Origin of the sequence: Nostoc sp. NMS7 (genome assembly GCF_017115085.1) — a bacterium.
GTDB lineage: Bacteria > Cyanobacteriota > Cyanobacteriia > Cyanobacteriales > Nostocaceae > Nostoc.
Window position 1 is genome coordinate 1 of sequence record NZ_JABXKJ010000228.1, and the last position, 57671, is coordinate 57671.

General features: G+C 41.8%; 53 protein-coding genes and 2 pseudogenes. 35 read left to right on the forward strand and 20 right to left on the reverse strand.

Annotation, left to right across the window (positions count from 1 at the left end; genetic code table 11):
- The 3 genes from HWQ38_RS28430 to HWQ38_RS28440 form a co-directional block, all read right to left on the reverse strand.
- Positions 1–294: hypothetical protein (locus HWQ38_RS28430; RefSeq protein ID WP_292800606.1), on the reverse strand; the 294-nt coding region annotated here is incomplete at its 3' end.
- A 47-nt stretch (positions 295–341) separates the two neighbouring features.
- Positions 342–743, reverse strand: a complete 402-nt coding sequence (locus HWQ38_RS28435; RefSeq protein WP_292800608.1) for a hypothetical protein — start codon at positions 741–743, stop codon at positions 342–344.
- A 31-nt stretch (positions 744–774) separates the two neighbouring features.
- Complete coding sequence (locus tag HWQ38_RS28440; RefSeq protein WP_292800610.1) at positions 775–990, reverse strand: hypothetical protein; 216 nt, start codon at positions 988–990, stop codon at positions 775–777.
- 53 nt (positions 991–1043) lie between these two features.
- Between HWQ38_RS28440 and HWQ38_RS28445 the strand changes: the two genes are divergently transcribed.
- The 4 genes from HWQ38_RS28445 (at position 1044) to HWQ38_RS28460 (ending at position 2702) form a co-directional block, all read left to right on the forward strand.
- The gene (locus HWQ38_RS28445; protein ID WP_292800611.1) at positions 1044–1385 is read left to right on the forward strand and encodes a metalloregulator ArsR/SmtB family transcription factor; all 342 of its coding nucleotides are present in this window, start codon (positions 1044–1046) and stop codon (positions 1383–1385) included.
- On the forward strand, positions 1378–1887 hold the full coding sequence (locus HWQ38_RS28450) for an SRPBCC domain-containing protein (protein ID WP_292800613.1): 510 nt from the start codon (positions 1378–1380) through the stop codon (positions 1885–1887). The genes HWQ38_RS28445 and HWQ38_RS28450 overlap by 8 nt, the downstream gene beginning before the upstream one ends.
- Positions 1888–2124: 237 nt before the next feature.
- On the forward strand, positions 2125–2322 hold the full coding sequence (locus HWQ38_RS28455) for a hypothetical protein (RefSeq protein ID WP_292800615.1): 198 nt from the start codon (positions 2125–2127) through the stop codon (positions 2320–2322).
- Positions 2319–2702: a type II toxin-antitoxin system VapC family toxin gene (locus HWQ38_RS28460; protein ID WP_292800617.1), complete on the forward strand. Its 384-nt coding sequence runs from the start codon at positions 2319–2321 to the stop codon at positions 2700–2702. Before HWQ38_RS28455 ends, HWQ38_RS28460 begins: the two co-directional genes overlap by 4 nt.
- Before the next feature lie 49 nt (positions 2703–2751).
- Here HWQ38_RS28460 and HWQ38_RS28465 read toward each other — a convergent pair whose 3' ends face one another.
- The 8 genes from HWQ38_RS28465 to HWQ38_RS28500 form a co-directional block, all read right to left on the reverse strand.
- Positions 2752–6018 carry a plasmid replication protein, CyRepA1 family gene (locus HWQ38_RS28465; RefSeq protein ID WP_292800619.1) on the reverse strand — a complete coding sequence of 1089 codons (3267 nt, stop codon included), beginning with the start codon at positions 6016–6018 and terminating at the stop codon, positions 2752–2754.
- 117 nt (positions 6019–6135) lie between these two features.
- The gene (locus HWQ38_RS28470) at positions 6136–6735 is read right to left on the reverse strand and encodes an alpha-ketoglutarate-dependent dioxygenase AlkB (protein ID WP_292800621.1); all 600 of its coding nucleotides are present in this window, start codon (positions 6733–6735) and stop codon (positions 6136–6138) included.
- Entirely contained in the window at positions 6732–7415 is a 684-nt protein-coding gene (locus HWQ38_RS28475) for a hypothetical protein (RefSeq protein ID WP_292800622.1), read from the reverse strand. Before HWQ38_RS28475 ends, HWQ38_RS28470 begins: the two co-directional genes overlap by 4 nt.
- Positions 7412–7633 carry a hypothetical protein gene (locus tag HWQ38_RS28480; protein ID WP_292800623.1) on the reverse strand — a complete coding sequence of 74 codons (222 nt, stop codon included), beginning with the start codon at positions 7631–7633 and terminating at the stop codon, positions 7412–7414. Before HWQ38_RS28480 ends, HWQ38_RS28475 begins: the two co-directional genes overlap by 4 nt.
- A gap of 3 nt (positions 7634–7636) precedes the next feature.
- Complete coding sequence (locus HWQ38_RS28485; protein ID WP_292800624.1) at positions 7637–8092, reverse strand: hypothetical protein; 456 nt, start codon at positions 8090–8092, stop codon at positions 7637–7639.
- Between the two features lie 2 nt (positions 8093–8094).
- On the reverse strand, positions 8095–8391 hold the full coding sequence (locus HWQ38_RS28490) for a VVA0879 family protein (protein WP_292800625.1): 297 nt from the start codon (positions 8389–8391) through the stop codon (positions 8095–8097).
- A complete protein-coding gene (locus HWQ38_RS28495; protein ID WP_292800626.1) occupies positions 8378–8629 on the reverse strand; it encodes a hypothetical protein in 252 nt (83 codons plus the stop codon). Before HWQ38_RS28495 ends, HWQ38_RS28490 begins: the two co-directional genes overlap by 14 nt.
- Before the next feature lie 79 nt (positions 8630–8708).
- A complete protein-coding gene (locus HWQ38_RS28500; RefSeq protein ID WP_292800627.1) occupies positions 8709–9494 on the reverse strand; it encodes a hypothetical protein in 786 nt (261 codons plus the stop codon).
- A gap of 68 nt (positions 9495–9562) precedes the next feature.
- On the opposite strand from HWQ38_RS28500, the gene HWQ38_RS28505 reads away from it, so the two are divergent.
- The 9 genes from HWQ38_RS28505 (at position 9563) to HWQ38_RS28545 (ending at position 18873) form a co-directional block, all read left to right on the forward strand.
- On the forward strand, positions 9563–10147 hold the full coding sequence (locus HWQ38_RS28505) for a hypothetical protein (protein WP_292800628.1): 585 nt from the start codon (positions 9563–9565) through the stop codon (positions 10145–10147).
- An 88-nt stretch (positions 10148–10235) separates the two neighbouring features.
- On the forward strand, positions 10236–11558 hold the full coding sequence (locus HWQ38_RS28510) for a pentapeptide repeat-containing protein (protein WP_292800629.1): 1323 nt from the start codon (positions 10236–10238) through the stop codon (positions 11556–11558).
- On the forward strand, positions 11555–12382 hold the full coding sequence (locus HWQ38_RS28515) for a pentapeptide repeat-containing protein (protein ID WP_292800630.1): 828 nt from the start codon (positions 11555–11557) through the stop codon (positions 12380–12382). The genes HWQ38_RS28510 and HWQ38_RS28515 overlap by 4 nt, the downstream gene beginning before the upstream one ends.
- Before the next feature lie 151 nt (positions 12383–12533).
- Positions 12534–13961 carry a toll/interleukin-1 receptor domain-containing protein gene (locus HWQ38_RS28520; protein WP_292800631.1) on the forward strand — a complete coding sequence of 476 codons (1428 nt, stop codon included), beginning with the start codon at positions 12534–12536 and terminating at the stop codon, positions 13959–13961.
- A 177-nt stretch (positions 13962–14138) separates the two neighbouring features.
- Positions 14139–14351: a hypothetical protein gene (locus HWQ38_RS28525; RefSeq protein WP_292800632.1), complete on the forward strand. Its 213-nt coding sequence runs from the start codon at positions 14139–14141 to the stop codon at positions 14349–14351.
- Between the two features lie 57 nt (positions 14352–14408).
- Positions 14409–14927 (forward strand): hypothetical protein, encoded by a 519-nt coding sequence (locus tag HWQ38_RS28530; RefSeq protein WP_292800633.1) that lies wholly within the window; start codon positions 14409–14411, stop codon positions 14925–14927.
- A 96-nt stretch (positions 14928–15023) separates the two neighbouring features.
- On the forward strand, positions 15024–17606 hold the full coding sequence (locus tag HWQ38_RS28535) for a TIR domain-containing protein (protein ID WP_292800634.1): 2583 nt from the start codon (positions 15024–15026) through the stop codon (positions 17604–17606).
- A gap of 88 nt (positions 17607–17694) precedes the next feature.
- Positions 17695–17826, forward strand: coding sequence for a hypothetical protein (locus tag HWQ38_RS28540; RefSeq protein WP_292800635.1), 132 nt, complete (start codon positions 17695–17697; stop codon positions 17824–17826).
- 150 nt (positions 17827–17976) lie between these two features.
- Complete coding sequence (locus tag HWQ38_RS28545; RefSeq protein WP_292800636.1) at positions 17977–18873, forward strand: hypothetical protein; 897 nt, start codon at positions 17977–17979, stop codon at positions 18871–18873.
- 463 nt (positions 18874–19336) lie between these two features.
- Here HWQ38_RS28545 and HWQ38_RS28550 read toward each other — a convergent pair whose 3' ends face one another.
- Positions 19337–20161, reverse strand: coding sequence for an IS5 family transposase (locus HWQ38_RS28550; RefSeq protein ID WP_292800637.1), 825 nt, complete (start codon positions 20159–20161; stop codon positions 19337–19339).
- Between the two features lie 173 nt (positions 20162–20334).
- Positions 20335–20880 carry a hypothetical protein gene (locus tag HWQ38_RS28555; protein WP_292800638.1) on the reverse strand — a complete coding sequence of 182 codons (546 nt, stop codon included), beginning with the start codon at positions 20878–20880 and terminating at the stop codon, positions 20335–20337.
- A 686-nt stretch (positions 20881–21566) separates the two neighbouring features.
- Here HWQ38_RS28555 and HWQ38_RS28560 point away from each other — a divergent pair.
- The 6 genes and pseudogenes from HWQ38_RS28560 to HWQ38_RS28580 all read left to right on the forward strand — a co-directional run.
- The gene (locus tag HWQ38_RS28560) at positions 21567–21995 is read left to right on the forward strand and encodes an ASCH domain-containing protein (RefSeq protein ID WP_292800639.1); all 429 of its coding nucleotides are present in this window, start codon (positions 21567–21569) and stop codon (positions 21993–21995) included.
- Between the two features lie 34 nt (positions 21996–22029).
- On the forward strand, positions 22030–22155 hold the full coding sequence (locus HWQ38_RS28565; protein ID WP_292800640.1) for a hypothetical protein: 126 nt from the start codon (positions 22030–22032) through the stop codon (positions 22153–22155).
- Positions 22156–22356: 201 nt separating this feature from the next.
- Positions 22357–22605, forward strand: a complete 249-nt coding sequence (locus HWQ38_RS28570) for a helix-turn-helix transcriptional regulator (RefSeq protein ID WP_292800641.1) — start codon at positions 22357–22359, stop codon at positions 22603–22605.
- A gap of 189 nt (positions 22606–22794) precedes the next feature.
- Positions 22795–23532: an SNF2-related protein gene (locus HWQ38_RS40590; protein ID WP_366933349.1), complete on the forward strand. Its 738-nt coding sequence runs from the start codon at positions 22795–22797 to the stop codon at positions 23530–23532.
- Positions 23505–25943, forward strand: a complete 2439-nt coding sequence (gene drmD, locus HWQ38_RS28575) for a DISARM system SNF2-like helicase DrmD (protein WP_366933350.1) — start codon at positions 23505–23507, stop codon at positions 25941–25943. Before HWQ38_RS40590 ends, drmD begins: the two co-directional genes overlap by 28 nt.
- Positions 25944–26308: 365 nt before the next feature.
- A pseudogene (locus tag HWQ38_RS28580) lies at positions 26309–29434 on the forward strand (DNA methyltransferase); the annotation flags it as partial.
- A gap of 168 nt (positions 29435–29602) precedes the next feature.
- Here the strand turns inward: HWQ38_RS28580 and HWQ38_RS40595 are convergent.
- Positions 29603–29725 carry a hypothetical protein gene (locus HWQ38_RS40595; protein ID WP_366933351.1) on the reverse strand — a complete coding sequence of 41 codons (123 nt, stop codon included), beginning with the start codon at positions 29723–29725 and terminating at the stop codon, positions 29603–29605.
- A 265-nt stretch (positions 29726–29990) separates the two neighbouring features.
- Between HWQ38_RS40595 and drmA the strand changes: the two genes are divergently transcribed.
- The 9 genes and pseudogenes from drmA (at position 29991) to HWQ38_RS28625 (ending at position 45265) form a co-directional block, all read left to right on the forward strand.
- Positions 29991–33446, forward strand: coding sequence for a DISARM system helicase DrmA (gene drmA / locus HWQ38_RS28585; RefSeq protein ID WP_292800644.1), 3456 nt, complete (start codon positions 29991–29993; stop codon positions 33444–33446).
- Positions 33443–35317, forward strand: a complete 1875-nt coding sequence (locus HWQ38_RS28590; protein ID WP_292800646.1) for a DUF1998 domain-containing protein — start codon at positions 33443–33445, stop codon at positions 35315–35317. Before drmA ends, HWQ38_RS28590 begins: the two co-directional genes overlap by 4 nt.
- On the forward strand, positions 35314–36108 hold the full coding sequence (gene drmC, locus HWQ38_RS28595) for a DISARM system phospholipase D-like protein DrmC (protein ID WP_292800647.1): 795 nt from the start codon (positions 35314–35316) through the stop codon (positions 36106–36108). Before HWQ38_RS28590 ends, drmC begins: the two co-directional genes overlap by 4 nt.
- Positions 36105–38420, forward strand: a complete 2316-nt coding sequence (locus HWQ38_RS28600; protein WP_292800648.1) for a DUF262 domain-containing protein — start codon at positions 36105–36107, stop codon at positions 38418–38420. Before drmC ends, HWQ38_RS28600 begins: the two co-directional genes overlap by 4 nt.
- Before the next feature lie 50 nt (positions 38421–38470).
- Positions 38471–39205: a hypothetical protein gene (locus HWQ38_RS28605; RefSeq protein ID WP_292800650.1), complete on the forward strand. Its 735-nt coding sequence runs from the start codon at positions 38471–38473 to the stop codon at positions 39203–39205.
- Between the two features lie 39 nt (positions 39206–39244).
- A pseudogene (locus HWQ38_RS28610) lies at positions 39245–39907 on the forward strand (transglutaminase domain-containing protein); the annotation flags it as partial.
- Between the two features lie 211 nt (positions 39908–40118).
- The gene (locus HWQ38_RS28615; RefSeq protein ID WP_292800652.1) at positions 40119–40892 is read left to right on the forward strand and encodes a DUF559 domain-containing protein; all 774 of its coding nucleotides are present in this window, start codon (positions 40119–40121) and stop codon (positions 40890–40892) included.
- A gap of 3 nt (positions 40893–40895) precedes the next feature.
- Complete coding sequence (locus tag HWQ38_RS28620) at positions 40896–42125, forward strand: DUF559 domain-containing protein (RefSeq protein ID WP_292800654.1); 1230 nt, start codon at positions 40896–40898, stop codon at positions 42123–42125.
- A gap of 305 nt (positions 42126–42430) precedes the next feature.
- Positions 42431–45265, forward strand: coding sequence for a DEAD/DEAH box helicase (locus HWQ38_RS28625; protein ID WP_292800656.1), 2835 nt, complete (start codon positions 42431–42433; stop codon positions 45263–45265).
- A gap of 453 nt (positions 45266–45718) precedes the next feature.
- Here HWQ38_RS28625 and rsgA read toward each other — a convergent pair whose 3' ends face one another.
- Positions 45719–46777 carry a ribosome small subunit-dependent GTPase A gene (gene rsgA / locus HWQ38_RS28630; protein ID WP_292800658.1) on the reverse strand — a complete coding sequence of 353 codons (1059 nt, stop codon included), beginning with the start codon at positions 46775–46777 and terminating at the stop codon, positions 45719–45721.
- Positions 46778–47120: 343 nt separating this feature from the next.
- Between rsgA and HWQ38_RS28635 the strand changes: the two genes are divergently transcribed.
- Together HWQ38_RS28635 and HWQ38_RS28640 are read left to right on the forward strand one after the other, a co-directional pair.
- Entirely contained in the window at positions 47121–47282 is a 162-nt protein-coding gene (locus HWQ38_RS28635) for a hypothetical protein (protein ID WP_292800710.1), read from the forward strand.
- A gap of 39 nt (positions 47283–47321) precedes the next feature.
- Positions 47322–47480 (forward strand): hypothetical protein, encoded by a 159-nt coding sequence (locus HWQ38_RS28640; protein ID WP_292800660.1) that lies wholly within the window; start codon positions 47322–47324, stop codon positions 47478–47480.
- Positions 47481–47817: 337 nt separating this feature from the next.
- Here the strand turns inward: HWQ38_RS28640 and HWQ38_RS28650 are convergent, their stop codons facing one another.
- Both HWQ38_RS28650 and HWQ38_RS28655 read right to left on the reverse strand, forming a co-directional pair.
- Positions 47818–48714 carry an alpha/beta hydrolase gene (locus tag HWQ38_RS28650; protein ID WP_292800663.1) on the reverse strand — a complete coding sequence of 299 codons (897 nt, stop codon included), beginning with the start codon at positions 48712–48714 and terminating at the stop codon, positions 47818–47820.
- 88 nt (positions 48715–48802) lie between these two features.
- A complete protein-coding gene (locus tag HWQ38_RS28655) occupies positions 48803–50353 on the reverse strand; it encodes an FAD-binding domain-containing protein (RefSeq protein WP_292800665.1) in 1551 nt (516 codons plus the stop codon).
- Between the two features lie 476 nt (positions 50354–50829).
- Between HWQ38_RS28655 and HWQ38_RS28660 the strand changes: the two genes are divergently transcribed.
- On the forward strand, positions 50830–51282 hold the full coding sequence (locus tag HWQ38_RS28660) for a DUF1392 family protein (protein WP_292800667.1): 453 nt from the start codon (positions 50830–50832) through the stop codon (positions 51280–51282).
- Positions 51283–51528: 246 nt separating this feature from the next.
- The gene (locus HWQ38_RS28665) at positions 51529–52788 is read left to right on the forward strand and encodes an FAD-dependent oxidoreductase (RefSeq protein WP_292800669.1); all 1260 of its coding nucleotides are present in this window, start codon (positions 51529–51531) and stop codon (positions 52786–52788) included.
- Positions 52789–52796: 8 nt separating this feature from the next.
- Here the strand turns inward: HWQ38_RS28665 and HWQ38_RS28670 are convergent, their stop codons facing one another.
- Both HWQ38_RS28670 and HWQ38_RS28675 read right to left on the reverse strand, forming a co-directional pair.
- Positions 52797–53405: a J domain-containing protein gene (locus tag HWQ38_RS28670; protein WP_292800671.1), complete on the reverse strand. Its 609-nt coding sequence runs from the start codon at positions 53403–53405 to the stop codon at positions 52797–52799.
- Positions 53402–53545, reverse strand: a complete 144-nt coding sequence (locus HWQ38_RS28675; RefSeq protein ID WP_292800673.1) for a hypothetical protein — start codon at positions 53543–53545, stop codon at positions 53402–53404. The genes HWQ38_RS28670 and HWQ38_RS28675 overlap by 4 nt, the downstream gene beginning before the upstream one ends.
- A 433-nt stretch (positions 53546–53978) precedes the next feature.
- Here HWQ38_RS28675 and HWQ38_RS28680 point away from each other — a divergent pair, with 433 nt between their 5' ends.
- From HWQ38_RS28680 to HWQ38_RS28690, 3 genes are all read left to right on the forward strand, one after another.
- Complete coding sequence (locus HWQ38_RS28680; protein WP_292800704.1) at positions 53979–54767, forward strand: tryptophan-rich sensory protein; 789 nt, start codon at positions 53979–53981, stop codon at positions 54765–54767.
- A gap of 119 nt (positions 54768–54886) precedes the next feature.
- Positions 54887–55690, forward strand: coding sequence for an aldo/keto reductase (locus tag HWQ38_RS28685; RefSeq protein WP_292800675.1), 804 nt, complete (start codon positions 54887–54889; stop codon positions 55688–55690).
- Positions 55691–55956: 266 nt separating this feature from the next.
- Positions 55957–56115: a hypothetical protein gene (locus HWQ38_RS28690; RefSeq protein ID WP_292800677.1), complete on the forward strand. Its 159-nt coding sequence runs from the start codon at positions 55957–55959 to the stop codon at positions 56113–56115.
- A 15-nt stretch (positions 56116–56130) separates the two neighbouring features.
- Here HWQ38_RS28690 and HWQ38_RS28695 read toward each other — a convergent pair whose 3' ends face one another.
- Positions 56131–57666, reverse strand: a complete 1536-nt coding sequence (locus HWQ38_RS28695; protein WP_292800706.1) for an NAD(P)/FAD-dependent oxidoreductase — start codon at positions 57664–57666, stop codon at positions 56131–56133.
- Positions 57667–57671 lie beyond the last annotated feature (5 nt).

Here is a 57671-nt window from a genome sequence, read left to right on the forward strand (position 1 = left end):
AACTGTAATCAAAACCCGTAGTACCAGAAACAAAAACCCAGTCTCCATCAACAACACCAAATCAGAATTTTTGGGGATTAAGTGTGATGTTGTGTCAATGACTGGCGTGGTTAATACTATATTATTAGTGCCTGACACCAACTCATTTTGAAATGCTTCATCCCGATTTAACCACTGCCCAAAAATTGAATCACGCTCGTCATCAGGGGCAACAAACTGATAAACGCACTCCCGGTTGTCTCGTGAACCAAGCCGACCTACATAACTCAGTTTTAAGTCAATTTTCTCCAACAACTTCTCAGTGATCGCTCTCTCTTCTCTCTGTACTGCATGTCTAGTAATCAGGATTCTTGCCGAATTTGGCTTCTGATAAAGAGTTGTTCTACACTTACCAGGATGAGCAGTAGCCCTACAGATGCTCTAGCGATCGCAGAGGTCGCCCAGTTGTGATTCAGCAGGTCGGGGATGGCTGTAACAAGCGTCAATGCAATGATGAGCCAAGGTGCGATCATGAGAAAATTCCGTTGCCAAGCAGGTTTATCGCGCAGTCTCGCTTGGTTCCGTAGTACGCCTTGACGCCAAAATTGAAAGGTACTTAGGACAGAGACAAGGTATAACCCTCCAGCATTAACTAGCAGGGTTGTTTTAAGGTTTGGAGTGATGTCAGGATGCCCAAGTGCGATCGCCGTTAGGCAAACTCCTGCTGCTAGATACAGAAAAGTAAATAGGGTAAAGTGTCTCATTAGTTTCTCCAAGTGCAGTGTAAGGTGTCGTTTAACAGTTTTCTATAATGTTAATCACATTACGATTCCTCTTTTTCGGAAAAGTAGAAACAATCACCCCTTGTCCTTTGTGTAATGCGCGTAACAGAACAACTGCGGCATTAGGTGTTGCTCCCGTTACGATACTGTACTCCTTGATGTTGTCCTGTATATATTGCCCAAATGGGCATTTTATTTTTTGGATTTCCCTTAAGTGGGGGCTTGACATGATTCAATAGTACATTTAACGTAGTAGTTAATTAACCATTAGGTTAAATAAAAATGTCTAACGAACAACTGAGCCTTACCTTTGCTGCCCTAGCCGATCCTACACGGCGTGCAATTCTGGCTCACCTTGCCAAGGGTGAGGCATCGGTGAGTGAGTTAGCGAAGCCTTTTAAGATGAGTCTTCCTGCAATTTCCAAGCATATAAAGGTGCTAGAACGTGCTGGACTGATCTCGCGGGGTCGCGAAGCTCAATGGCGACCTTGCCAGATTAAAGCACAGCCGCTTAAAGAGGCGGCGGATTGGATTGAGCAATATCGTCAATTGTGGGAACAGAGGCTCTCTAGGCTTGATGATTACCTGCAACAATTACAAACCCAGGAGGAACAAGATGAGTAACATTCAGGATTCCATTGATGCTCAATCCCAACGTGAGCTCGTCATTACTCGCATCTTGAAAGCGCCGCGCGAAGTTGTGTTTAAAGCGTGGACTGACCCCAAACACATAACGCAGTGGTGGGGGCCAAAAGGTTTCACAACTCGTGTGATTGAGATGGATGTGCGTCCAGGTGGGAAATGGCACTACGTGATGACTGGCCCAGACGGCAAGGAGTACCCGGCCAAAGGTGTTTTTCGCGAAATCGTACCCTTTGAGAGGATTGTTACCAGTGATGAATTTGATGAAGGCTTTGAAAAAGTCGTAAATGCTGATTTACCAAAGGGAATGGTTGTAACAGCCATTTTCGAGGATTTAGATGGCAATACCAAACTCACACTCCAGATTATGCATGAGTCTATTGAGGATCGACGTAAGCATGAACAGATGGGTGTGATCGAAGGGTGGAACTCCACTTTTGACTGCCTAGATGAGTTTTTGGCAAAAGCTTCAGTCTCTCTTTAGGGATAAGGTGCTTGTATGTTTATCTTCATCAAGCCGAGAAAAAGTTGATGCGATGGTTGCTCAGAAGCACTTGCCGCCGGTGGAGCAACCTACAATGAACCACAAGACCACAGTTTTATGTACGGACACGGGTTTGCTGACTTAAACGGTTATATTGACAGTCATCAAGTTTGATAATAATTAAAACAAATCCGTTATAATCAAACCAATAAATCTGAGAAAAAAGAGAATCTAACTGTGCCAATAATTAAAATACCAAAACATTATCTTATATATCAAGATGAAGATTCAATTACAGTAGATATACCAGAATCAATGCTGTTAGATTGGGAAAAAAACTATAAAAAAGTTTCTCAAGCTAAAGGGCTTTTAAAGCATAAAAAAGAAGCCATGCTGGCTCATTTAGATGCTGTACGTCAGCAGTGGGACGGATGAGATACGTATATGATACAAATATTTTTATTTATTATCTTGCGGATGAACCAACAGTTAATTCATTTTTTACAGAAGAATTTCTCAATTTGCACGAAGTTCTGATCTCACCGATTATCCACATAGAATTATTAAGTTTTGCCGGCTTAGAGAAAGAAGAAGAGCAAGCGATCAGAGATTTACTATCCCAGTTTTACTCAGTTCCCTTGTTAAGGGAGATTGAAGAGCAGACAATCCAATTGAAACGACAGTATAAAATTAAGCTTCCTGATGCAATTATTGCTGCTACTGCACTACATAAAGACGCATTTTTGGTTACAAGAAATGCTAATGATTTTCAAGGGATTGCTGAACTAAAAATTCAAAATCCTTTTATTAAATAAGGTAGGGAGAATTTGGTCAGGGCAATGTCTGCGACGGTCTATTCGATCTCTAAACCCCCACCAACCAATCGCACACCACAGACGTACAGCCGCTCCCAAACTTAACCCAAACTTGCCACTGCCCCAAATACCCATTCCAGTAAGGCTCACCATCAGCAACACCAACAGAAGAGCCAACTTTTGAGACTAACTCACTGTAGAATGAACCAGCGCTATTTAGCCCAAGCTGCATTTTCACCATCAGCCCCTTCCATCCAAGAATCGCGATATTTTCTGGGGTATGTGGTGCTGTGTCACTGAGTGGTGTTGCAAAGACTATATTATTGCTGCCTGACACCAAACAATTCGCAATTCGCAATTCGCAATTCGCAATTGTTTTAACTGCGAATTGCGAATTATCAATTGCGAATTGGTTTGATGCTTCATCTCGATTTAACCACTGCCCGAAAATCGAATCACGTTGATCATCAGGGGCAACGAATTGATAAACGCACTCCCGATTTTCACGCTTGCCCAAGCGACCAACATAGTCTAACTTCAAATCAATCTTCGCAAGTAGTTTCTGTGCGATCGCTATTGGGGTCAGTTTTTCCGAGATACTGACATTCAGGTAATTCTTGATAACATACCGATGCTTTAGTGCCAGTGCTTTAAATTCCTGCATTGCCTCGTCAGAAGAGCGTAACCGTTCCCCAGGCGTAAGCAACTGCAACAGATTCAGTTCTTCTAACAACAGCACCGATGACAACATCTGCCCCTTGTTAAAATCTGGTTTCCAAATCGAATTCTGCCCCAATTCTAACTGCGCCTTAGCCCGTTTAATATCACGGTTCGTCAGAAATTCCCGTCCCAGTGTCAAATAATAGTGCATCCGCAGTTGAGGATACCACCCATCGTCATCTTTCTCGACCAAATCAGGCGTAACTTCAACTTCATAGCGACGGGACAATTCAGCCTTGCGCTGCTGGTGTCGTTCAGTTTTGGTTTTCGCCCTTGTGTCTTGCAGCTTCTTGAGTTCGGCATCAGAGATGGTTGGAGAATCCGCGATCGCCTGACACTCCGCAGCATACAATTCAACAGATGCCGCTTTAACCGACTCGATTACTGCCCCAGTCTCATCATCCGATGCATCAATTGCATCAATAACGGTGTAACCATCCTCGACCAACCCCGCAAGCACCGATTCCCGATAGCGCCGCATCTCTACGTTGATTACAGAACCACGCTTGCCCCAGGTTTGTAATGACTCCGGCTGGAAGTTCTGGTCAACAAAGCTGTAATCGTCATTATCCGCCGCCGACAACAGCGCAATGTTCGCTTGTGTTGCGACGTGTTGACTTCTAAGCAATCCTCCGATGGATGTAGAGCCATTCCCGACAACACCCATACCCCACTCTCTCACCCAGATATGACGGTCAACAGTTTCTCGGAGGCGTGCCAACATCTGACGCACAGAGTTAACCGGCTGCACACCCTGAAAAATCCCCCAAACAGCGCTGAAATGTCCTTGAATGTCGATGGATACCCCAGTTTCCAAACTTGGAGAGGCGATAACCAAATCGTACTGGGTAAGAATTTCGTTCAGGTGAGCGATACAGCCGAAAGCCGCATGAGAGGGGTCAGCAACAGATTCGCTGTCTATTCTCAGAATCCGCAGGTGTGGGAATTTACGCCGAAACCGTTCCTCAAGTGCTTGGGTTCCCCATTTGGATTTTGCTTTTTGAGCAGAGCAGCAGAGTAGATGATGCCCACCTTTAGCAATGGCTTTGTCTAGTGCAGCGATGAGATTCTTCGGGTTACTGCCAGAATACTTGTAACAGTTGCCAGCACTATCCCGATAATTGTTGACGATTACAAACGGATTAACACGATATTCTCCAGCAAGAGAAAGAACGTATTTGACATCAGTATCGGAAACATCAGCAGAAGATAAATAGATTTTTCCGTGTTCGCTGCCTAAAACATTTTGGATCAGTTGCTTAAGGTTTTTGAGAACTGATACCCGACGCTTGGCTACCTCCGTACCAGAGTTAAGTAAATGCCAGAATACTTGGTCGCACTCGTCAATAATAATGACATCATTCGCCCAGTCATTGGGATTGAATCGCGCCTGACTCTCCTGATGCAGTGAATCCACACATACCCCGTAGCCTAACAAATCCCCTATTTCGGAGCCGTGAACTTCTGTGACATAATTCACTCCAAAGCGATCGCATAATGCCTCTCCAAGTTGAATCCGATGGGTGATAATTAATACTCTACGCCCCTGATCATGCGCCTTCGCCACCTCAGTAGACAACCATTGGGTTTTACCAGTACCTTTGGGAGCCTTGAGAATAATCAGTTTTTCGCCTTCGGGGACGATTAACTGACCCAAGAATCTTTGGTTGAGAGCGATCGCTGGCGGGTAAGTCAACAGAGTAAACAGCTTAATCTCCCACAATTGGAGTTCAACGGCTGTATTATACAGTGCGTCAAATGCTTCTTTTCCCTTGGCGACGATAAAATCATCAACCCCTTTCTCTTGCCCAAAAGGTAAATCAATTACTCGTAGCGAACAACCCTCATTTACCAGCAGCCGTCCCATGCGACTGATAGCAGTTCTGACTCGCTGGACTGTTTCAGGTTTGGTATCCTGGTCAAAGCAAATGTTGACCTGTCTTCCCTGTGTTGCAAAATGTTTCAAGTCGGGAATCAGAGAGGGTTTACCGATGGCAGTACCGTACTCATCTTGGGGGGTGCGGTATCCAGCGTTTACTCCCGGAATTGCGATCGCAGCATAACCAGCAGTCAATAATGCCCCCGCTTTCTTGACACCTTCTACAATTGTGACTGGCACATTATGCTTTACAACCCAGTGCCAGAACCCACCAGGATGCTGTAGGTCTTCTTCTGTGATGGGAATACCGCTACGATTGGACACTTTTACCCAAATGCGATTCGGCACTAAGAGGAAAAAAGCGCGTGTCTCTTCTCTGTATGGGTGTTCGTATTTGATGAATTTGTGGATTTTTTGGCGGTTACGTCGGGGGTGGTCGGGTTTGAAACAGCCCCACATCATCAGGACGTAGTTATTGAGGGGGTCAACGCCACTGCACCACCAGCCGCCTAGTTCAATGTGCTGGTATTTCTTCAAGTCCCTGTCTCTGAGCCGCCCATCATTGCGACGGGAGATTTTGGGACTGTAGAGAAGATATTCGTAGGGTGTTGTCCCGTAGAGCGATCGCACATTCAGATGAAAGATTTCTTCGTCAACTCCACTGTCCCGCCATTCTTGTAAATGTTTAGCTTGAGAATCAGACTCGATTACACGCATATTTCTTCCGATATTTTGACGCATGGAAATGGAGCGGCATTTGAGTCTGTGCCGCCGGTTCAGCTTTTTGTGAGAGCTTGCGCTGCCTATGAAATGGTCAACACGCCAGCTAGAGTGTTATCTCTGTCCCCCGGTATGTGGTCGGAAAGTCAGATTAAAACGCGAGCTAACTACTTTGTTTGTTTTCGGAACCTGATGCAGATGTGTAGATTGGGAGCCTGGGTGCATCACAAGCAAACTGCCATGCTCCAGCCAGAAGTCGGTTGGTCTGCCGCCGATGGCTTTGATTTGGAATTTGCGACATGACCCCAGGCTCAGAGATGCAATCGCTGGGTTAAATCCCATTGATGGTTCATTGTCGGAATGCCAGCCGATTGAATCCTGGCCACTGCGGTATTGATTTCCAATGACAATGCGGAACTTGTAGCCAGTGGCAGCTGTAATCAAGTCACGCAACAGGGCAAGTTCTTGTGTCCAAGGCAGTGGTTTAAGTAGTACGCTCTTGGAGTAAAGGTAATCACAGCCCTCATCCCCGTAAATACATTCCAAACGAGGCACAGGCATCGTTTTACCCAGCATCCTGATTTGATTTTGTTTCCATTGCAGTTCTTGGCAATGCTGATATAATTTGTCAGCTTCTTCCTTGCTCAGAAACTCTGGATAGTAACTGACTGGTAAAACAGTGGTAGGTTCATCAAAAAGTGACATCTGTTTCATAAATACTTCCCGTGGGCTATCGCCCGTACAATCTCAAAAGCCTGTTCAGGCGAAATCGCCTGCTCAGGGTTCTTGTAAAACCCAGCGATTGCCGACTTGGGACGAATAATAATTTGTTGCCCTATTGCGCGTTTATCCCAGACAAAACATGAGATGGTAACGTTATCGGTAGCCCAACGAGTACCCCGTTTGTCTTTCCGAAAGCAGAAGCGTGGCATGATTAGAACAAGTGACGGCGGGTGCTGCTGTAAGAAATCCGCACGATCATCACAAGGTTCCAGAAAGCTGGTAAGTAAAAAAGCAGCGACACCTACACGCGCTTTCTGGTAGGCATTCTTGATAATTGGTGCAGCAAACTCCGAATATGGTGGATTAGTGCAGATCCAATCGCACTCTGGCAAAGAGTCCCATGATTGGGATAGTGTTGCATCTAGGTGATAATCTGCTGGTTTATTCGCATCTACATCGTTAGTCCAGATTCTTTCGGTGTATGGCCAAGCTTGGAGTAAAGATGCGATCGCCCCCATCCCCACACAAGGCTCACCAATCACACCAGATAACGGAACATGGCGCAGTAGTTCAGTTGTAAACCATGAAGGAGACTCGTAAAAGTTGAGAGGATGTCGGGTTACTGTTTGGCTTGGAGTAATAGTAACTTGTGGAGTTAGTGTCACAATCATGCTGCTTCCTCCTGAATATCTACAGAGTCCTGATTGTGGACAATAGTTGCGCTGATCGATTCAAAGTCAACCTGAAAGATGTTTAAATCTGGGGTCATTTCACCAGAGTTATAGCGGTCAACAATGTACTGTTTGATGGTTGATTCTGTAAGCCCATTAGGGATATAGATATGCGCTTCGCTAATAACTTTTTCAACTACTTGAACTACGACTTTCATAAATTACTCCTGAAACTGAATTCGGCTTAAAGTTTGTAGCTGTGCAGCAAGTGTGCTTAATAAATCCTGGAGTTCTTGGGTTGCTTGCTCCTTAGTAATTTCTTTTTCAGAAACGTAAATTCTTGTATTTCCACGGGTAACTTCTACACAGGTCGTATTGATTTGTGGCGAAGTCAGAAGAGTTAAAGTAAAATCCTCATATTTGCAGAAGTAATACTGGCGGTTTTCACTCAATGATTGCCCTTGTTGCCAAGTAATAATTTCTGTATCGCCGTCGTCAGCAAGCGCAAATTCTACTTCTTCAACAGCAGTGAACGCCATTTTTACACAAGCTTTCTCAGCCGGATGAGTTGCATCTTGCATTCGGTAGTCTTGTCTAACTACATAACCTTGGATTCTATAAAAGGCTTTTGCCAGTTTTTCAATGAGTGCATCTTTTTGAAATAATCCCAGTTCCATATTTAAACCCCAAATTCAAAAACTTTAATTCCATCAACATCAACGGGATTAATTTGAATTAATCCGCCGCCAGCGTAATTACAAGGAATCTTACGCTTATCCTTATCATCGAAAGCCTCTTTACAAACTGGCATCCATCGCCCAACACAAGAAAATCCAGCAGCAGACTCTGATGCGCCAGCTTTTTTATAATCCGCAACAGTAGCAATATGACCACAGTATGGGCATTTGAATTTCCATTGCATTACGTCTTTACCAAATAGTGTTTGTCCAAGATTTAGCCATTCATCTCGCGTCATTTTCCACCTCTCTTATTCCTGCTGACAATGCTTGTTCGACTGTTTCATAACTGCCACTCAAATATGGGTCGTCAGAAAACTCATTTAACATACAAACTCCACCCCCATAATTTAGAGCAAAGGAGTATCGTGAAATGTCCATTGGGCAAAACCAAACCGAAACATAATGGCTCCCTCTCATCAGCCCTCGACTCATATAAACTTTGGTTTGCAGTAACGGTTTTTTGGCTTGTTTCACTTCCCAGGAATAACCTCAGCGCTCACAGGAGACTACTTTTTCTTGTGGGTTCTTTCGATAGATTTCCTGACTTCCACAGTTAAGGCAGTTCATTATTGTTAACCTTTACTGTGACTAATTCTTGAAGTTGCGATCGCATTTCATGGTTGAAAAGCTGCTGTAATTCCTCAGTAGTCAGTTGCTCTAAGGGTCGGGATTGCAAGTATTTGTGAACTGGTTCAGCCAGCGATGTATCCACCATCGACAATGAGCGCACTGCATCAAACACAGAGTTAGAATACTGCTGCTGACCTGAATAACGCCTCTTCACCCACCAGTTACCATCAGTGCATCCGACTTCGCCCAATTTACGTAGTTTGCCGTCTTCAGTATCGTGGGTATAAATCCCATCATCAAGAATTTCAAAGCCGTAATTCTGGCACTCGTTGAAGATATGCGCCATGATTCGGTTTTCGGTCGTGGGGGGTGTTGCTTCTTTCTCCTGCACAGGTAATGAGCCATCTTTGTAATGAGTGCAGATGAAGCGATCGCAACGCATTAGAGTGTTGGCACGAAATAATTCTTTATCGTTGACCATGACTACCCAGCGTTGCGTTAAGTGGTTGTCGTCATAGCTGATGCTGGCTACCAGTTCATCACCAGCGTAATATTTGCGATCGCAAAACGAGATTTCGACTATTGTGAGGGGTTCGGGAGCTACGGCTTGGGCTTGGGTTGCGATGTAATTGTCGAGTTCAGCTTGAGCGAGGGCTTGGTTGTCGAGGGCAGCAGGGGTAAGTTTCTGAATCTTGCTTGACTGATAATTAGCGATCGCACTAATCCAATAATCCTTACAGCGTTCGCGATCGCAAGCTATACCGTTCAACCCACCGCACGTTTGAGGAATATTGTCGGGATAGGTTTGGCCACAGCCGTCGTCAGTCTTATCTTTTAATGGATGCGGCTGTTGTTTTTGATAACTTGGCTGAAAAATGTGATCGGAACGATCACATTTTGCCGACTAATGAGTGGCAAGTTAGACCGTTAACTAAACTAGAATCAGAGCTTCAACCCGAAGCATGGCAACAAGCTGTAGAGTCTGCCAACGGGAAAGTACCCTCACACCGGATCGTCAAAGACGTTGTGCAGCGTATAATAGAGCGAACCAAAGTACCCAATACCTACCAAATCGGGGAAGTCTGTCAAATCCTTGCAAAAGACAATCCCGAACTCAGGGGCAAAGGTGGCTGCTGGGGGATAGTCAACCATGTGGGTGAGTTCAGTTGCACAGTCACAATGTGGGATGGAAAGTACACTGTGAGAATTGACCACTTGAAGCCTCTCAATTACCTGGAGTCGGAATGTCAGCAGATGCAGCAGATTAGCGATCGCATCAGTCGGTTACGGGAACATGAGAACTTGGAAGAGGCTGCCCGTGCTGTGCTGAAGCATCTGGGGGAGTTGAAGCGACCGTATTTGACTGTGGTGGAGGAGAAATTGTTGGGTTTGATAGAGAAAGAGTACAGGGTTATAGATTAACTTCATGCGATCCTAGTGTTGGAAAATGTTATTATTTTAACTGCCTTTGTAATTTTACTAAGTAAGCTTTATAATAAACGAAATTTAAATGGTTGAGAGAGAGTTGAATAAAATTTTAAATCCAAGACACTTTGCCGTAATTAATAAAGGCACATCAGAATGGAATAAATGGAGAAAGAAATATCAAGAAATAAAGCCTGAACTGTCAGGAGTTAATCTTCAAGGAGCAAAGCTTAATAACATAGATTTAACTAATGCAGATTTAAGAGGAGTTAATCTTATAGGAGCAAAATTAAAGGGAGCGAATCTAACTAATGCAGATATCACTGGTGCAGACCTTAGAGGTGCAGATTTTAGTCAAGCAATCCTCATTAATGCAAACTTAGATAGCACGAATCTTTTCCAGGTAAATTTTAGTAATGCCAACCTTACAGGAGCTACAATTAGAGAGGCAGAAATATCATGTATTAAATTCAATGAAGCTATCCTGATAAATGCAGACATAACATCAGCTAAATGCAATGGACAAGCAGCTGATTTTACTAAAGCAGTATTAATAGGTTCTAAACTTAATAATGCGAATCTTTTTGAAGGCAATTTTGCTAATGCTAATCTTACTGAAGCAACATTATTGGAAGCAGATATTAGAAATGCTAATTTTAAAGGTGCTATTTTAATTAGGGTAGATTTAAGTCAAGCGAATCTCTTTAGAGCAAATTTTAACACTGCAAATCTTACTCAAGCAAATTTGACTAGAGCAAAACTTGGTGAAACAGTTTTTATAGATGCAAACCTTGATTCAGCGAGTTTTAATCAAGCGGATTTAGCAAGGGTAATATTACTAGGTGCTAATTTAACTAATGTAAATTTTAGTGAAGCAAAACTTTTTGAAGCTAATCTTAATGGAGCCAATTTAGCCGGATTAAATCTAAGTTATGCTGATTTGACAAAGGCAAAGTTTTTTGGAGTGGATCTCAAAAATACTAATTTAGAAGGAGCAGATTTACGCGGAGTCGATTTAGAGAGAGTAAACCTAAATGCAGCAAACCTTGTCCGAGCAAAGCTAAACTTTGCTAATCTTACCCAGGCTAATCTTACTGATGCAAATTTAAGTGGAGCAAATTTTCAAGAAGCAAGACTTGTGGAAGCCAAGTTAATTAGAGCTAATTTAAGCTACGTAAATCTCAATTTGGCAAATATGAGTAATGCAGATATTAGTAATGCAGACCTCAACAACGCAAAACTTTTAAAAGCAAATCTAAATGAGGTAAATTTTGAAAATTCAAATCTTTCAAGAGCCGATTTTCAAGATTCATATCTTGTCAAATCTAATATTACAAATGCGAATTCAAGCCATACAAATTTTGCTCATCTAGACTTACAAATGCAAATCTTAATAGATCTGATTTGACTTTCGCAAAATTTTACAAAGCAGATTTAAGTTTTGCAAGTATTAGTTATGCTAATTTGATTAACTCGGACTTAAGTTGGGCTGATTTAAGTTGGGGTGATCTTAGCAATGCTGATTTAAGCAATGCCCTTCTTGTAGGCGCTAACTTAGTAGGTATTAATCTTGAAAATGCTAATATTACAGGATGTTCAATTTTGGGAATATCAGCATGGGATTTAAATTTAACAAATACAATTCAAGCAAACCTAATTATTAAACCAAATGATGAAGTATCTATAATAATTGATGATATTGAATTGGCTCAGTTTCTCTATTTAATACTTAAAAATGATAAAATACGGAATGTAATTGATACTGTGGCTCAAAAGGCAGTATTAATTTTAGGTAGATTTACACCAGAACGGCTAGAAGTTTTACAAGCAATTCGTAAAAAGCTACGTGAACTTGGATATGTACCAATTATTTTTGATTTTACTAAACCGCAATCTCATGACTTTATAGAAACAGTTGCCACTTTAGCTCACATATCAAAATTCATTATTGCTGACTTTACCGATCCGAAAATTGTACTTGAAGAAGTACCCCATATTGCAAGAAACGTCTCTGTACCGATTCAACCGCTATTTATGAAAGGAACAGGCAATATTGCTGTCTCTATAGGTAATCTTAGAGTCAATCATCGTTCGATTCTTGATGATTTTTATTATGAAAATCTTGAGCATTTAATGCAAAACTTTGAACAAATGGTTATTAGTCCTGCTGAGAGCATGGCACAAGAGCTATTAGAGCGAAAACGTAAGGAAGCTGTTAGAGGGCAAGAATAGCTTGATTAGAAAAAAGATTTAGATAAGAGTAATAGTTATGTACTGTTATTCAGTTAAATATTAGCTTGTTAGCTTAAATTTATACTGTCATCCAAAAAATACACTGCTACACTAAGGCTATGCAGTGAAAGTTTTAGTATAACTTTATCTAATGAATAACCTGCTTGAATTTGATGTATTTTTAGCGCACAATAGTCTAGACAAGGTTTTTGTAAGAGAAATTGCAAAGAAGCTCAGACGAGGGCGTTTGAAGCCGTGGCTAGATGAAGATGCGATTCTACCCGGTCAAATTATACAAGAGGAAATTCAAAGAATAATTTTACACATTAAATCTACTATTATCTTCATTGGCAAAAACGGCTTAGGAAGATGGCAGACAGTAGAATTAAGAAGTTTGTATACACAATGTATTGAAAGGAGTATTTTAGTTATTCCCGTATTACTACCAGGTGTTACTGGATTTCCGCCAGAATTACCATTCCTTAAAGAACATAAATGGATAAATTTTATTAATGGTATAAATGATAAAAGGGCTATAGAAGAGCTTAAGTTAGCTATTAGACAAACGAAACAAACAAAGAAGCAAAATAAATTGACTAGCCAACCTACTTTACTTAAACCATCTCTTAAAAAAACAAAATCACAGCAAGAAAATTTAAAGTCTAGTAAAAAGCCAAATACTTATTTAGATCCAAACCTAGATATTGCTACTTCCAAAAGTAAGACTACAAATGTAATACCTAGTAATAAGCCTACTAATGTAAAACTGCCAAGTTCTGGAATAACTAAAGTAAACGAATCAAATCCAGCTTCTAATCGGCGGAAAGCTAAGTCAACTTCTACTATCGGAGCTTCAAAAAATAAAGCAAGAACTATTAATAATTCAGGCGCTTGGGTTTTACTAAACAATAATTTATTTAAAACAGAATTGGTTGAGACTCAAACAGATCAAAGTATTGTACTCAATATTTTATCTACTGATACCGAAAAAGAAGCAGTTTTACGTAGATTACAACCAGACCATTATAATAAAAAACAAATTATTTATGCTTATCAAAATGATGCAAACATAATGCAGATAGAAAGTGTTTTAGTAAAATCTGTAAACGGTAAAAATAGATTTACTCTAACTCTAAAACCATATTCACAAGGGCAAATAGATAGTTTTACAGAAATTAATATTAACGGATTTAGTGCAGATAAGATTGCAGAGTTGCGTGCGCGTCTTCTTTTACTTAACGAATCGCCTATACTTACGAAAAATAATCAAGAACATTGTACACTGAATTATTGTATACAAGGCTACAATAATTCTTTTAAAATAGAAAAGTGTATTTTTCTAGATTTATGGAAAACTCTTAATAAAAAAATACAAATATTTTTAATTCATGCACGTCTTCTTGCAATTTCTTATTTAAAAATGACTTTCATAGTTGAACATATATTAGAGCTAAAGTTGACTTTAATTAATAACAATACGCTATCTGTTCAGTTTCGTGGGCAAAGGAAGCAGTTTTATACCAATCAGGAACCTGCTTTAATACAAGTAAAAGGTAATTGCCTTCTTAATACGACGTAAACTATAAATTTATTTCAATAGATTACACAATAAGGGTATAAATTGAGCGAAATGGAAAATAAATGCCTAAATATAAGACATATTATTTTCTACTTAATTAGCTCAAAGCTTAAATATTTTTTACTGCCACACAAAAAGGACACTGCTACACTAATATTGTATCTCGAAATTTACAGTATGATCTCACCGCAATTTAGTATCAGAATTCCGCCAGAGCTAGAAGAGAGGTTAATTGGTTATGCCAAGCAGAATGGCATGAGTAAAACAAAAGTGATGATTGATGCCTTAGCTCATTACTTAGGTTGTGCTGAGGATGTGCCACTGACACGCAGAGTTACTGAATTAGAAAAAAGAGTATCAGCATTAGAGGTTGAGAGAACAAGCAAGTAAAAAGTATGATTTAAACTTAACTTATAAAGAATTAATCCTTAACAGTGTGACAAATTCATGCCGAAATCTGACCCCGCTAAAATCAAAAAAGTGTCTTTCAGCCTTCCCTTTGGAATAGGTTCTGTGGAATGGGAAGCAGATCCGACAGAGCGTAGAGCAGCTTGGTCACTATATGTTGAACTTGTAACCCGCATTGCTGTTCAGCCTTTGGAACCAGACAATGGACTTTTGCGAGAGGCTTTATCATCCTTGTACAATTTGTTCCCTGTGACACGACAAGTTCTTAGAGAGGGTGGCCCAGATGTGGGAGCAACTCATGATTCAGTAGGCGGAATTGCGATCGCAGTGTTGAATAATGGTTTGCGTCCGTTCCTATCCAAGTGGCATCCATTATTGCAGACATGGGAAGCGCAACGACCGCCGCATCAGAGTCCGAAAGAACACGAGTGCAATTGGTCTGAAGAACCAAAGTTAAGAGATGAATTGGAATTGTTAAGGAAAGACTTGGAGCAGTATGCGAATGCGTTGGCGGTAATTGCTGGGGTGAAAGAAGAAAAACCGAATAAGGCTGATTGAAGAAGCTGCAACTGCAAAAGCATACATCTGTCCCTGCTCTTTAAAGTTTTGGTTATGATAGCGCAAACTGCAATAGCAAGGTTAAGGCAACCACAAATGTCCATCGCCAAAGCGTTCTTGTCTCATTCATCGAAAGATAAAGAATTTGTTACAGCTGTTGCAAACGAGCTAGGTCGCCAACACTGTATTGTTGACAAGCAAGTATTTGAAACGGGCACTGAATTTAAGCAGTCAATTCAAGATGGATTAGACTCCTCTTCAGTATTTGTTCTGTTTGCAAGTAAGAATTCATTGTTATCAGACTGGGTGAATTTTGAAGTAGAAGAAGCATGGTATAAAAAACTTGAAAGAAATTTACAAAAATCTCTTGTTTCTATCATTACGGATTCAATTGATATAGAGCAGCTTCCAATCTGGTTAAAACGTGCCAAGATTCAGCGTGGTAATGTTGCTAAAAGTGTTGCAAGAGAAATTCGCACTCATCTTGACCAGCTTAGAGAAGAACGAAAAAATCCTTTTGTTGGACGAACTGGAGATATTCAGACTCTACAAGAAGCGTTGACTCCAGCTGACGTTGAATTCCCTCCACACGTTTTTTTTGTAACCGGACTACCAGGGATAGGTCGTAGATCACTTATTCAACAGGTTGTAGAAGATAGTCTTGGGCTGAAACCTTTAAAGAGTCCTTTTCGACTAGGTGAGGGATTTAGTATTCAAGACATCTGTAGCTCTGTTGCTAATTTAAATGAACCTTATACTACAGATTTACGCTTTCAACAGATCATGAGGGAGATTCAAGCACTTTCTAAAGAGGAGGCATTAGATAGAACGCTTGTAAATCTCCGTAGAATGACAAATAATGGTGAACTTCCAATTTTTTTAGATGAAGGTGGATTATTTGATAGTGATGGAAATCTCTCCGAACCTATCCAATCAATAATTCAAAAACTTTCGCTAAATGATGAAGCATACATAGCTTTTGTGTCTAACCGTAGACCACTTAATGGTAATCAATCTATTGTTAGAATTCGCCTTAATCCTCTTAAAACAGAAGATCAAAAATTGCTTATTAGAACCTTAGATAGAAAGTATCTTAGGGTTAGCAGTACAAGACAAAAATCCTTAAAAAGCAACGAAATATCCGAACTTGCTGCATACACTGCTGGCTATCCACCTTCAGCGTATGCAGCAATGGAACAAGTAGAAGAATATGGCATTGACATTGTATTAGCAGATAAAAACAGATTTGTAGAACTGAGAATCGATCAATTCCTTAAGCATTTTTCAAAAGAGAAACTGTCTGAAAGTGAAAAGGATATTCTTCGCTTACTTGCTAGTTATAGTCCTTTACCACTAAGGGTTATTACACTAACTGTTTTGCAAGATATAATCATTACTAGTAATAACTTAGCACGCCTAATTGATTTATCATTTGTTGTTGTAGAGGATGGACTATATCGAGTATCTGATCCGATTGAAGATGCTGCAATTAAAGCTTTTGGATTGACAGGATTTGAAGTCATCAAAATATTGGTTAAATCCATAATTGATCTAATTGATGATCCTAACTATGAAGAACAACGTCTTGATTTACATCGTATCCTTTATAGAGCATCTTGGTATCTTAAAGATAAAAAAATTCAGAGAAAAGTAATTTTTTTGTTTACTGATTTAATTAAAACTATTAAGAGTTTATATGATCATGAAAGAAATTATCCCAAGGTTATTGAAGCAACCGAAGTAGCATTAAATAATTGCAAGAATAAATCTGACTATGAAACAGTTATTTCATACAGAGCTAAAGCTTTTATCCATCAGGAAAAATGGCAGGAAGCCGAGCAAGAAATACAAAAATTTAAGGAGTATGCCCCACTCCGAAACTTCTATTATCTGGAAGGTTTTTTAAATAGAAAGCAGCGAAAAAACCAGGATGCTATTGATTTTTACTTGGAATCACGCAGGTATGGTAGGGATGATGAAGCACTTAATAGAGAACTTGGTCATTGCTACTTTTTTGTCGGAAATTATGAGAAAGCAAATGAGTGTGTTCAGAAAGTACTACAGAGACAACAGGATAAAAAGCGCGTTAACTTCTATGCCTTAGATTTGCAGGCTCAAATAGCTATAGCACTGGGTGATGTAAATCTTGCAAAAAGATCCATTGAGCAATTGCAATATATTGATGAGTCTGCACACTATTACAGGAAATCAAGATTTGAGTTTTTATTAGGCGATAAGTATGTAGCGGAACAAGATGCTGAGAAGGCGAAGTCTAGCGATAACAATCCTAGATTTCAAACTTTAGCTCACTTAGCATTGTGCAAGATTGTAAATGGAAAAGTAGACGAGGCAGAAAGTATACTGAACGAAATAGAGCGCAATCAACAGTTTGGAGCAATTAATTCAGATATTCGTAAAGGATTAAGAACTAGACTGGCGATTGCTCGTAGTCGGTATGAAGATGCTTTTTATCTCATTACAGAGATTAGAGATAAGTCAAGTAAATCTTATAAAGGTATTCGACGAGATGTTTTACAAGGATACTTAAACACTTGTGTAATACCTGATAGTGAGCGAACTAAGCTTGATGCAGAGCTAACGATATTAAAAGCGGAATTAACGAGCATTAACGAAGCTGAATTGGCAACGGAAATTGATAGTTATTTCGATATTGATTAGTATTTAATCAACTCCAGAATTATGGTAAAAGCTTTAGCATACCGCTCCAAGCTTTGTTTACGACTATGTAATTTGGTCTTTTAATCAATTGGCTGCTAAGGCTGACATTTCTGTTGCCAATTGGTATGCAATTGAGCAAGAGTGGATAAAAGTATTGCCACTGCCTACGCTAAGACGAATTGAGCAGGTTTTAGGCATTGAGTTTGGGGTGCAACCGTGATTAGAGCAAAGATGATTGACCCTCAGACCATCAATCTTCTTGCTCTCCCCTCTGTTTTTTTAGAGAAGGAGCCGGAGTTTCTAACCACGCCCAAAATATACGTTGCAATTGACCGTAAAAAAATATTGTCGAACTAGAGGATGTGGAAATATGAATAGTCCACCTTCTAGACGCAAAAAAGCCGCTTCTCCCTCATCTACCGATTCAACAAACGAGGATATCTCCTCGCAACTAGATCCAGGTTCAGCAACGATTACAGTTACTGCTGTTGAAGTAACAGAGTTGACCCAGGAGGAGCAAAGCGATCGCCTGCACTTGGAGAGGAAAGTGGAGCGGGCGTTTTTTGAGGCGGGGAAGGCGTTGGCAGAATTACGAGATCGCCGACTTTACCGTTCAAGTCACCGCACGTTTGAAGATTATTGCCGCGATCGCTTTGGTCATAGTCGTCGCCAGTCTTATCTTTTAATGGATGCGGCTGTTGTTTTTGATAATTTGCTTGAAAAATGTGATCGGAACGATCACATTTTGCCGACTAGCGAACGCCAAGTCCGGCCCATGACAAAGCTTGAACCTCAACAGCAGCAGGAAGTGTGGCTAAGATCAGTAGAAATTGCTGGCGGGAAAGTGCCAATTGGGAGAATCGTGAAAGATGTTGTGCAGTGCATCATGGAGCGAACCCAAGTACCCAATACCTACCAAATCGGCGAAGTGTGCCAAATCGTGGTCAAAGACAACCCCGAACTCAGAGGCAAAGGTGGCTGTTGGGCAATTATCAGCGTAGTGAATGACTTTAGTTGCAACGTGAAAATGTGGGATGGCGAGTACGCCGTTGGGTTGCAGCACCTCAAATCTTACAATTACTTGCCAGCCGAATGTGAGCAGATCCACTCCTTGAGCGATCGCATTAGTCGGGTGTATTTCGATTCGCTAGAGGAGACAGTCAAAAGTCTGTTGCAGTCGTTGGGGAAGGTGAATCGTCCCTATTTAACGGCTGTGGAAGAGAAATTGTTGACGCTTCTGGAGTCGGAGTATGGGAGAAGACCCTGAACAATTTTGGCAATTTGGCATTCAATTTTTTCGGGTTGCAGTTTCAATAGAGTTAGCAACACAACGGGACAGTGAAGAAGTTGTACGAGGGAAAAGATAAAACTTCCCGCTTCTTGACATCCAGCCGGAGCCAGTTGTTTAGTTGAGTGCTGTAGAACCCCTCTACATGATTTATACAGCGCTCAACAGAGTTCAGTTCCCACTCTACAACTGGCTAGAAATGAACCAAACTCAATAGAACTCTTGCATAAATATTTTGTGGTATAATTAAGGGTTATTTTAATTTCAGATATTGGCAATTAAAATAGTCAGAATTTATCAATTTCTTCGATTAAGTATTATCTAGCGATAAGCCTACGGCATGGCTTCGCTTACCGCTAACTAAATAAATTGACAAAAAACATCATTTCAGTAATTAATCAATGACTGAAATTATTTAATCTATTTGATTTTTTACTCCGATTTATAGGGCTAATTCGTGATTATAAAGTCCGGCAATCAAATTCGACCTTAAACCAAAACGTCGGTGACGATTTCGATATTTATCAGACAAAATTTTAAATATCTTTAAACGACGATTTACGTGTTCAACAGTGATTCTTAATCGATTGAGTTCTCGATTATATTTCTTCTGTTCTTTTGTCAACTTCTTATTTTTGGGTTTTTTAATCGGGGTTTCACTTAATTGATGAATTTTATTAATTCCTTGATAGCCTTTGTCAGCTATAACTTTGAGTAATTCTCCAAATCTTACACCACTGGTTTTAAATAGCCTAAAATCATGAATTCTCCCCAAAGCATGCGCTAAACAGATGATTTTACTACTTTTTTGATGGATAATTACTTGCGTTTTTAACGTATGTTCTCCTTGTTTACCGCTAAAAAATCTTTTTTGCCCAATATGAGGTTTTTCAATTGGACTTTCCATCACATCCATTACAACCAAATCTTCTTGGGATGACATTTTCCATAATTCTTTTTTTCCAGGTAAACTGAACTTTCTTGAACTAATTAGAATATTTTCAATTTGATGAACTGTTCGACAGACCGCAGATTCCGAAAGCCCCCAATCTAATCCTATATGATAATAAGTACGGTACTCTCGCCAATATTGAATAACCATTAAAACTTGGTCTTCAATAATTAGTTTAGGAGGACGACCTGGTTTATTTTTATTTTGCTCATCAGCTTTAACTAAACTAACCATTAACTGAAAGGTTTGACGACTTACTCCGGTGAGTCGTTTAAATTTTCTTGAGGTAAGCTGTTTAGCTCTCCAAAATTTCACTGCTTATTATTGTCCTAATCGTAAATTCCCAAATTCTTAATCATATCACAAAAGACTTTTGCAAGAGTTCTAGTGTTGGGGCGTGAAACTACCAGCAACGCATTTCTAACCAGTTTTTTAAAATTATTACAGCAGCTTGGTCAAGGATATTTATTATACTGAAAATATTAGTGTCACTTGATGACAATACTTCTTTTTTTCATAAAAAAATTGTAAAGATAAGCAGCAGAAATGAACCAAAGCCACCAAAATCTTAGCAGAAAAATATCATAGCGTAGTCTAGGTGTTCTAAAATCAGTCAAGCTCTGTTTCAAACCAGTAATAAACAAAGTATAAATTGTAAAAATCCCAACAATTGGCAAAATTGATAACACAAGTATTCCGAAATCTCGAATAACTAATGAGCTAAATTTTGGCAATCTTAGCCATTGCGGTGGATTTGACCAGAGAAACTTAAGTAGAAATGAATACGCTCCTGCCAAAATTGAAAACCAAATGAGAGCCAATAACAATGCACCCACAGAAACAATAAAGAAAAAAAGTAGACCGCCACCGCTATTACCTGTAATAACTAGAAGACCCCCTACTAAGGAATAACGCCAAAATTCAAATGCAAAAATTACAGTTGCGCCAAAGTACGCTGGTATTGCTAATATCATAGCCATCATCCCCGATTGTGGATTAGGTAGCCAAACAGGAAACCAACTTGTTTTGCTCATAGCTTCAATATTATTTATAAATTTTGGATAGAATATTTACGCTAGTTTTTAGCTAGTTCTTAAAATAATGATCATAAGCGATGTATAGTACGTTGTCGCTACGAATATATACTTATACAATACTAAGAAGTGCGATGGTGTATTCTTTTGCTGATACGGACACACTACGCAGCACAATCATCTATTAGTATAATTTTGCGGTGTTTGCTAGATATGATCGTACCCCTAAATAGATGATTTAGCACTGAAATTTTAAGCAGTCACAAAATTACATTGCTCTTATACCAATTTTGTATGAAGTTGCATAGAATGAGAAAGCTAGAACCTTTGCTTGGCAATCCTTTCACCCTTATACTGTTTCATGCAGTCTCACAATAATTTGGTATTAGAATCATTTTGACAAAACTGAAGCCCGATACGAAATCATTCAATAGTTAGTAACTACTGAAAAAGTTCACCTTTACCCAGAGGATGATGACTAAAAAAGTATCTAATCAATGGGCATTAGCAGTTTTGGAAAATCACTTTGTAGCGAACTTCCCATAATTTATTATTTTTGAGGAAAATACATACATCGAAAGAAATTATGTGCCATCCAAGTACGTAATTATTCAATTAACATTTAAGTTTATTAATTTTATAATTAAATCGACTTTTAAATCACCTACTAATTTAGAAAACTAGTAATGCAATTAAACTACCCACCAAAGCTAAAAGCAATTTCAATTCATCCTCCCTTTGCATACGCAATTGTACGACGTATCAAACGAGAAGAATACAGAAGCAAGCCTACAAATCGAAAAGGATGGGTGCTGATTCACGCATCAAAATCCTCTGCAAGTGATGAATACTTTAGTGAATATGGTATAAATCCAAGCACAGTAAAACGTGGCGCAATTGTCGGAGCTTGCAAGATTACAGGCTGCTTACAAACAAATTATGAAGAGTACGCCTACCAACTATCGGAGGCTTTTGAGTTTAAATCACCAGTAGCTTGTGCAGGGTCACAATCTATATTTTGGGGCGCGACTAACGAAGAAAGAAAAGTAGTCTTCACTCTAGCAAGTGAACAGATAAAAAAATATTTACTAACAAAGAGCGTTTCACAGCAATAATTGTGGCGAACTGCAATCAAGGGATTTTAAGCTAATGAGCATTGCACTTGGTTTTTGTGAAAGCAACTGGCTAGAAATGAAACTAGAGTACATAGAACTTGAACCAGCAGCAGCACGGCTTAGTGACCGAAATGAGCAGTCAATTGCAAAGCTTTTCTAAAGCTACAGTCTGAGAGTTAACCAAAAACAGTATTATTTAAGTAGTACAATATACTATAGCTACTTAAGCATAATTACGTGATCAACACGAGCTTTATGAAAAAATTCGGTATATTTTCGAACTTACAATTCAGCTTGATCACTACTACGATGTAATGAAACATATATCATTCATCACATAAAGTAGTAGGAATTGAGCTAAATGACCATCAAAAAACCTTTGATAATCAACCAACCAGAAGTTGGTCAGCTCATCCGAGAACTCCGTATTTGTACTGGTTTAACACAAGAGCAATTCGCCGCAACATTGGGTGTGACTTATCCGACTGCAAATCGGTGGGAAAATGGACACGCCAAGCCGTCGCCTATGGCAATGAGGCAAATTGAGTTAATACTGCAAGAGATGGGTGAGCAGGGGCAGAAACTGTTGACCAAACATTTACCAGATTAATTCTGGAAAGCAGGTTTGTTTAGAGGAGTAATACTTGCTCAAATTTGGTGTGGGCGCTTGCGATGAAAAGCAATGCCTACGGCAGGCTGCACCTACGCAGATTTGATCTAGCAATGAGAGATTGATGAGGAAGGGGAATGATTTTCACTAAAAAAGAGCTGCTACAAGTCTATTCAGAGGAAGACACGAGTGAGTGACATTGTAACTGGACAGATTGTGCGGGTGCGATCGCGGCAGTATCTTGTAGAAGAGGTTGTGTCTAAACCCACTAAGGAGCAAGACACTAAAGTTAGTCTTTCTTGTTTAGAAGATGATGCATTAGGAGAATCGCTAGAAGTCCTATGGGAACGGGAGATAGATGCCAAAGTCGTAAAGGCGACATCTTGGGATTCCATCGCTAACCGAGGTTTTGATAATCCCCGTTTATTTTCGGCTTATTTGCACACATTGCGGTGGAATTGCGTAACTTCCACAGATGCCAAGCTTTTCCAAGCTCCTTACCGAGCGGGTATAGAAGTCAAAGCTTATCAGTTAGAGCCACTACGTAAAGCTTTACTGATGCCGAGAGTCGCTTTGTTTATTGCCGATGATGTCGGTTTAGGTAAAACCATCGAGGCAGGGCTGATACTGCGTGAGATGTTGATGCGGCAAAAGGTTAAACGAGTCGTTATCTCGTGTCCGCCGTCAGTAGTAAGGCAATGGCAAGAGGAAATGGAGAGTCGCTTTGGACTCACATTCATGATTCTGGATCGTGAGTTTATTGCTGCGCGTCGTCAAGAACGGGGTTATGGAATTAACCCTTGGATGACACACACCCGGTTCATTATTTCCCACGCTTTACTACGAGATGAAACTTATGCCGCACCTTTGCGGGACTGGCTTGGTGATTTTGCAGCTTCATCCATGCTCAAACTGTTAGAAATTTAGCACCGCGTTTTGAACACAAATTATTTCTTTCTGCCACACCCCACAACGGACACTCCAACAGCTTCGCCGCCTTACTAGAAATCCTTGACCCCCAGCGTTTCTGCCGAGGAGTACCCGTTCGTAATCGCAAGTTGCTGGACACTGTAATGGTGCGGCGTTTAAAGCAAGATTTACGGGAGATCGGAGAAGAGTTTCCCCAACGCTACGTTCTTCCTATAGTTATTGATAATCTGCCAGAAGACGCGCCCGAACTAAAATTATCCCGATTGCTGCAACAGTATCGCAATCTGCGTGAGGAAAAGCTCAAAGATGCAGCGAAGTCTACCCAGACTACGGCGATGTTAGTAATCACTTCACTACAAAAGCGTCTTTTGTCTTCCATTGAGGCATTTGCTCGGACTTTAAAGGTGCATCGGACGGGGATGGAAAAACAAGCAGTTAACCGGACTCCCATACATCAAGCCAGTCTCCCGTTGCTGTTTGAATCCCCTGGTGCTGATGACGAACGGGCTGAATTTTCCGAAGAGGAAGTACAAGCAGAAGAAGATGCTCAAATGGCAGCAGCTAGTATGCAAGCTGCGGGACAAACAGCCCGTGAACTAGCAATTTTAGATGAGATGGCAGATGTTGCCAATTCCTCTCGCTACCAGCCAGATCCCCGGATTCAAAAACTGGTAGACTGGATTCGCCAAAATCTCTGTCCTGATTTGGGTCAACCGAATGCTGCTTGGTTAGAACGGCGAGTAATCATCTTTACAGAATATACAGATACTAAACGTTATTTACAACAGCAATTACAAAGTGCGATCGCTAATTCTAACCGCGAACATGAACGCATAGATGTATTTCACGGGGGCATTGGAGAAGAACGCCGCGAAGCTATTAAAAGTGCATTTAACGCTGATCCTGCACGTCATCCCCTGCGTATCCTGATTGCTACAGATGCAGCACGGGAGGGGGTAAACCTCCAAAATAACTGTGCTGACTTGTTTCACTTTGATGTGCCGTGGAACCCGTCGAGGATGGAACAGCGTAACGGACGGATTGACCGCAAATTACAGCGATCGCCTGTTGTCCATTGTTATTACTTTATCCTACCGCAACGCACAGAAGACAAAGTATTGGACGTACTCGTGCGGAAAACAGCCACGATTCAACAAGAACTCGGCAGCCTTGCACCAGTGGTTGAAAGAAATGTGTCGCGTTTACTGGCTAATGGTATTCGCCACCAAGAAGTAAATAATCTTACCGATTCAATAAATAAGGCAGAACTACTTAACCAGGAAACAGTAAACACGCAAGTAATTAATGAAGAACTGGAGCAAGCCAGACTCCGCCAACAGGATTTGACTAAACAAGTTGAGCAATTACAAGAGATGTTGAAAGATTCGCGGGATTGGTTGGGACTAGATGACCACCACTTCCGTGATGCCATTTCCGCTTCTTTAGAAATTCTGGGAGTTCCAACACTTGCCCCTGTTGATGTGAATGAGGTTGCTAATAATCCTGTAACTGCGCGTTGGACAATTCCGGCTCTTGATCAGCGTACTGGTGCAGATCCAACATGGTCAACTACACTTGATACCCTGAGAACACCTCGGAAAATCGGACAAAAGCTTTGGGAATGGCGAAAATCAGCACCGATTCGTCCTGTAGTCTTTCGAGATCCTGGTTCTTTAGATGGGGATGTAGTTCATCTGCATTTAGAACACAGAATTGTCCAGCGTCTACTGAGCAGGTTTTTAGCTCAGGGTTTCTTGCATGATGAATTAACTCGTGCTTGTGTTTGTCTGACTAATGACCCAATGCCAAAGGTTATTACGCTGGGAAGACTGGCTCTGTATGGTGAACGGGCATCTCGGTTACACGACCAAGTGATTGCAGTCGCAGCAGAGTGGTCAGACCCAACCAGCCGAGGACGCAAGAAACTTCAACCTTTAAGAGAAGGTGAGAAAGACAACGTACTGGAATTACTTGAAAATTCCCTAGCTTCTCCCCACTTACTGGAAGTTCCCGAAGCGGTGAAAGAGCGACTGAAAAAAAGTGCCGCCCAAGATATCGCAGAATTAATTCCCCATCTGGAACGCCGCGCCACAGCTTTAGCAGAAAGTGCTGAGAAAAAGCTCACCAATCGGGGTATTAAAGAAGCTGCTGAGATGAAAAAGATTTTGGAGTCACAACAGACGCGAATTATCAAGTGTCAGGAAGAATCTAAAGCAGTGCAGATGTCTCTTCCATTTATAGAGGAACAGCGTCAATTGGATGCAGACCGTCGCCATTGGGAAAAACGCCTTCAAGCGATCGCACTGGAACTAATTTCAGAACCAGCCCGGATTGAAGCCGCCTACAAAGTAAAAGCAGTACGGGTTGAACCGGTCGGCGTGATTTATTTATGGCCGATTTCCGGCTAGAGAAAGTGTAAATAATGGCAAATGATCCAGAAATTCGGTTACATAAAGAATGGTTAGGCTTTCTCCAACCTGTGGGGTTGGTGGTATCTCCCCCAGCATTGTCAGCAGCACAAGCTGTGGTTAACCGCAATGTGGTGGAACTGCAACAAATATTACAAGAACTTGCCAGACGTAAACCCCTCTCTGGTGACATAGAGAAGGAAACCTTTGCAATTGACGACTTTCCGGCTTTTACTATTAATGTTTTAGGTTGGCAACCAGAAGATTTAGTTGTCAGTCCAGAGTCATTAGCGATCGCACTACCAGATTACAACGAAGTTTTGACACCCACATACTCTGTACCCGACCTAAATGGCGGCTGGATGATGCTGGTACAGGTGCTTGCTGATGGTACTGAACTTGACAATGCTGGCGCAGAGGACAGTAAATCTACTGGTTGGCACGCCAGCCCCCAATCTAAGTTTGAGCGCCTTTTAAAAGAAACAAAGGTTTATACTGGGCTATTGTGCAACGGTACAGATTTGCGTTTGGTTTATGCACCACCTGGGGAGTCATCGGGACACCTGACTTTTCCTGTACAAGCGATGTGTGAGGTATCTGGGCGGCTGATTTTGGGTGCAATGGAGATGTTGCTCTGTGCTGATCGGCTGTTTAATGTCCCTAGCGATCGCCGTTTGTCTGCAATCCTGGAAAAAAGCCGAAAATATCAAAACGATGTCTCTATTAAGCTTGCAGAGCAGGTATTAGAGGCATTATGGGATTTACTGCGCGGCTTCCAAATAGCAGATGCAACGACTAATAGCCATTTAGTGAGTGATATCGCCACCACTGCACCACAGCATATTTATGGCGGACTGATTACTATTTTGCTGCGGTTGGTGTTCCTGCTTTACGCAGAAGACCGGGGGCTGATGTCTCAAGATGCAGTTTATACCCGCTATTACTCAGTTAGTGGACTTTGCGATCGCTTGCGGTCAGATGCCGGCAACTACCCGGATACAATGGATCAGAGGTATGGTGCTTGGGCATGGTTGCTGAGTCTGTTTCGTTTGGTTTACGATGGCGGCGGTCATGCTGATTTATATTTACCAGCCCGTCATGGACAACTATTTGACCCAGATGAATATGCGTTTTTAGAAGGTCGTCTCCAGTCTACACAATATCAGACTGGGGAAAGTATTGAACCTCCTCGCGTGTCAGATGGGGTAATTCACCGGGTTTTGCAAGGATTGCTGGTACTGGATGGAGAACGTCTATCTTACCGTTGGCTAGATGTTGAGCAAATTGGGTCTGTTTATGAAGCGATTATGGGCTATGAGGTAGAAAGAGCAAGTAGTCGTGCTATCGCTGTTTGGAGTAAACCCAAAGGTTCTAAATCTTCGGTGACGGTGGTTGTCAGCGTTGAGGAAGTTCTTAAAACGAAGGCGGGAGAACGGGCTAAATATTTAAAGGATGTTGCAGGTTGCGAAATTACTGGTAAATCTCTGACTGAGCTAAAGGACGCGAGGACAGCAGAGGATTTAGTGGCGGCGTTAGGATGCAAGATATCACCAAAAATGCCGAGTGTAATGCCTGCGGGTTATCTATATTTGCAACCTGGGGAAGAACGGCGGCGTAGTGGTACTCATTATACGCCTCCTGCGTTGACTAAGCCGATTGTGAAAGAAACCCTCAGACCGATTTTATCGGCTTTGGGGAAAAATCCGACACCAGAGCAGATTTTAGAGTTGAAAATTTGTGATTTGGCGATGGGTTCGGGGGCATTTTTAGTTGAAAGTTGTCGTCAGTTGGCTGATAAATTAGTTGAAGCGTGGAATAAGCAAAACGTATTACCTGAAATTCCCATTGATGAAGAACCGTTACTTTATGCGCGGCGGTTAGTGGCGCAACGGTGTTTGTATGGTGTGGATAAAAACCCCTTTGCGGTGAATTTGGCTAAGTTATCTTTGTGGTTGTTGACTTTGGCGAAATCTCATCCTTTTACTTTTTTAGACCATGCTTTAAAGTGGGGAGATTCTTTAGTTGGGTTGACTTCTGAACAAATTAAAACGTTTAATTGGGATGAAGACAAGACTTATACAGACCCAAATTTACCTTTGATTAATCTGTCAATGGAGAAGGTGAGGTTTGACAGAGATGAAATTCACAAGTTAGATGATGATAATTATGCAGCCAAGCGTGGTTTTTACGACAATATAGAAACAGAGTTGCATGATATTCGGCTAAAAGGGGATTTGGTTATTGCTTCATTTTTCGCTAAGGATAAGGATAAGGCGAGAAAGGATGAGCGTGATAATTTATGGTTGAAGTTTTATAACAGGCAGAAAAATCAAGAAGATGATTTAGATGTCAGGCGAATTTGTGCAGAGTTGCGGTTTGGTAAGAAACGAGTTCCGGCGTTTAATTGGGAGATTGAATTTCCAGAGGTATTTGATAGAGATAATCCGGGGTTTGATGCGATGGTTGGTAATCCGCCATTTTTGGGTGGTAAACGTATTAGTACAGTTTTGGGAGATGGCTATAGAGATTGGCTGCTTGTGTTAAATCCAGAAACCAATAGCAATTGTGATTTAGTGGCTCACTTTTTTAGACGAGCATTTATGCTGTTAAGACAATCTGCCTCTTTTGGTTTGATTGCTACAAATACAATTGCTCAAGGTGATACACGGGATGGCGGATTAAGATATATATGTAATCATGGCGGTATAATTTATAATGCACAAAAACGTTTTAAATGGGTTGGTATAGCAGCAGTTGTAGTTAGCGTAATTCATATTTTTAAAGAAAATTACAAAGGATTAAAATTTTTAGATAAGCGGCAAGTAAATAAAATTTCTGGATTCTTATTTCATGCTGGTGGTAATGACAACCCAACTGTATTAATAGAAAATCTTAACAAAAGTTTTAACGGTTATTATATATTGGGTAAAGGCTTTACATTTGAAGATAATAATCCTGGCGCTACACCTATTTCTGAAATGCAGCGTTTGATTACAGAAAATCCAAATAACCAAGAGCGAATATTTCCTTATATTGGGGGAGACGAAGTAAATTCAAGCCCAGTTCACAATCATCATCGGTATGTAATTAATTTTGGAGAAATGAGTGAGGCTGAAGCTAGAGAATATCCCGATTTAATGAAGATTGTAGAAGAAAAAGTAAAGCCTCAAAGAATGCTACTTCGTAATACATCTGATGGTATTAAGCTAAAAGCAAATTGGTGGCAGTTTGGACGTACAAGACCAGAGTTACAGAAAGCAACTACATATTTGGATTGTGTATTAGTTTGTTGCATCGTTAGTAAACATCTTTCGTTTACTTTTTTGCCAAATAATATAGTTTATTCTCACAAGCTTAATATTTTTGCATTATCTACTTATTCGTCATTTGCTTTATTACAAAGCTTTACTCATGAAGTTTTTGCGCGATTCTTTTCTTCTACTTTGGGAGACGGGCTTAATTACTCCCCTTCCGACTGCTTTGAAACCTACCCCTTCCCCGAAAACTGGGAAACCAACCCCGCCCTAGAAACTGCTGGTAAAACCTACTACGAATATCGCGCCGCCTTAATGGTTCGCAACAACCAGGGACTCACCGACACATACAACCGCTTTCACGATCCTGAAGAACGCCACCCCGATATTTTACAACTACGCTTACTACACGCGCAATGCGATCGGGCTGTCCTCGATGCTTACGGCTGGACAGATATTTCCACAGAATGCACCTTCCTGCTTGATTACGAAGACGAAGAAGACGAGGAAAACACCAGCAAACGCCAGAAGAAAAAGCCTTGGCGCTACCGTTGGCCTGAAGAAATTTACGACGAAGTATTAGCCCGTTTACTCGAACTCAACCAGCAACGCGCCGAAGCCGAAATTTTAGGCGGTAAAGCTGCACAGAAAACCAAAGTTAAAGGGAATACTAAAAAAGTAGCGAAATCTCGCAAAGCGACGGAAACGACTTTAACTATTCCTGATTTTCCCTCTACTTCTATGTGACAGGTTCAACATTAGCTATGCCAATGAATTCCCAGAGAATTATATTATGACCACATCTGCCGAAGTGCGATCGCATCTGATTGATGCCTTACAACTTGACCTTGTAGGGCCAACACCCGATGATGCTGCCCACGCTGAAGAAACTTTAGATCAAGCTCCTTCCAAGTGGTATCTAACGGGATTCCTTGTACCCTACGGCGTACCAGTAGAGCAACGTACAGATAACTCTGGCGATGAAGAAATGGACGAAGTTGGACGTGTTGGCTCTGGCGAAGATGAAAAGATTCCAGAGAAAGCCTTTGCCCGTAAAGCCTATTTTCCTTCTTCAATGGGGTTAAGCGTGCTTTTACCCCAAAATGTTAACCAACTTCATGTTACTGTCGGGTGGGGCGATTACCAACCACTAACCAAACCAGATAGTGAAGGAAAAGAAATTACCTTCACAGGTGATTGGCAGAGAGTTCCACGAGAAGCAGAACTTACCGTACCGTTGCGTACAAGTGGCAGACCGACTCAATTAGACCTTGGTTTAAATTTAGGCAATACGACTAAACAACTAGAGATCCCCCTTAGTGGAAGCAGTTCTCCAATATATTTGGACGTTCCTAACAGCGATGGTTTACAACTGGTTGTCTCAGTTCGCTCCGTAACTTCTGAGGAATTAGTACCAGCAGGAACACGCTCAGTTTCAGTATTCCTGGTTAATCATCGCCGCTCTAGCCCTGATAAAAAGCGGGATGCTGGTTATGCTTTTCAAACAAATTTAATAATTCAGACAGCCGATTCCTTTGTACCACGACCCAATTTACGTGGGCGCGATGGTGATGACTGGGATGAGAAAGTTGCTGATTTGCAATACCGGGATGATTATGAATATGCTGTTGGTCATAATGTTTCTGCAATTGCAGTTGCAAATCCCAATGGTGGCTGTCAGGAAGTAAGAACCGCTTGGATACCAACTGCTGATGTCGAAAAGGTAATTGCAACCCAGGTTAAAAATGTCGAAGTGGGTATGGAAGCCTTAGCCGCCGCACCGACAGCAGAAGCATTGCGAAATATGCTTAGTCCGATGGTTAGTGCTTATACCCAATGGATAGATGAGCAACGAGTCAAATTTCCGACAGAGCAAAAACGGTTAGGTGTCGCTAAAGACCTATTAGATCGAGCCACAATTGCTAAAGACCGGATTGCTGCTGGTTTAAAGGCATTGGATGACCCACAAGTATTAGATGCTTTTCGGATTGCCAATCGAGCGATCGCCTTATCAATGCGCCAGCGTGCGACTCATAAGAAAAACATTACTCCCGAATCTGTAGCCCCTCCAATTTGGCGACCGTTTCAACTAGCTTTCTTGTTAATGAACTTGGTAGGTATCGCCAACCCCGAACATTCAGACCGCGAACTGGTAGATTTACTGTTCTTCCCTACAGGCGGCGGTAAAACTGAAGCTTACTTGGGGCTGGCAGCTTTTACACTTGTATTGCGGCGGCTACGTCATCCCGGTATCGACTCTGCTGGACTGAGCGTGCTGATGCGCTACACACTCCGCCTCCTCACTCTTGACCAACTGGGACGGGCTGCGACAATGATTTGCGCCCTAGAGTTGGAACGGGAGCAAGATGTACAAAAACTGGGGAAATGGCCTTTTGAGATTGGATTGTGGGTAGGACAAGCAGCCACACCTAACCGGATGGGCAAGAAGGGAGACAATGATGAAAACAGCGCCCGTTCGCGTACCCTTGCCTTCCTAAACAATGATCGCAAACCTTCACCTATTCCTTTAGAAAACTGTCCTTGGTGCGGAACTAAATTCAACCGCAATTCATTTCAGCTACTGCCTAATACTGACCAGCCCATAGACTTGCGTATAAGTTGCGCCAATCGCCGTTGTAGTTTTAGAGGCGATCGCTCTTTACCAGTGTTAGCAGTAGACGAACCAATTTATCGCCGTCTGCCGTGTTTTATGATCGCCACAGTAGATAAATTTGCCAGTTTGCCTTGGGTAGGAGAAACAGGTGCTTTATTTGGACGTGTAGAACGTCATGACAAAGATGGTTTTTACAGCCCTGTTTATCCAGGTAGAGGTAAAGCACTTGATGGTTATCTGCCACCGCCAGATTTAATCATTCAAGATGAACTGCATTTGATTTCTGGCCCTTTGGGAACAATGGTAGGGCTTTACGAAACTGCAATTGATGCTTTATGCAGTCGAGAGATAAATGGTCAAAAAATCCGCCCGAAGATTGTAGCTTCCACTGCGACAGTGCGACGGGCAACCAAGCAGATTCAGGCATTGTTTGGGCGAAATGAAGTCGATGTATTTCCGCCACCAGGGCCAGACCGGCGCGATTCCTTTTTTGCAAAGACAGTGCCGGCTCAAGAAAAGAATGCTCGAACTTATGTCGGAATTGCTGCTCAAGGGCGAAGTTTGAAAGTCGTATTATTACGTACTTATCTAGCATTGTTGGGAGCAGCACAAAAAGAATGGTTAGCAGCAGGTGGGAGCAAAAACCCCGATAATCTGGCTGACCCCTACATGACATTACTCGGATATTTTAATTCCTTGCGTGAACTGGGTGGTAGTCGGCGGATTGTTGAAGATGAAGTCAACTCTCGGCTTATTGGTTATAGCAAACGAAAACGAGTCGGTAAAAGTTCAGGTTTGTTTGCGGATCGGAAAATCGACGATGAACCAGAAGAATTGACTTCCCGTGTCAGCACAAGTGAAGTTGCGGATACCAAAAGCCGCTTAGAAGCAACATTTGACCAAAAAGAACGTGTTGATGTAGTCTTAGCTACCAATATGATTTCTGTTGGTTTGGACATTACGCGCTTGGGCTTAATGGTAGTTCTGGGTCAACCTAAAACAGCCGCAGAATACATTCAAGCTACCAGTCGTGTGGGACGGGATGAAGAACGACCCGGATTAGTTGTTACATTACTCAACGTTCATCGTCCGCGCGATCGCTCACACTATGAACGTTTCTTTGCTTGGCACGCTACTTTTTACCGAGCAGTAGAAGCTACCAGTGTTACCCCCTTCTCTCCTCGTGCTATTGACCGAGGGATCGCTGCGATTACTGTTGCTTTAGCACGTTTGGGGCATTCTGGGATGACAGCACCACTGCGTGCGATCGACATTCTTCAGCACCGTAACGAGCTAAATTTTGTCATAGATGCGATCGCCCAACGTGCAGAGACGCATGACAAAGAACTGGATGCTGCTGATGCTGAAGCACTCCGTCAAAAAGTTAGGGGTCGAGTTAAGGATTTACTAGATTTATGGGAACGGATTGCTGGTGAAAAAATTAACCTTCAATATCAGCGTGAGGTTGGGGAAGCACCGCCTCTATTATTCGACCCACTTGACCCGGAATTAGAAAAAAAACCGCTATCCGAAAGAAAATTTAAAGCTCAACGCAGTTTACGTGATGTTGAGCCAACAGTTAATTTGTGGGTTCGCAATCCTGATGGATTTGAGGTAGAGGAGGAAGAATCATGAGTAAATCAAACAAAAAGCGTCCTCCATCTGGAGAAATTCGCCAGAGCCAAATTTTATCTACTTTTGGCCCAGGGGCAATGGTGGATTTACCCGATTATTCCATACTAATTGGCGGACTCAACCACTGGCACGGTGACAAAAAACGTATTTACGAAGATCGATTAAAGGAACGAGTGGCTGACATTTTAGGGGTTAATGATATTGCCTTATATGCGCCACCTGTAGACGAGAAAGACCCGAAAGCATCTCGCACTGGAATTACAGCTTTTGCTTTCCCCACTTGGTTTGTTGCTCAAGTAGAAGAAACATGGCCTAAACCAAATGAAGCAGCGCCCAATGCCAAAGTTTACCGGACACGTCCTCTACTACCTTGGGGTAGTTTGGTAACTGGTAAATATCTCAATGCTGACAGAAAGAAAGTGCCAGTCGTACCTGTGCGCTTTGTCCAAGCTTGTATTAATGGACACATCAAAGATATTGATTGGCGTGGTTTTGTCCACGAAAACTCTCAAGCTAACTGTCGAGGTCAGCTATGGTTTGATGAAGGCGGATCTGGCAACGATTTTGCTGATATTTTTGTGCGCTGTGAGGCTTGTAAAGCTCGTCGTCAATTATCAGATGCAACAGTACCCAATGGCAAGGTCTTAGGAAAGTGCGAAGGACATCGCCCTTGGCTCGGCCCCAAAGCTCAAGAACTCTGCATTTCTGAGACAACAGGGAAACCAGAATATAATCGGCTTTTGGTTCGCTCTGCCAGCAATGCTTACTTTTCCCAGATTCTCAGTGTCATTTCTCTACCAGATTCGGATGATGCTTTGCAAAAGGCTGTTGATTCAGTTTATGAAGACTTCCTTCAGTATGCAGAAAGTAGTGATGAAGTTAAAAAAGAACGCCGTAAGCAAAAAGTAGCTGCTGTTTTAGAAAAATTTAGTGATGAAGTAGTATGGGCAGAAATCCAGCGCAGACAGGGTGGGCAAGGTAAGCAATATAAGGGTATTAAGCAAGTAGAAATCGAGACTTTGCTATCTAGTCCCTTTGAAGTCGGAGAAGATGTACTAGAAAGTGACTTTTATGCTCGTGCGCGGAAATTAGATGGCATCAAACCAAAATTACTATCTCTTATAGAGAGCATCGTCTTAGTACACCGACTTAAGGAAGTTACTGCTCAAGTTGGCTTTACTCGCTTTGAGGCAATTATGCCTGATATTGACGGCGATTTAGATATTCAAGTCAGGCGAGCTGCTCTTGATATTGAGCCTACTTGGGTGCCAGCAATTGAAAATAGAGGCGAAGGCGTGTTCATCGCTTTCCGTAAAGAAGCAATTAATAATTGGCTTAAACGAAATGCTGTGCAGCAACGAGGGAAGAAATTAGCAAAAGGATTCGATATCTGGCGCAAGCAAAAAGGAATTGCCCAGGAGAAAGCCAAGTTCCCTGGATTACCTTATATTATGCTGCATTCCCTTTCACACCTGTTGATTGCAGCTGTGTCTTTGGAATGTGGTTATGCTGCTAGTTCAATTCGTGAACGCATTTATGCTGGCGAATCCGGCTATGGCATTCTTTTATATACTGGTTCTCCTGGTTCGGAAGGTACTCTAGGGGGACTTGTACAAGTAGGAAACCGAATTGAATACCATTTGGGTGTTGCACTGGAGATGGGAAGGCTTTGTTCTAACGATCCAGTTTGCGCCCAGCATCAACCAGATGCCGAACAAGAGGATAGGTTTTTACATGGTGCTGCTTGTCACGGGTGTTTACTCATTGCTGAAACTTCTTGCGAACGACGCAATGAATTTCTTGACAGGGCATTGGTCGTTGCTACTGTTGAAGGGCCAGGGGCAGAATTCTTTGAGGATGTGAGAGTATGATGGCTTTTCTCCACCTGAGCCGTCCAGCCCTCGTTAATTTGGCAGTTGCTTTAGAAACTGGCAGACTTTCCCCGCCCTTTTCCACATCCAATGTAGCGAACTATATTCCAGCAGCTTTGAATCGAGACATAGTTGATGAACTCAACCGCCTTAATGTCATCGGGGTACATTCCCAACATATTGCTTATACGCTGCGACTGCTGGCAGAAGAACGAAGTACATCCCAAGCTGTGAGCGATCGCGTTGATTTGGTTTGGACTGGCCCAGAAATTGCTGGTTCTCAAAGCCGCGATACTGGTGTTGTTGTGCGTGAGTTGTTTAGCACTGCCAAAATAAGCGTTCTCATTTCTAGCTTTGCTATTGATAAAAGACAAAAAGCACGAGAGTTATTTATGGTGCTGGCAGAACGAATGGATTTTAACCCAGAATTAAATGTGCGAATGTTTCTTAACGTCAACCGACCGCACAACAGTGAAGTGCCAACATCTACTTTACTGCGAGAGTTTGCCAATACTTTTCGCCAAGATATTTGGCCAGGAAAAAGACTACCTGAAGTGTTTCACGATCCGCGATCGCTGGCAGTGGGTGTGGAATCGAAAGCTTGTTTACACGCCAAGTGTCTTGTTGTAGATAAGAAGCGTGTACTTGTGACCTCTGCCAATTTTACAGAAGCTGCTCACGAGCGCAATATCGAAGCTGGTGTATTACTCAATGACCCAGTGACGGCTATTGCTTTGCAAATGCAATTTGAAAGCTTAGTTACAAGAAACCTACTATCTAGAATTTTATGAACATTACTACTATCCTTGACCAAATAGACATGGGCAGCATTGCCCTACCAGAGTTCCAACGGGGTTACGTGTGGAATCGTGACCAAGTACGCGGGTTAATGAATTCGCTATATCGCAGACATCCCATTGGTAGCTTATTAGTATGGGAAACTAAAACCGAACAAGCAATTGACCATGCTCGTGGCAATGGTAAGCTTTCCACAGGCACAGTTAAACTGCTGCTAGATGGGCAGCAGCGCATCACCTCCTTCTATGGAATTGTGCGGGGTAGACCACCTCAGTTTTTTGATGGCAATATGCAAGCTTTCACTGGCTTGTATTTCAACTTGGAAGATGAAATATTTGAATTTTACGCTCCCGTCAAAATGAAGGATAACCCCTTATGGGTAAATGTGACTGAATTAATGCAGCAAGGAGTAGGGGTTTTCATTGGGCATTTGCTCAAAATTCCAGAAATTCAATCTCAATTAAGTACTTACATCAGTCGCTTAAATAAACTAGAAGGTATCAAAAATATCAATTTGCATATTGAAGAAGTCTCTGGTGAAGATAAAACAGTTGATGTTGTTGTAGAGATTTTTAACACTGTTAATAGCGGAGGAACCAAACTATCCAAAGGTGATTTGGCACTAGCAAAAGTTTGCGCTCAATGGCCGGATGCCCGTAGTGAACTCAAAGCACGTTTGGCGAAATGGAATAAAGCAGGTTTTGACTTTCGTTTGGAGTGGTTGCTGAGATGCATTAATGCAGTTATTACCGGAGAGGCAATGTTTTCCGCACTCAAAGATGTTAAGACTGCGACGTTTCAAGACGGGCTATATAAGGCAGAAAAAGCTATTGATACCCTGCTCAACCTGATTTCTGGGCGTTTAGGACTCGACCACAATCGGGTACTCGGTGGTATTTACGCCTTTCCTGTCATGGTGCGTTACCTTGTTAGTCGTGGCGGACATCTTAAAGATCATAAAGAACGCGACAAGTTATTGTACTGGTACGTGCATACTTTACTGTGGGGACGTTACGCAGGCTCAACTGAGAGCGTTCTAGCCCAAGATTTACACGTATTGGAATCTGAAGATAATCCGCTAGACCAACTTATCGCCAACCTACGGCAAAATCGCGGAGACTTGGAAATCAAAGCTATTGACTTTCAAGGTTGGGGTATGGGAGCAAGGTTTTATCCATTAGTTTATATGCTCACTCGCGTGCATCAAGCACAAGATTGGGATAGTGGCATCGAACTATCCAAACATCTTCTCGGTAAACATTGCTATTTGCAAGTCCATCATATTTTTCCGAAATCGCTACTTTCCAAAGCTGGATATCCCAAATTTGAAGTTAACGCGATCGCTAATCTGACATTTCTAACCCAAGAAACCAACCTCAAAGTCTCAAACCGACACCCTTCGGAGTATTTCGAGGCATTCGAGCAAACCCAACCGGGTGCAATCGCAACGCACTGGATACCAATGGAACGCAGTTTGTGGCAAATTGAAAACTACCGTGATTTCTTAACCGCACGCCGTGAGCTTTTAGCTCAAGCTGCCAATAAATTTTTGAATAGCTTACTCGCTGGGGATATTCCAGAAGCAAAGGCGACAGGTTCTATTTTGCAAGAACAAGCGGAAAGCTCTACTGCGGTTGTAGCACTGGCTGAAGAACGAGTTCTGGAAGAATGTAATGTATGGGTGCAAGAGCAGGGATTACCGATTGGTGAATGGATGTACGAAATTGCTGATTCGACAGGAACAGTGAGTACAGTAATGGATTTAGCATGGCCCAATGGTTTGCAATCCGGGAAAAGTCAACCAGTTGCCCTGATAATTGATGCAGATCAAGAAATAGAAGAGGCCGCAAATCGTCTTGGTTATCGCTATTTTACCGACATAGACAGGTTTAAAAGCTATGTAATTCAAGAAGTTTTAGCTATTCAGTTTCCGCCACTAGAGGATTACAAAAAAGCTTTTATCGCTATTAGTTGTGAAATAACGAATAGTCATAAAGCTATGCTGAGAGCGCATTACCACGCAGCCGAGCAAATTATTACTGCAACTGAGTTAGCAAAAGCGGCTGGATATGAACATTTTGGTGGTGCAAATCTCCAATACGCCAGAATCGCAGAACTGGTTGCAAATTACTTAAGCTATGTGCCACCTGAACGCGACGACAATGGTAAACCATTCTGGTCGCTAATGTTGGCTTCGGGCTACTGGAAAATATTGGAAGATACCGAAAGTACTACTCAACGAGAATGGCAGTGGCAGTTACGGGAGCAGGTTAGTCAAGCTTTAGAAGATTTAGGTTGGGTATAAGTCAGGTATAAATCTTTCTAATTTAGTTACTTTCTGGAACGTAAATCTATATGGCTATTCTCTTCCAACTTATCGGTACATTAATCAAGTGGACTGCGATCGCTATTATCTACCTCACACCCGTTCTAGGTGTTTGGTTAGCATCTTCCCTAGCTGCTTACAATAACCGTTCTACTTCTTTAGCCGTACTAGCAGGGGTGTTTCTGTTTCCCATCTTACCTATGCTCTGGGAACTACGGGCACGAAGCAAGGGCAGTCGGAGCAAAGAACGCATTTTGACTTGGGGTGATCGCCTGACGCTCAGAACTCTTGTAATCAACTTTGTGGCGATCTCTGCCTTATTAGTATGGCAACCGCGTTTGAGTTTTGTAGCTCTCTCAACGCGAGGCGACTGGATGCTGGGTGATTTACAAGGACAACCTGCACAGTTAATTCGACAGAATTTATTCAAGCTGGCAAATGGTTTGGAAGGAATGTATCTCAGCTTCAATAAAAATCCTTTTGAACGTTACGATGACGGCAGTAGCAAAGTCCAACCACAGCCCCAAACCGACCGAGATCCTTTTGATAATTTAAAACAGCAAAATACTGCCAAACCACAGCCTGCTAATAATACCAATGGTTGGGCGTGGCAAGGTATGGGAATACATCCCGCAGTTGCCAATATGCCCAGCAGTGTAGAGACAAGCATTGCATCAGTTGCTCAGTATATTGTTAGTAAGGAATCAGATCCGGTACAGCGAATTAAGGCTCTTCATGATTACGTTGCAGATCGAATTGGATAGGATGCTGAATCTTATTTTGCAGGGCAATATCCACCACAAGATGCCGAAACTGTATTTAGAACCCGTAAGTCTGTGTGTGCCGGCTATGCAAAATTATTAGAAGCATTGGGTAAAGCGGCTGGAGAAGAAATCATTTATGTCGTAGGAGATGCACGGACTCAAACCAGCGACCTTAGCGGTCAAGGTCACGCGTGGAATGCAGCAAGAGTAAAAGGACAATGGTACTTAATTGATGCTACTTGGGATAGCGGTTATGTCGATCGCTCGTCAGGTTTTACAAAAAACTATCGTACTGAATACTTAATGCCGCCACCAGAAGTTATGGTGATTAGCCATTTTCCAAAAGATCCTGCTTGGCAGCTGTTATCAAATCCATTACCGCTTGGTGAGTTTTTGCGCCAGCCGATGATGAAACCAAAGTTTTTTGCTGATGGCTTGCAACTTGTCAGCCCTGTGCGGTCGCAGACGAATGTAGGTGATGAAGCAAAATTAGTTTTGGCAAATCCTAAGAATGTTTGGTTATTAGCCAGCTATAACTCAAAAGGTGGAGGCAACTCCCAATCTTGTGGTCACGCGGTACAAGGCGATCAAGTTACTTGTAAGCTCCCTGCTTCCGGTTCCTATGAAATGCGCTTATTTACCTCTACTGAAAGTCAGGGTGAATTCAATTATGTAGGGCAATTAGAGTTTAACAAGTCGTGATGATAAAAACTATGACTCTGCCTATAAAAAATATAACCATGTAAGCTCCATTCCTGTGTTAACGATAGCTTCAACTTGGGAATTATAAGAGGGTTAGCATTAGGCTGTAATTTATCAGTCCAATGCTACAAATTGCAAGATTATACAATCTGGCGATAAAGCAGAGATATATGCGATCGCTTCCTTAACATGACATTAAAGATAACTAAAAATGGTTCAGGGAATAGAGCATAAAGTCAAGGGTAATTCTATTGTCCCAGTCGGGGGAAAACTTCCGTATTACTTAGAATTGCAGACAAGTAGGCTATTAGATTTACTGGTCGTAATCGCTAAAAAAAATGATAATGATAAAAATTTAAGAACAAAAATTAATAAATATTTGTATTCAAAAATTAGACCTGGATACTATTTAGAGATTAACGAACATTTACACCTAGCTTATGCAGACCAGCGTGATGGACACGGTACTAAGCACTGGTGGCGATTATTTTTTGATAGTTATTACCAAGAACAAGTAGAGCAGTTCACTCGTGGAAGTGCCTTGGCTGTACCAGGAATAGATACACCACACAATGACATTGGACGAGAAGTTAAGACTGATGTAAACCCTCTGTATGAATGGGGGGGAATGTACTTTCGCTCTAAAGCTGAAATCAAAATTGCTGAAGAACTGGATAACAAAGGGGTCTTATTCTTTGCTAATGTACGGGGTCGAATTGGACGACAAGGTTCTCCTATATCTGATGCAAGTGGTTGGCTGACAGGACGCATTGAAGTTGATTTTTTGGTGTTTTATAAGGGCAAGTCCATGATATTAGAAGTAGATGGTAATCACCATCAAGAATCTTTACAAATAACCAGAGATTATGTGCGAGATAGGGTGCTATTGCGAGAAGGTATTCCTACAGTTAGGTTTGAGGCTAAAGAATGCTTTGAACAGCCAGAAAACGTTGTGATTGAGTTCCTGAATATGTTTTTGGTTTAGTTTATGAGTCAACACCCAATAATTCTGATTCCACAGGCAATTAAAGACGCACAATTATCACTACCACCAATAGACATTATATTCACAGAAACCAAACCTCAAAAGCCCGGAATAGCACCAAAGAAAGTAAATTACACGCTGACAGTAATAGCAACTATATTTGCTGTAATTATTGCTTTCATTGTTTCTCAGTCAATATCTATACCAAGCTGGTTGACTTTATTAATAGCAATGGGAGCGATCACAGGTAATGTCTGGTATCAATTCACATCTTATCCTAAACGTCTACAAAAACATCATCAGGAAGTTGCAAATTATCCTATTAAGTTAAAAGAATACGAAGATAAAAAACATTTCTATGAAGATGATGTGAAAAAACTTAGAAGTCCTGAGAAAGTAAAAGAATATCGCTTTAAGGAAGTACTAACTGTTTTAAGTCAAACTATACCTCATGATGGTAATAATCTTCAACCACCTATAGAAGGCCAAAATGAGAAGTTTTTTAAAGAGTACCTTAACCAACATTTTTCCCAAAATATTTACAAGAACTTACAGCTTATTATTCCTAACTACGAATACCCATACACCCCTGATTTTGCATACATCGACCAGGGGCTGAAGCTATATATTGACATTGAGCTAGATGAACCTTATGTTTATCACACAGGCGCACCCACGCACTACCTTGGAGCTTGGAAAGACAACAAGCGCAATAATTTTTTTAATAAAAAAGGCTGGGTTGTAGTTCGTTTCAGCGAGGAGCAAGTAATCTGCTATCCCCACAGTTGCTGCAAGACCATCGCCCAAGTTATCGCTCAAATTATAGGGGACACTTCGACACTAAATCAGTTTGATAACATCTCAGACTTAGAGCAACAACGACAGTGGACAGAACAGGAAGCTGTAGAAATGGCAGCAAACAAGAAGCGAGATAATTATCTATGTCAAAACAACATATCTAATAGCAATCCTGTTATTCTAATGACATCGCTGATTAAAACCAAGCAACAGGTTTCTCAACCATTGCCACCAAATAATATTACCTTGACTCGCACTCAGAGTCGTGGGGCTGCACGAGCAAGACATCGCGCTTTAAATTTATCTATTTCGCCACCAACAAAAAACACAACTTTATCTTCATTAGTAAGCTGTCCTTATTGCAGTGCAAAAGTTAAAACTACAAAACTTGAATTACATAAAACAAATAAATGTCCTAAACGACCATTGCTATAGGTGTGATAGCTCCTCTTCCTATATTTGAAAATTAAGTAATTCATTAGGTATAAAATAAATTAACCAATTTTGGTTCTTCGGTTACTTTTTGTTAAGCTTGAGATACGAATATTTTATTATTCCGTGGTAAGCGCAAAATTATTGATTCAATTAATACTATAAAACATAGTAACTTCTTAAAGTTGGCTACACATTGCGTCTTTTTGTCACTCAATGGCAACATAGCAAAAATGCCAGAGTAAATTCATTAGGTTTATACTGACAGTCAGTAACAAATAATTTACTGCTAGCAGAAACATAAATTTGTGACTGATAACAAACCAACTGATTACGCCGCAATTATCCGTGCCGCCAACCAAACGATTCCAGAACCCCCTGAATGGCTAAGTGCAGGTAAATATGTTTACTCACCGGAGTATGGAGTTGGGGAGGTAATGGCATTATTGGGCAGACGGTTGATTGTCAAGTTTGTAGAAGAGGTTAAGCCAACTCAGTTTGTCGATTGGGAAGAAGCGATCGCTTTGGGGTCAATTAAACCAAGTAACGCCAACTTAGTTTCTTCCACAACATTCCTTGAAGAGAACAACGCCGCAGTCACAACAACTGCGGAGCGCATTCAACAAATCCCCCAGGTAGTATTTCAGTCTGTAGCGCAAGAACTGATTGCAAGCATTAGGGCGATAGATATCAAAAATACTAACCAAGGGATAATTCACCCCCTACCGGGCGATTTACCACCTGCTTTACGTTTAGCGTTACAGAATAACGGTATCACCCAGATTTATTCTCACCAATTAGAAGCTCTAACAAAGTTACGTGCTGGGTTTGACTTGAGTCTCACTACGCCTACAGCAAGCGGAAAGACGCTGTGCTACAACCTGGCTATCCTGGAATCGTGTATTAAGGAACCGCAAACAACAGCACTATATATTTTCCCGCTTAAAGCATTAGCTCTTGACCAAATGCGAAAGTTACAATCGCTTGTCAAGGCAATGCCCAACAATCGTCTCAAACTCGCACTGATGACGGGAGATACTCCAGCTAATGAGCGACAACGTTTTTTTATCCCCAACCCCCCAAATATCTTGGCAGTCAGCCCTGACTTATTGCATTACTATCTTTATAATGTGCGCCGTCGGGATGATGGAGAAGGATGGCGACAGTTTTTAAGGCAGTTGCGCTACTGTGTAATTGATGAAAGCCATACCTATACTGGGGCTTTTGGCGCACACTTTGCTAATCTCATGCGCCGGCTCAGGTTAGCAGTTGATGCAGTTGGTGGTAATTCCCAAAGACTGCAATTTATTTGTTCTAGTGCCACGATCGGAAATCCTCAAGATATGGCATTGCGATTTAGCGGCAGAACCCATCAACCCCAAAGATTACACCTGATTGCGGATAGTGGCGCTCCCCATCAAGGGCGTACCTTATTATCTCTTGCTCCAAACAGTGCAGCTAATGTTGAAGCTACTAAAATTGTGATTTCCTGGTTGCAGCATAATCTCAGTGGGATTGTCTTTTGTAACTCTCGTGCAGCTGTCAAAGGTTTACTTGGGTTAATCCAACGAGAAACACAACGCATTGGATTAGGTTATTTAACCAGCAAGGTAGCAGTTTTCTATAGTTCCTTAACGGGCGATCGCCGTAGCGAGATTATTCAAAAACTCCAAGGTGGACAAATTAAGGTAATTATTTCAACTTCTTCCCTAGAAGCAGGAATCGATTTACCTGAACTAGACTGCTGTTTAATTCGGGGGTTTCCAGGTAGCTTGATGTCATTTTGGCAACGAGTTGGTCGAGCCGGACGCAAACAGCACGGGCTAGTGATTTATCTGCCATTAGGACAAAACCCGATTGATGTATACTACGCTCGACATAACCAAAAGTTACTATCAGGAGAAGTTGAATCTGCCGCATTTAACCCTGACTATCCAACCATTCTAGGTAAACATTTAGAATGTGGTTGCATTGAAAGTAGTTTAGCTTTAGGAGAACTGAATACTCGTTTTGGAAAAACAGCCGGTGCAGTGGCAGATTCTCTTTTACAACAAAATAAAATTTTCTTAAGTGGTAATGGAAAACTTTGGGGAAGAGGTTATCCTCATAAAGAAATTAATATCCGAAGCAGCACTCAAAGGTCAATTTCTCTAATTAACAAACATACGGGCGAAATTCTAGAAAGTATGTCGCTGCCGTTAGCCCATCGAGAAGTATTTCCCGAAGCAATATATATGGTGCAAGATGAGAGCGGGCAATTAATAGCATACCGTAGCGAAAGCCTAAATTCCGACAAAGGAGAAGCAATACTAACTTTTGTAGGAAAAGATACAGATTTATTTACTGAAGCGGAGTCAGAATTAGATATTCAACCACTTTCTACCTTGGCAGAATCTAAAATCATCCCTACTAATATTAAAGATGCTCGGTTACGTTTAACTCTTGTCTGGGGAGAAATTACGAATTCTGTTATTGGTTATAGATTGATGAAGCGTACCTACGGAATGACTTGTAAAAACCAACGTTGCGCTAATTATAAAAAATCACTTGAAGGAAAAAGTTGTTCATTGTGTAAGCAGGCACTGAATGCAGCAGAAGTAACAAAACTTCAAAAAGAAATAGCCTTTTCAGAGCCATACGTTACAAAATACCAAGCGCCTTGCGTAATAGTAGAGTTAAATGAGCCGTTGCAAAAAGCTCTGCAAATAACTGTCAATAAATACAAACAAGAAATTATGACCAACAATGGAGGTGAGATTCCAGAACTTTATCAATCCTTGTGGAGTAGCAGTGCTGAAGTGACGGCACTGCATAGTATCCAGCACCAGATAGTTAAAGCTGTGCCTTTGGTAGTTTTATCTTCCAGTTTGGATGTAGATGAATTGGCCATACAAAAAGAAAGCAGGAACATTGGTTACTTTTTTGACACCTGTGAAGGTGGAAATGGGGCAGCAGAAGCTATTTTCTCCGACTTCACAAAATTTGCTGCTGCATCTTATGCTTTAGCAGCCGAATGTGATTGTGAAGCTGGTTGTCCAAGATGCCTACATTCAACGGCTTGCCCACAGCATAATGAACCATTGCATAAAGATGTGGGTTTGTTTTTCTTGGATGCAATTAGTTCAGCGAAGCAGAATACTTAAAACCTATGTTGAAATAAGCACACCAGTAAAGTTAAAAAAATAACATAGACAAATTGCTGGCACAGGTAAATGATTCACCATTGGCTAAGGTTAAGAATCCAGTTTCTACCGTGCAATATAAAACTGCCCTAGACGAAAGCTAGAGCAGTTTTTGATAGAAGTAAATTATATAGAGAACAATTAATGTTGTCCCCAGTTTATCCATAGTAAATACTGTTATATAATACTCTTCACCTCAAGTTGCCTACTTTACGCAAAAAACGAATAATCTTGAAGTTGGCATTACAAAGGATAGAGGTCAGCATTAGCTAGGGTATTACAAACGGCAACTGTGATTTTGAACAGATGCCAAGGCTGCAAGATTTATGAACTTGAAGTTAGGGGTGGGAATTGATTAAAAGGACGAGTGATATCCCCGTCCCGTAACAAAATCAGTTAATTATCTCAATGTCATCAACGCTTGTGATAATTTCGCATGGCTTTATGGATTTTCTTGGAGCATTCTTTCTCATCTAATTGCGCCCGTTGGTCTTGTTTGCGAACAAGATAGTTAAGTTCTTTTTGCAATTTCTGGTAGCTGAGAAATCTGAAAAAATCAAGTTCTCCCTCAAGTAATGCTTGTTGCACTGCACAGCCAGGTTCGTTGTTGTGTTGGCAATTACGAAAACGGCATTCTGTGGCTAAGGTTTTAATGTCTGCAAAGGTTTCTTGTAAGCTTTCACCACCTGCCCAAATTTGAATTTCTCGCATTCCTGGAGTGTCAATGATTAAGCCGCCTGTTGGTAGTAATATCAATTCTCGATTTGTAGTCGTATGACGACCTTGATCATCACCTCGACGCACTGGTTGCACAGCTTGTACTGATGCACCTTTTAGTTGGTTGGTGATAGTAGATTTACCCACACCAGAAGACCCCAACAAAGCAACTGTTTGTCCTGGCTGGAGGTATGATTTCAAGACATCCAGCCCTTGCTCAGTGCTGGCACTCAATACTAAAATTGGTACTCCTTGGGCAACAGCTTCAACTTTTGAGACATTATCTTCTAAAGAATTGCACAGGTCGGCTTTATTTAAAACGATGACTGGATTTGCACCACTATTGTTTGCCAAAATCAGATAGCGTTCAATTCTTCTGAGATTAAAGTCGCCATCAAGTCCACAAACCAAGAACACGGTGTCAATGTTAGCTGCAACAATTTGTTCTTCGGTTTTACTACCAGCGATTTTTCGTGAAAACTTGCTTTTTCTCGGCAAAATTCCATGAATGTTAGTGTGTCCTTCTTCTGGCACCTGAATGATAACCCAGTCCCCAACAGCAGGAAAGTCTTGCCCAAGAATTGCTTGATGTCGCAGTTTCCCTGTAACTTCTGCTGTTAGTTCCCCCTGTTGACCATAAACGATGTAAGTATTTCTGTGTTCAATAGCAACCCTAGCAACGCTAAAACCTTGTTGGCTATAGGGTGTAAAACTGCGAGTAAAAAAGTCACTCCAGCCTAAAAAATTCAAATTCATTGATGTTTCCTCGATGTGTGCTGCTTTTCTCACAGACAAGGCGCACAGAGGCAGACACTTTTGTAGATGAATTTCTTAGTGTCTGTAAATTCGAGTATCATTCCTGTAAACGGAGGATTTAACGAAAATCTCTGCGCCTTGAGTTGGTTGAGTTTTTGAAGGGAACCCGGACAGCTAGTAATTGAGTCATCATTCTTCCTACCTTATGTATTACAAAAATAATCTACATTACTACATTATCTCATTTTGGCAGAACTGGCATCAAATACTGTGATGGCTTGATAGTACCTCAGTAGATTGCTTACTAGGCAATATATTTTTTGAGCAAGTCATCATTGCTCAAATGGTGGGCATCAAGAAGATTAGTGGACAGAATAGACTGCCCGGCTCGTTATTTTTGAGTGGGGCATCCGCGACTTTGAGCAAATGGCTTGACGGCTTACAGGATATGGTTGTTGGAGATGGAGAAAGTAGCGTAGGCGCAGCCCGTCGTAGACATCGCTAGACGGAGCGTAGTCATCGCCTCCTCAATTGATTCTCACGAGTGATTACCAAAAGTGCTGCTGATGTGGGCTATTGGAGTGATGAGTGGGGTGTTGGTGGGAAATCTGGCGCGAAGATTCGGTTGGGTAGTTTTTGTGTTAGAAAAACTACTGGCTTTGACATTTTTGTAAGGCGGGTTTTTGGGAGTTGCGATCGCTAGGGGGATTAATTTATGGCACTGTTGGATGGAACGATTGCACAATTCAACTGCCGAATTGCGTGATTTTGGACAATATCAGTTATATTCTTAACCCAAAGCGAAAAACAGTTACAAAAAAGATAGATATGACATGAGTAGCAAAACATCCAAGGTCGGGGTCATTGGTGCGGGGAATGTGAGTGCAGACGTAGCAAATGCTTTAGTGCTACTCCGTAAATGTGTAAGAGTCGTCCTTTTTGACCGAACATTATCAAAAGCTGAGGGACAAGCATGGGATATTGAAGACAGCATTCCCTTACTTCAAGAAACTAATACCTTCAAAGTCCCCTTAAATCACTTAGAAATTACACTTATTCAGAAATTGCAAAATATGTTGAGATGTAATTTGTGGCTGTTCAATTTGAGGGGTATGACCACAATTTTTCAGTTTTATTAATTGAGAATTGGCAATGGAGCGCTGAAATTTTTCTGTATCTTCAAGTGGGAGCATATCATCAGCTTCTCCCCATAAAATCAGTGTTGGTTTTTCAACTTTGGCAATTCTATCTGCCAAGTTGCTATAACCTCCAGTTTTGACATAATCAATCATAGCATCATGCCAAAGCGGCATTTCTTGATGTAGCATGGCGCACTGAATTGCCAAAAGTATTTTGGTATCTAAATTAGGTAACTTACTACATAAATTTAATGCCCAAATGTGGCGTTGACGTAGATATTCTACAGCCAAAAAGTCAAAAGGCGGAAACAAGTATTTGGTAAAAACGGGAGAATTAGTGTAACCTAAACTATTAATCAATATTACTGATTTTACAACTTGAGGGTAAGTGAGAGTAAAATCAATAGCAGTTGCACCTCCCATTGATGCACCTACTAGTATTATCGGCCTGTTGATTAAAGTTTTCCAAAAATCGTAAAGGTGAATTTGGATTGTAGTTGGGCTGTAATTTATTTCTTTTTGCCTTTGTGTAAAGCCAAAACCTAACAAATCTACTGCCCATGTTTCATTTTGAGTAGCAAGTAATGGCAACAGAAGACGGAACTCTAGAATGGAACTGTCGAAGCCGTGTAGTAGCAGAATTGGTGTTACCCCACTACCTTTTTTCATATAAGTTGTGAGGATTGGGTGTTGGCTCAGGGAGGTTGCAAGGGAAATTCTTTCAATACTTTGGACGAAAGCGATCGTCTCTGGGTCTTTAAGTTGATTAACTTGTGATGGCAGAAAAGTAGTAAACATTAGAGCAATCTAATAAGGCGTTTTGAAAGCGATAGATTATTTAACTGCAAGAAGAAATTACACATTAATTTCTTCTTGCTTGTCAGCTTTACTCCTGCGAGTCAGTAACCTTTTGTTGATATTCTTTGTACTCTCTGTCTTTATGCTGCCAGTATTTTTCAACTGTTACTTTAGCAGCGATCGCATTGTTGTATTCATCTCCACCTTGGCTTAATAATCGCTGTTTGGTTAGCTTTCGTAAGTCAGAAACAACTTTGCCATTAACTTTACGCGTCTTTGACCAATCTAAAATTGGTTGTGGATAATAACTATTGTTAATGTATTTCCCCTGTTCAATTTCTGGTAAACTATAGCCCCGCAGTTCCGGTATCCAGTGGTAAATAAAGTCTCCTTGAGGGTCTTTTTCGGCAATATTCTTCGACGGATTATATATGCGGAAAGTATCGCTGAGGGGATTAGTTGCACCAGCCTGCATCTGCCACTGCCAATTATCAATTGCTAAATCTCCATCTACTAAATAGTTCATGTAGTGTTTAGCGCCGTGATGCCAGGAAATACCACAGTTGATAGTTAAAAACGTGGCACACATTGCCCTCATCCGAAAGTTCATCCAGCCGATCGTTTGAAGTTGCCGCATACTTGCGTCAACTAAAGGGAAACCTGTCATTCCTTCAAGCCAAGCCTGGAATAATTCTTGTTTTGCAGGTGATAATTCTGATGGTGTATACAAACTATCAAATTCCGGGTAACGGTTAGTATAAGCAATTTCTGGATGAAAATAGAGTCTTTGAGTGAAACTATCATGCCAGCGTAAACGGTCTCGAAATGCTTTGAGGGAGAATTCTGCCTTGGGTTGAGTTTTTAATTCTTCTGCTAAGGCTTTAGTGCTTTGGTAAACAGTGCGAGTTGAAATAGTCCCAAAAGTCAGGTGTGGTGATAAATGAGATGTAGCACCAAGCTGTGAGAGCATTGGGCGAGAAAGTTTCCAATGGTATCCGTAATATCTTTTTTTGAGAAATGAGTCTAGTTTAGCTTGTGCTTGTGTTTCGCCCCCTGGAAAGTAAACTTTCTCTACTGCCCAAAAGCGATGGTATTTTTGTTTGAGTTCTAAAAATGTTAACTCTGGTAGATTAAGTGTAATTTGAGGCGTATTAATAGTTGCTGGCGCTTGATATTGGGATTGTCTTTGATAGGTATAATATTCGTTAAACCACTGGTCACGTTGCTCTGCTGATTGCAGAAAGTTGTTTAGTCCAATGTAGTAGTCGAGGTTCAGCTGCTTATAAAAATCAACTATAGTTTTATCCCGGCTGATACCATACTCTACTTGCACATCACGGTTAAAGAAAAGTTTAGGTTTATACCCTTGCTCAGTTAACTGCTTAGTCAACTCTTGCACAATGTTTGTAGAATTACCTTCAAATAAGTACAGCCGACTACCTAACTTTTGAAGATTAAAATTGAGGTTTTCCAAAGACTCAAATAAGAACCGAACTCTCTTCTTTCCCACATCAGCCCAGGTATAAAACCAAGGGTCAATGATAAAGAATGGCAAAACTCCTGCACCGTCAGCAGTTGCTATTGTGACAATTTCGTTATCAGTTAATCGTAAATCTCGACGGAACCATAGAAGGTGCATAGTTTAATCTACCATCACTACAATACATTTGTACCAATATTTTCTTTTGCTGTCGAAGTTGAGTGTCCATAGCCATTTGTAATTTATCCTCACTTATTGAGGAACTGGGTGCGTACAAGCCGCAGCGAAAGCGGATCAATTTGGCTTGCGTCATAGTAGTTTGGTGTCATGTCAAACAGTGTCACCTGAAGAGGTGGTTTACTCTCTCTCTCCTTCTGCTAATAATCCAAAATCTGAAATTTCCAATCCACCAAAGCATCCCGGCTCATCACCAGTATTTCTGCTCTAGGTGCGCGGATGGGGGTCACATCTGAGAATAGGTTTAGCTGATGAAGGTTCCACGGATATTATGGAAAGTGTGCCGACTAGCTCTGTATTGATTAGGAATTGACATAGCGAGTGAAGTATTTAAATTATATTCCGGATCAGGCTGATTCAAGTGAGTTTATGTATAAAAAAGAGAACTACATTCCCAGATGAGTAACCAAATTACCGCCTTAGAATCCTGTTGGCATATTTCTCCTGAGTGGGATCAGACCATGCCTCCCCTAGCAGTGAAAATGTTAGAAAAAGTTTTGTTGTCAATCTCAGACTTGTCAGGCTACTGCTGTGGAGTTCAGTGGGAAAGACACGAATGGATTTATGCAATTGTTTGCCAGAGTGAAACTCTCTACTTAGCTGAACAAGAATTTCATAGAACAAATCTACTAGAAAAGTCCACTGTTTCTACTCCAGCTTTTAAATTGGGGGATATAGTTGAGGTTGATTTCGGTGAACAGCCGACACGCCGTATTATTCAAGGAATTTTTAGCCTCAAAGATAATTGGCTTTATGGGGTAGAGTGGCGCTCCCCAATTTTAGAAGAAGTGTTTGCCCAAAGTAGAATAATATGGCTTGCTGATGTTGATTTAGTCAATGTGGGTGTATGATTATCGTTACTTGGAACTAATGAGCAATGCCACAGTGTATTAGCAACTTGGGTTATTGGTCTAACATTAAACTTATTGAACTTTTTGAATAACACTCCGGTGGATAGAAGAGACAATTAACAGAGTATGCAACATTAAAAAAAGAAATTTATCAAGAAAAGACAAAATCTGTAGACTAGCCGTTCAAAACTTGAAAGACAATTGATTCAATTTGGGTGATGGTATGCAGCAAGATAATGACAACCTATGAGCAAACGAGTAATTATAGTTGGGGCTGGGTTGGCAGGACTTACAGCTGCTTATGAACTGGTTCGTGCTGGGTTTGATGTGCAAGTGTTTGAAGCCCGCGAACGAGTTGGAGGGCGAGTCCAAACAGTCTTTTTTGGAGCAGAACAGCATGGCGAATTGGGTGCAGAGTTTGTCGATGATAACCATACAGCATTGATATCTTATGCCAGTCAATTCAACCTCATACTTGAGCCTGCCTTTAAGTATCCAGATGACCTGTGCTATTACATTGATGGTAATTTCTTTACTCAAAAAACGCTCTTGTCTCAACAGCAAGATTCTTTAAATGATGTATATCAGAAGTTAGACCAATTATTAGAACAGCTTGCCGATCCTGCCCAAACATTAGCCCAGTGGCTGGCTGCACAACATTCCATTGATCCCTTTGCCTGCAAAGTTGTTCGTCAGCAATCCTATGGAATGTATGCTGCCGATCCGGAGGCGATTGGAGTTGGCTTTTTTGCTTACAGTGGAACTTCGGGCGATCGCAATTTGCGAATTCGAGGTGGCAGTAGTCAACTTGCAATATCATTTGCTCACTTTTTGGGCGAGCGCATCCATCTTAATACCCCAGTTGTGCGGATTGGGCAGCAAGAACAAACTGTTGTCGTGACTTTAAAAACGGTTCAGGGAAAGGTTGAAGTATTTGCCGACTGGATTGTTGTCACAATTCCCTGGAGTGTTTTGCGCCATTTGTCTATTGAAGTTTCGCTTACAGAGGCACAACGAGAGGCGATTGCTCACTTGCCCTATGGGATATCGGTTAAGACTTTACTTCAGTACTCCAACCGTTTCTGGCAGCAATCCAGTTGGGGGTTAGTCGTGGGAGAAACACCTTATCAAACGGTCTGGGAATCTACCGTAACTCAGACAGGTGAAGCGGGAATTCTTGGTTGTACAAGCAGTGGGACACCTAGCCGAAATGTTGCTGGACACTCCGTTGAGTTAGCACAACAAACAGTATCCACGCTTAAGCCAAATGCTCCCAAAGCACTTGCAACTGCAACTCATGACTGGAGTGCTGATCCTTGGTCACAGGGATCTTACTGCTATTTCGTTCCTAGAGACTTGAAAAGCTGGCGCTCTGACTTACCTTACTCTGCCGGAGGAGTCATTTTTACAGGAGAACATACCGCTCCCGTTGAATATTGTGGCTATATGGAGGGAGCAATTCGCAGTGGACAACGAGCAGCAAAGCAAATTTTGGTTAAGAACTGATCCTCTTGTCACACAAGCATATCGTCAACCTGTTTTGCCTGTTCATAAGCGGCGTTGATTATGGTCATTTGCTCATCAGAACCGCCGTTATCTGGATGATGTTGTCTTGCCAGCTTTCTGTATGCTTCCTTTACTTCATCTTCGGTTGTACGGGGACTAACACCAAGTACATCCCACCATTTTTTCTCTTGCTGTGGTGGTAGTGCTTGATACCCCGCGAATGCTTGCTCAACACTCCCCATTCCCCAGCGCTCGATTCCGCACATAGCTGCAATGTGCAAGCCAATTGCTCTGAGATTATGCCTTACTTTTAGCCAGCGATTGCAACACAGCACATAGTTTTTATCTTTGATTTTGAAATAAACAGCAACGCCTGGATCGTCTGGTTCTTTGGGCCTTGCATAAGGGAAACCGTCTTGGCGCGTTGGTACATTGCTAGAAATTATGATGTTCTTTGCTCCCAACAGCCGAAGCTCCTTAAGTAGGGGAGCAATGCTCCAAAGTGAGGTGCTAAAACCAAGAACGAAAATAGGTATTTTGGGATGCGATCGCAACCAAATAAACCTGGTTTTATTGAGAATATGACGATGTAGTTGATAATCAAACCCCGACCTCACTTTGGAGCATTGCTCCCGTTAAGTAGGTCATTTCGTGCAGTTGAGAAATTTACCTCAAATCGTGCCGCTTCTTGTTTGTGCTGCGGTGTTCTGGGGTAGATGGTTGTCCAAGTCAGGGGATATGAGATGTTTTGAGTCATTTATTATTTTGATCCTCCCAATCACTAATCCTCTACTCAAGTCTGAGAAATAGCAACTATAGCTGAGGTGCGTCACAAGAGGCAGGGGAGCGGGGAGCGGGGAGTAGGGGGAGGATTGGAAGAAGCTTGTACTCCCACCAATCGAGAACGCTCTCTTATGGGCGGGGCTTGATACCCATGTTCCGCTCCGCTTCACGGCTTCGGGACTTTCTATTGCTCCCCCTGCTCCCTGCCCCCTGCCCCTCCGCCTCTTCGGTCACCAAACAGCCCGACTTCGGTATTGCTTGCCTTGCTGCCAATTTTCAAGCGAGGAAATTTCAGGCAGGCTCACGTTCTGGTTCCTCATTGACTTGCTCTGCAAGACTCGTGGTTTATATGCGTCGCTCTTTTTGGGATGTAAGCTAAAAGTACAAAAGATATGAGTGAACATCCTATGCAGCAGTCCACAAAAGGCAATTACAGGGATTTTTGGCGACAGCTTGTTACGTTGGCTGCAATCTTTGGTGCTTTCGTTATCAACGTAGTATCGAACATTTTTCCGCTCAATGGACTCAGTATCGGGGAAATTTCCAATACTTTGTTTAAAAATGTCCTGGTTATCCCTGCTAATTACGCCTTTGCTATTTGGGGGCTGATTTACCTTGGGTTGTTTGCTTTTGGGGTATACCAAGCTCTACCTGACCAACGAGATGACCCTGATTTACGTCAGACAGGTTATCTGTTAGTGATTGCCTGTGTTGCTCAAAGTATTTGGGTGTATCTGTTTTTGTCTCGGCTTTTTGCTCTTTCTGTAATTGCAATGCTTTTGATTCTGTTGCCCCTAATTGGTGTTTATGTGCAGTTAGAAATTGGCAATAAGCGTGTACCTCGGCTCAAGAAATGGTGTATTCACTTTCCGATCAGCATTTATCTGGGCTGGATTAGCGTGGCGACCATTGTCAACGTAGCGTGTGCCTTGTATTTTCACGCGTGGAACGGTTGGGGGATTTCTGCCGTAACATGGACTCTGATCATGGTATTGATAGCAACAGCAGTTGCAGCATTTATTGTCATCCAGCGTCGAGACATCGCTTATACAGGAGTAATACTTTGGGCATTGGTGGCGATCGCACTCAAGCACTCTGATAATTCAATGCTCAGAAATGCCGCGTTGGTTTTGGCAATTGTCTTAGTTTTGACAGCTACGATTAACAGCTTACGCCCCCAACAAGAACATATTTAAGTGCAATGGCGTACCCGCCCACTGTAGGCTCACGCCCAAAAATTAACATTCATTGATGATGTCCTCACTAGCATTGTACTAGCGTAATACACTGAAAGTAAGAAGTCGGATAGTTGACTGTGGAATTATCAACACTACAAGGACAACCAGCAAGCATTCTCGGTTTGGCAGGGCAATCGATAGACGCTGCAACTGTTTTGTTGGCATTTGAAGCGGGAATCAATTACTTTTTCTTTTACAATTTAGAATCTGAAAACTTTTTGAGTGGCTTAAAATCTCTGTTGGTTACAAAGCATCAGCAGGTCTTGGTGGCAACGGGGAGTGAAAATCGGGATATAAGCTCTTTACGCCTTTACCTCGACTCTGTGCGCCATCGCCTAGATGTCGAGCAGGTGGATGTATTTTTTATTGAATATGTTTCGCCTGCTGACGACATAACCCAGGTTCAGGTGTTGCTTGATGAACTTTATTCGTGGAAAGATTTTGGACTTGTGCGCTACGTGGGAGTTACCACACACAACCGAGCCATAGCTTTAGAAATGATAGAACGCCATCAGTGTGATGTGTTGATGCACCGCTACAATATGGCACATCGTCAGGCAGAAGAAGATGTTTTACCTGCTGCTCAAAAAGCTGGTATTCCCGTGGTGGCATTCACTTGCACGCGCTGGGGAACATTGCTCAAAGGTGATCACAACTGGCACGGAAAGTTACCTACCGCAGCAGACTGTTATCGCTATGCGCTAAAGCATCCAGGGGTGCGTCTGGCGCTCACCGCCCCCAAAACTAGGCAGCAATTAGAAGAAAATCTTGCTGTTCTACACGCGCCCAAAATTGAAGCCCAAAAAATAGCTAAATGGCACTCATACGGGAACTTAATTTATGGAACTGGGCAAGATGCGTTTGATACTCAATGGGTTTGAGAGGTGGAATGGTTGAGGGGAGCGATCGCATAACACGAAACCACATTGGGATTTGACTGGGATGCAGACCTTTTTCAAGCCTTCGCGCAGAGCGCGTCTCGTAGAGAGGAAATTTGGCTCAGTAGCTGTTGCTCAGTCCGCCGCACTTTGACATGATCCATCTGTGAGATAAGCTACGTAATAGATGCTTGAATATAGAAATCAAACAAAAAACCAATTATACCTATGTCGAAGATTGAAAACTTAGGAGTAGTGTAGAGGAATATTTGGATGGATTGGCAGCAGGCAGTGACGTTCTGGAGTTGAAGCGGTTAGAAGCAAGGGGAATTCCTACGAACCTGGCTTTGGAAGTGATGGTGATTATACCAAAGGTAATTGATGGCACGGCTACTCCGTCGATAAGTTGTCCGAGGGCTAATGATTAAAAGCCAGTCTTGTCCTTAACTTATCTCCTCCAACATAGCTAAATGCTTACTCAAAGGAGCCAGGGTATTAGCAACAATCATCCCACTAGCGACGACGGCGGGTAAACCGATGCCGGGGAATGTGGAGTCACCGCAGCACATCAATCCCGCTAAAGGTGTACCGTGACCAGGAAATAAACCTTTAGCGGCAGAAATTGCCGGGCCATAGGAACCATGATGGCGGCCTAAAAAACGTTCGTGGGTGAGGGGTGTACCAACCAGGGTGATTTCGCAACGGGTGCGGATATCGCTGATGATTCGTTCTAAAGCTTGCCACATCACCTCGGCGCGCGATCGCTTTTGTTGCTCATATTCCTGGCTTCTCCTATCTAGCCCTTGCCAAAGTGCGTAGGGTTCATTACCGGGAGTGTAAACGTGAATTACGTGTTTACTTGGGGGTGCAAGGGATGGGTCAAGAATTGAGGGTATTGATACCACCACAACATTTTGCGGTGCAGTAATGCCCAATTGCCAATCATTAACCACAATATAATGACAAGCTAAATCTGCTGGTAAACCTTGAGCATCAATACCAAGATGCAAGTGCATAAAACTATCACACTCTGGTATGGCTTGGCGTTGACTACGGAATTTGTTTGGTACTGCTCCTTCTGGTAATAGTTTTAACGTATCCCATACCGAAGCATTAGAAACAACTGCTCGCCGCGCTCGAATTTCTTGCCCATTTCGCAGTTTGACACCTACTGCCCGTTTACCTTGTACCAAAACTTGCTCAACATGAGAGCCTAACATTAATTTCCCGCCATGTTTTTCTAGTCCTTGCACCAGTGCATTGACTAAAGCAGCACTACCACCAACAGGGTAATCTAACGTTACTCCTGGTTTGTACCACTCCGCAAACATAAATGCGACTTCCGCGGCGTTAGTTCCTGATGCTGGTAGTCCAGAAAGGAGAAAACACAACAAGTTCAACCAGTTAATAATAAAGGGGTCATAGACAACACCATTCACGATCCGGTCAAAAGACCCCGTTAACTTAAGAATATTGGCAGTATGTTTAGCTAACGATGGAGCAAATTTACTGATAGTTAAAGCTGCACCTATATCTAAACGTAATGCAGATGCAGGGAGAGCGCTCGCAGCTGCGGCTAGTGGTGTCATCACCGCTTGCAAGCGTCGCCATTGGGACACTGCATCTTCACCTCGCAGCCTTGCCAGCACTTCACAAAACTGTTCTGCACCCACAGATGTATCAAAATCACCTTCTGGTAGCCGACAACCCCAAGTATCATAAGTTACACACGGCAAATCCACACCAATTACATCTAGCACTTGTCGTAAAGGGTTAACCGAAGGAGTGTAAGACAACCCAGAGTAAAGAGAAGGGCCACTATCAAACTTAAATCCTTGACGTTCAAAACTGTGCGCCGCTCCACCAGCAATTGTATGACTCTCACAAACAGTCACATCAAAGCCATATCGCGCCAAAACAGCAGCACAACTCAACCCCCCTATACCACTACCAATTACAACTACATCTTTTTGGTTCATAGTCA

Coding starts and splice junctions, on each gene's coding strand:
- HWQ38_RS28435 (WP_292800608.1), bottom strand. CDS start 743: ATGAGACACTTTACCCTATTTACTTTTCTGTATCTAGCAGCAGGAGTT.
- HWQ38_RS28440 (WP_292800610.1), bottom strand. CDS start 990: ATGTCAAGCCCCCACTTAAGGGAAATCCAAAAAATAAAATGCCCATTT.
- HWQ38_RS28445 (WP_292800611.1), top strand. CDS start 1,044: ATGTCTAACGAACAACTGAGCCTTACCTTTGCTGCCCTAGCCGATCCT.
- HWQ38_RS28450 (WP_292800613.1), top strand. CDS start 1,378: ATGAGTAACATTCAGGATTCCATTGATGCTCAATCCCAACGTGAGCTC.
- HWQ38_RS28460 (WP_292800617.1), top strand. CDS start 2,319: ATGAGATACGTATATGATACAAATATTTTTATTTATTATCTTGCGGAT.
- HWQ38_RS28465 (WP_292800619.1), bottom strand. CDS start 6,018: ATGCGTGTAATCGAGTCTGATTCTCAAGCTAAACATTTACAAGAATGG.
- HWQ38_RS28470 (WP_292800621.1), bottom strand. CDS start 6,735: ATGAAACAGATGTCACTTTTTGATGAACCTACCACTGTTTTACCAGTC.
- HWQ38_RS28475 (WP_292800622.1), bottom strand. CDS start 7,415: ATGATTGTGACACTAACTCCACAAGTTACTATTACTCCAAGCCAAACA.
- HWQ38_RS28480 (WP_292800623.1), bottom strand. CDS start 7,633: ATGAAAGTCGTAGTTCAAGTAGTTGAAAAAGTTATTAGCGAAGCGCAT.
- HWQ38_RS28485 (WP_292800624.1), bottom strand. CDS start 8,092: ATGGAACTGGGATTATTTCAAAAAGATGCACTCATTGAAAAACTGGCA.
- HWQ38_RS28490 (WP_292800625.1), bottom strand. CDS start 8,391: ATGACGCGAGATGAATGGCTAAATCTTGGACAAACACTATTTGGTAAA.
- HWQ38_RS28505 (WP_292800628.1), top strand. CDS start 9,563: ATGGATGCGGCTGTTGTTTTTGATAACTTGGCTGAAAAATGTGATCGG.
- HWQ38_RS28510 (WP_292800629.1), top strand. CDS start 10,236: ATGGTTGAGAGAGAGTTGAATAAAATTTTAAATCCAAGACACTTTGCC.
- HWQ38_RS28520 (WP_292800631.1), top strand. CDS start 12,534: ATGAATAACCTGCTTGAATTTGATGTATTTTTAGCGCACAATAGTCTA.
- HWQ38_RS28525 (WP_292800632.1), top strand. CDS start 14,139: ATGATCTCACCGCAATTTAGTATCAGAATTCCGCCAGAGCTAGAAGAG.
- HWQ38_RS28530 (WP_292800633.1), top strand. CDS start 14,409: ATGCCGAAATCTGACCCCGCTAAAATCAAAAAAGTGTCTTTCAGCCTT.
- HWQ38_RS28535 (WP_292800634.1), top strand. CDS start 15,024: ATGTCCATCGCCAAAGCGTTCTTGTCTCATTCATCGAAAGATAAAGAA.
- HWQ38_RS28545 (WP_292800636.1), top strand. CDS start 17,977: ATGAATAGTCCACCTTCTAGACGCAAAAAAGCCGCTTCTCCCTCATCT.
- HWQ38_RS28555 (WP_292800638.1), bottom strand. CDS start 20,880: ATGAGCAAAACAAGTTGGTTTCCTGTTTGGCTACCTAATCCACAATCG.
- HWQ38_RS28560 (WP_292800639.1), top strand. CDS start 21,567: ATGCAATTAAACTACCCACCAAAGCTAAAAGCAATTTCAATTCATCCT.
- HWQ38_RS28565 (WP_292800640.1), top strand. CDS start 22,030: ATGAGCATTGCACTTGGTTTTTGTGAAAGCAACTGGCTAGAAATGAAA.
- HWQ38_RS28570 (WP_292800641.1), top strand. CDS start 22,357: ATGACCATCAAAAAACCTTTGATAATCAACCAACCAGAAGTTGGTCAG.
- drmA (WP_292800644.1), top strand. CDS start 29,991: ATGACCACATCTGCCGAAGTGCGATCGCATCTGATTGATGCCTTACAA.
- HWQ38_RS28590 (WP_292800646.1), top strand. CDS start 33,443: ATGAGTAAATCAAACAAAAAGCGTCCTCCATCTGGAGAAATTCGCCAG.
- drmC (WP_292800647.1), top strand. CDS start 35,314: ATGATGGCTTTTCTCCACCTGAGCCGTCCAGCCCTCGTTAATTTGGCA.
- HWQ38_RS28600 (WP_292800648.1), top strand. CDS start 36,105: ATGAACATTACTACTATCCTTGACCAAATAGACATGGGCAGCATTGCC.
- HWQ38_RS28605 (WP_292800650.1), top strand. CDS start 38,471: ATGGCTATTCTCTTCCAACTTATCGGTACATTAATCAAGTGGACTGCG.
- HWQ38_RS28615 (WP_292800652.1), top strand. CDS start 40,119: ATGGTTCAGGGAATAGAGCATAAAGTCAAGGGTAATTCTATTGTCCCA.
- HWQ38_RS28620 (WP_292800654.1), top strand. CDS start 40,896: ATGAGTCAACACCCAATAATTCTGATTCCACAGGCAATTAAAGACGCA.
- rsgA (WP_292800658.1), bottom strand. CDS start 46,777: ATGAATTTGAATTTTTTAGGCTGGAGTGACTTTTTTACTCGCAGTTTT.
- HWQ38_RS28635 (WP_292800710.1), top strand. CDS start 47,121: ATGGTGGGCATCAAGAAGATTAGTGGACAGAATAGACTGCCCGGCTCG.
- HWQ38_RS28650 (WP_292800663.1), bottom strand. CDS start 48,714: ATGTTTACTACTTTTCTGCCATCACAAGTTAATCAACTTAAAGACCCA.
- HWQ38_RS28655 (WP_292800665.1), bottom strand. CDS start 50,353: ATGCACCTTCTATGGTTCCGTCGAGATTTACGATTAACTGATAACGAA.
- HWQ38_RS28660 (WP_292800667.1), top strand. CDS start 50,830: ATGAGTAACCAAATTACCGCCTTAGAATCCTGTTGGCATATTTCTCCT.
- HWQ38_RS28665 (WP_292800669.1), top strand. CDS start 51,529: ATGAGCAAACGAGTAATTATAGTTGGGGCTGGGTTGGCAGGACTTACA.
- HWQ38_RS28675 (WP_292800673.1), bottom strand. CDS start 53,545: ATGACTCAAAACATCTCATATCCCCTGACTTGGACAACCATCTACCCC.
- HWQ38_RS28680 (WP_292800704.1), top strand. CDS start 53,979: ATGCAGCAGTCCACAAAAGGCAATTACAGGGATTTTTGGCGACAGCTT.
- HWQ38_RS28695 (WP_292800706.1), bottom strand. CDS start 57,666: ATGAACCAAAAAGATGTAGTTGTAATTGGTAGTGGTATAGGGGGGTTG.